The sequence below is a fragment of the Arthrobacter oryzae genome (assembly GCF_031454875.1).
Taxonomy (GTDB): domain Bacteria; phylum Actinomycetota; class Actinomycetes; order Actinomycetales; family Micrococcaceae; genus Arthrobacter; species Arthrobacter oryzae_D.
Genome location: NZ_JAVDRQ010000008.1, coordinates 57672 through 115342, shown reverse-complemented (window position 1 = coordinate 115342; position 57671 = coordinate 57672). Strand labels below are relative to the sequence as shown.

Annotated in this window: 41 protein-coding genes and 2 riboswitches (1 of these 43 only partly in view); of the genes, 10 read left to right on the top strand and 31 right to left on the bottom strand. The window is 66.9% G+C overall.

The genetic code is table 11. From position 1 onward, the window contains the following. The 3 genes from J2805_RS15465 to J2805_RS15455 all read left to right on the top strand — a co-directional run. Window positions 1–99: the 3' end of an SGNH/GDSL hydrolase family protein gene (locus J2805_RS15465; RefSeq protein WP_309978029.1), read on the top strand. It extends 693 nt beyond the left edge of the window; the window shows 99 of its 792 coding nt (coding positions 694–792); the start codon falls outside the window, past its left edge; it ends in the stop codon at window positions 97–99. 9 nt (window positions 100–108) lie between these two features. Next, entirely contained in the window at window positions 109–1227 is a 1119-nt protein-coding gene (locus tag J2805_RS15460) for a winged helix DNA-binding domain-containing protein (protein WP_309977738.1), read from the top strand. Between the two features lie 98 nt (window positions 1228–1325). Then, the gene (locus tag J2805_RS15455; RefSeq protein WP_309978027.1) at window positions 1326–1856 is read left to right on the top strand and encodes a hypothetical protein; all 531 of its coding nucleotides are present in this window, start codon (window positions 1326–1328) and stop codon (window positions 1854–1856) included. A 29-nt stretch (window positions 1857–1885) separates the two neighbouring features. Here J2805_RS15455 and J2805_RS15450 read toward each other — a convergent pair whose 3' ends face one another. From J2805_RS15450 to mmsB, 3 genes are all read right to left on the bottom strand, one after another. Next, window positions 1886–3373 (bottom strand): HNH endonuclease, encoded by a 1488-nt coding sequence (locus J2805_RS15450; protein WP_396134376.1) that lies wholly within the window; start codon window positions 3371–3373, stop codon window positions 1886–1888. Between the two features lie 148 nt (window positions 3374–3521). Continuing rightward, window positions 3522–5006, bottom strand: a complete 1485-nt coding sequence (locus J2805_RS15445) for a CoA-acylating methylmalonate-semialdehyde dehydrogenase (protein ID WP_309977734.1) — start codon at window positions 5004–5006, stop codon at window positions 3522–3524. Between the two features lie 31 nt (window positions 5007–5037). Further along, window positions 5038–5940: a 3-hydroxyisobutyrate dehydrogenase gene (mmsB, locus tag J2805_RS15440; protein WP_309977732.1), complete on the bottom strand. Its 903-nt coding sequence runs from the start codon at window positions 5938–5940 to the stop codon at window positions 5038–5040. Window positions 5941–6102: 162 nt separating this feature from the next. Here mmsB and J2805_RS15435 point away from each other — a divergent pair, with 162 nt between their 5' ends. Next, window positions 6103–7008 carry a LysR family transcriptional regulator gene (locus J2805_RS15435; protein ID WP_309977730.1) on the top strand — a complete coding sequence of 302 codons (906 nt, stop codon included), beginning with the start codon at window positions 6103–6105 and terminating at the stop codon, window positions 7006–7008. A gap of 19 nt (window positions 7009–7027) precedes the next feature. Here J2805_RS15435 and J2805_RS15430 read toward each other — a convergent pair whose 3' ends face one another. The 4 genes from J2805_RS15430 to J2805_RS15415 all read right to left on the bottom strand — a co-directional run bounded on the left by J2805_RS15430 (window position 7028) and on the right by J2805_RS15415 (window position 12422). Beyond that, the gene (locus J2805_RS15430; RefSeq protein ID WP_309977728.1) at window positions 7028–8146 is read right to left on the bottom strand and encodes a zinc-dependent alcohol dehydrogenase family protein; all 1119 of its coding nucleotides are present in this window, start codon (window positions 8144–8146) and stop codon (window positions 7028–7030) included. A gap of 6 nt (window positions 8147–8152) precedes the next feature. Continuing rightward, window positions 8153–9535 (bottom strand): MFS transporter, encoded by a 1383-nt coding sequence (locus J2805_RS15425; protein WP_309977725.1) that lies wholly within the window; start codon window positions 9533–9535, stop codon window positions 8153–8155. Between the two features lie 172 nt (window positions 9536–9707). Beyond that, complete coding sequence (metX, locus tag J2805_RS15420) at window positions 9708–10841, bottom strand: homoserine O-acetyltransferase MetX (protein WP_309977724.1); 1134 nt, start codon at window positions 10839–10841, stop codon at window positions 9708–9710. A gap of 12 nt (window positions 10842–10853) precedes the next feature. Further along, a riboswitch (SAM riboswitch) is annotated at window positions 10854–10969 on the bottom strand. A 136-nt stretch (window positions 10970–11105) separates the two neighbouring features. Next, a complete protein-coding gene (locus J2805_RS15415; RefSeq protein ID WP_309977722.1) occupies window positions 11106–12422 on the bottom strand; it encodes a bifunctional o-acetylhomoserine/o-acetylserine sulfhydrylase in 1317 nt (438 codons plus the stop codon). Window positions 12423–12483: 61 nt separating this feature from the next. Beyond that, window positions 12484–12599, bottom strand: a riboswitch (SAM riboswitch). A 159-nt stretch (window positions 12600–12758) separates the two neighbouring features. Between J2805_RS15415 and J2805_RS15410 the strand changes: the two genes are divergently transcribed. Then, the gene (locus tag J2805_RS15410) at window positions 12759–13397 is read left to right on the top strand and encodes a VOC family protein (RefSeq protein WP_309977720.1); all 639 of its coding nucleotides are present in this window, start codon (window positions 12759–12761) and stop codon (window positions 13395–13397) included. Between the two features lie 122 nt (window positions 13398–13519). On the opposite strand, the gene J2805_RS15405 is transcribed toward J2805_RS15410, so the two are convergent. Further along, window positions 13520–14287 (bottom strand): CPBP family intramembrane glutamic endopeptidase, encoded by a 768-nt coding sequence (locus J2805_RS15405; protein WP_309977719.1) that lies wholly within the window; start codon window positions 14285–14287, stop codon window positions 13520–13522. 94 nt (window positions 14288–14381) lie between these two features. On the opposite strand from J2805_RS15405, the gene J2805_RS15400 reads away from it, so the two are divergent. Further along, window positions 14382–15062 (top strand): histidine phosphatase family protein, encoded by a 681-nt coding sequence (locus J2805_RS15400; RefSeq protein ID WP_309977717.1) that lies wholly within the window; start codon window positions 14382–14384, stop codon window positions 15060–15062. Between the two features lie 18 nt (window positions 15063–15080). Here J2805_RS15400 and hutI read toward each other — a convergent pair whose 3' ends face one another. From hutI to tdh, 4 genes are all read right to left on the bottom strand, one after another. Then, on the bottom strand, window positions 15081–16298 hold the full coding sequence (gene hutI, locus J2805_RS15395; RefSeq protein WP_309977714.1) for an imidazolonepropionase: 1218 nt from the start codon (window positions 16296–16298) through the stop codon (window positions 15081–15083). 11 nt (window positions 16299–16309) lie between these two features. Further along, window positions 16310–17437, bottom strand: a complete 1128-nt coding sequence (locus J2805_RS15390; RefSeq protein WP_309977712.1) for an NAD(P)/FAD-dependent oxidoreductase — start codon at window positions 17435–17437, stop codon at window positions 16310–16312. A gap of 40 nt (window positions 17438–17477) precedes the next feature. Further along, complete coding sequence (locus tag J2805_RS15385; RefSeq protein WP_309977710.1) at window positions 17478–18686, bottom strand: glycine C-acetyltransferase; 1209 nt, start codon at window positions 18684–18686, stop codon at window positions 17478–17480. 83 nt (window positions 18687–18769) lie between these two features. Beyond that, the gene (tdh, locus tag J2805_RS15380) at window positions 18770–19816 is read right to left on the bottom strand and encodes an L-threonine 3-dehydrogenase (protein WP_309977708.1); all 1047 of its coding nucleotides are present in this window, start codon (window positions 19814–19816) and stop codon (window positions 18770–18772) included. Between the two features lie 122 nt (window positions 19817–19938). Between tdh and J2805_RS15375 the strand changes: the two genes are divergently transcribed. Beyond that, window positions 19939–20847, top strand: coding sequence for a LysR family transcriptional regulator (locus J2805_RS15375; RefSeq protein ID WP_309977705.1), 909 nt, complete (start codon window positions 19939–19941; stop codon window positions 20845–20847). 80 nt (window positions 20848–20927) lie between these two features. Here J2805_RS15375 and gatB read toward each other — a convergent pair whose 3' ends face one another. The 4 genes from gatB to J2805_RS15355 form a co-directional block, all read right to left on the bottom strand. Then, window positions 20928–22436, bottom strand: coding sequence for an Asp-tRNA(Asn)/Glu-tRNA(Gln) amidotransferase subunit GatB (gene gatB, locus J2805_RS15370; RefSeq protein ID WP_309977703.1), 1509 nt, complete (start codon window positions 22434–22436; stop codon window positions 20928–20930). Then, on the bottom strand, window positions 22436–24067 hold the full coding sequence (gene gatA / locus J2805_RS15365; RefSeq protein WP_309977700.1) for an Asp-tRNA(Asn)/Glu-tRNA(Gln) amidotransferase subunit GatA: 1632 nt from the start codon (window positions 24065–24067) through the stop codon (window positions 22436–22438). Before gatA ends, gatB begins: the two co-directional genes overlap by 1 nt. 3 nt (window positions 24068–24070) lie before the next feature. After that, on the bottom strand, window positions 24071–24367 hold the full coding sequence (gene gatC, locus J2805_RS15360; RefSeq protein ID WP_028272567.1) for an Asp-tRNA(Asn)/Glu-tRNA(Gln) amidotransferase subunit GatC: 297 nt from the start codon (window positions 24365–24367) through the stop codon (window positions 24071–24073). A gap of 129 nt (window positions 24368–24496) precedes the next feature. Further along, window positions 24497–25978 (bottom strand): CitMHS family transporter, encoded by a 1482-nt coding sequence (locus J2805_RS15355; protein WP_309977698.1) that lies wholly within the window; start codon window positions 25976–25978, stop codon window positions 24497–24499. A 221-nt stretch (window positions 25979–26199) separates the two neighbouring features. Between J2805_RS15355 and J2805_RS15350 the strand changes: the two genes are divergently transcribed. Beyond that, window positions 26200–27975: a sensor histidine kinase gene (locus J2805_RS15350; RefSeq protein ID WP_309977696.1), complete on the top strand. Its 1776-nt coding sequence runs from the start codon at window positions 26200–26202 to the stop codon at window positions 27973–27975. Then, window positions 27968–28630, top strand: a complete 663-nt coding sequence (locus J2805_RS15345; RefSeq protein ID WP_309977695.1) for a response regulator — start codon at window positions 27968–27970, stop codon at window positions 28628–28630. Before J2805_RS15350 ends, J2805_RS15345 begins: the two co-directional genes overlap by 8 nt. 61 nt (window positions 28631–28691) lie before the next feature. Here the strand turns inward: J2805_RS15345 and J2805_RS15340 are convergent, their stop codons facing one another. Next, entirely contained in the window at window positions 28692–29075 is a 384-nt protein-coding gene (locus tag J2805_RS15340) for a RidA family protein (protein WP_309977693.1), read from the bottom strand. A 38-nt stretch (window positions 29076–29113) separates the two neighbouring features. Continuing rightward, window positions 29114–29626, bottom strand: coding sequence for a GNAT family N-acetyltransferase (locus tag J2805_RS15335; protein WP_309977692.1), 513 nt, complete (start codon window positions 29624–29626; stop codon window positions 29114–29116). Window positions 29627–29887: 261 nt separating this feature from the next. On the opposite strand from J2805_RS15335, the gene J2805_RS15330 reads away from it, so the two are divergent. Further along, the gene (locus J2805_RS15330) at window positions 29888–31243 is read left to right on the top strand and encodes an LLM class flavin-dependent oxidoreductase (protein ID WP_309977690.1); all 1356 of its coding nucleotides are present in this window, start codon (window positions 29888–29890) and stop codon (window positions 31241–31243) included. A 25-nt stretch (window positions 31244–31268) separates the two neighbouring features. Here the strand turns inward: J2805_RS15330 and J2805_RS15325 are convergent, their stop codons facing one another. The 13 genes from J2805_RS15325 to J2805_RS15265 form a co-directional block, all read right to left on the bottom strand. Beyond that, window positions 31269–32081 carry an inositol monophosphatase family protein gene (locus J2805_RS15325; RefSeq protein WP_309977689.1) on the bottom strand — a complete coding sequence of 271 codons (813 nt, stop codon included), beginning with the start codon at window positions 32079–32081 and terminating at the stop codon, window positions 31269–31271. Continuing rightward, window positions 32078–34510, bottom strand: a complete 2433-nt coding sequence (ligA, locus tag J2805_RS15320) for an NAD-dependent DNA ligase LigA (protein WP_309977688.1) — start codon at window positions 34508–34510, stop codon at window positions 32078–32080. The genes J2805_RS15325 and ligA overlap by 4 nt, the downstream gene beginning before the upstream one ends. A 25-nt stretch (window positions 34511–34535) precedes the next feature. Then, window positions 34536–34802, bottom strand: coding sequence for a hypothetical protein (locus tag J2805_RS15315; protein ID WP_309977686.1), 267 nt, complete (start codon window positions 34800–34802; stop codon window positions 34536–34538). Window positions 34803–34937: 135 nt separating this feature from the next. Beyond that, a complete protein-coding gene (locus J2805_RS15310) occupies window positions 34938–39419 on the bottom strand; it encodes an FtsK/SpoIIIE domain-containing protein (protein WP_309977685.1) in 4482 nt (1493 codons plus the stop codon). Then, window positions 39416–40120: an FHA domain-containing protein gene (locus tag J2805_RS15305; protein ID WP_309977683.1), complete on the bottom strand. Its 705-nt coding sequence runs from the start codon at window positions 40118–40120 to the stop codon at window positions 39416–39418. Before J2805_RS15305 ends, J2805_RS15310 begins: the two co-directional genes overlap by 4 nt. Before the next feature lie 44 nt (window positions 40121–40164). Continuing rightward, window positions 40165–41871: a serine/threonine-protein kinase gene (locus J2805_RS15300; RefSeq protein WP_309977681.1), complete on the bottom strand. Its 1707-nt coding sequence runs from the start codon at window positions 41869–41871 to the stop codon at window positions 40165–40167. Next, a complete protein-coding gene (locus J2805_RS15295) occupies window positions 41868–43664 on the bottom strand; it encodes an FHA domain-containing protein (protein WP_309977680.1) in 1797 nt (598 codons plus the stop codon). The genes J2805_RS15300 and J2805_RS15295 overlap by 4 nt, the downstream gene beginning before the upstream one ends. Further along, on the bottom strand, window positions 43651–44646 hold the full coding sequence (locus J2805_RS15290; RefSeq protein ID WP_309977679.1) for a PP2C family protein-serine/threonine phosphatase: 996 nt from the start codon (window positions 44644–44646) through the stop codon (window positions 43651–43653). The genes J2805_RS15295 and J2805_RS15290 overlap by 14 nt, the downstream gene beginning before the upstream one ends. Further along, window positions 44643–46346: an RDD family protein gene (locus J2805_RS15285; RefSeq protein ID WP_309977677.1), complete on the bottom strand. Its 1704-nt coding sequence runs from the start codon at window positions 46344–46346 to the stop codon at window positions 44643–44645. Before J2805_RS15285 ends, J2805_RS15290 begins: the two co-directional genes overlap by 4 nt. Then, window positions 46343–48880, bottom strand: coding sequence for a transglutaminase TgpA family protein (locus J2805_RS15280; RefSeq protein ID WP_309977676.1), 2538 nt, complete (start codon window positions 48878–48880; stop codon window positions 46343–46345). The genes J2805_RS15285 and J2805_RS15280 overlap by 4 nt, the downstream gene beginning before the upstream one ends. Continuing rightward, a complete protein-coding gene (locus tag J2805_RS15275; protein ID WP_309977674.1) occupies window positions 48877–50208 on the bottom strand; it encodes a DUF58 domain-containing protein in 1332 nt (443 codons plus the stop codon). Before J2805_RS15275 ends, J2805_RS15280 begins: the two co-directional genes overlap by 4 nt. A 52-nt stretch (window positions 50209–50260) precedes the next feature. Beyond that, the gene (locus tag J2805_RS15270) at window positions 50261–51232 is read right to left on the bottom strand and encodes an AAA family ATPase (RefSeq protein ID WP_309977672.1); all 972 of its coding nucleotides are present in this window, start codon (window positions 51230–51232) and stop codon (window positions 50261–50263) included. 89 nt (window positions 51233–51321) lie between these two features. Then, window positions 51322–57447, bottom strand: a complete 6126-nt coding sequence (locus J2805_RS15265; protein ID WP_309977671.1) for an Ig-like domain-containing protein — start codon at window positions 57445–57447, stop codon at window positions 51322–51324. Window positions 57448–57671: the final 224 nt, after the last annotated feature.

Sequence of the window (57671 nt, the reverse complement as noted above, 5' to 3'; positions counted from 1 at the left end):
GGCGTCACGGCCAAGCGGCCCACGCCCGGTCCTGTTTTCGGTCCCGGGATGCCGCTGGGTTCGGGCGAGGTCCCGGGACTAGAGCCCGGGCGGAGATAGGGCGCGCGCGTGGACGGCGACGACGTCGTCAGGCTCAGGCTGCGACGGCAGCAGCTGCGACCGCCCCACGCGTCCTCGCCGGAAGCCGCGGTGAAGAACCTCCTGGCTGTGCAGTCCCAGGAATTCCCCTATGCCCGCTGGTCCCTGGCGCAGCGCACGGCGGGAACGTCCGCGGCCGCCGTCGAACAGGCAGTGGCTGACGGCGTGATCCTCAGGACGCACATCCTGCGGCCCACCTGGCACTTTGTGCACCGTGACGATCTCCGTTGGCTGCTTGCGCTGTCCGCCCCGCGGCTGCATCAGGGAAACCGGGGCATATACCGGCAGACCGGCATCGATGCCGCGACGGCGGCCCGGAGCGCCCGCGTCCTGGCCGCTGCCGTGGCCGACGGCGCCCACAAAACCCGGGAGGAGTTGGCAGCGGAACTGCAGCGCAACGGTTTTGCGGGAAAGGGCCTGGAGCTGGCGTACCTGATCATGCACGCCGAGATCAGCGGGGTCCTGACCAGCGGGACGCCCGTCCGCAGCAAAGGCGGGGCGCTCCGGCAGACCTACGCCCTGTTCGATGAACGTGTGCCTGCGGCGCCCGGCCCCGCCGACCGCCCCGCGGCTCTGGCGGAACTAGTCCGGCGCTACTTTCAAAGCCGCGGACCGGCCACCGCCAAGGACTGCGCCGACTGGTCCGGCCTCACCCTCACGGATGTCCGGCTGGGGCTGGCACTGACGCTGGAAAGCGACGCCGATGCGCTGGAGACCGCGGTGCTGGACGGTATGGAGGTCTATTTCAGTCCGGTTGGGTCCTATTCGGGCGAGGTGCCTGACGAACAGCCCCGGATCGACCTGATCCAGTGCTACGACGAATACGTCATGGGCTATTCCCGCACGAGGCATTTCCTGGGCGGCACCGCTCCCGCAATGCCGGAGCGGGACACTCCCATGCACGTGGTGCTGCGGGATGGCCGCATGATCGGTTCCTGGCGGCACGTCTTAACGGGCGGAAGCTGCGAACTGGATGTCCGCGTCGGACCGGACCCAGGCAGGAGCGGCAATGGCGAAACCAACCGGGCCATCGATGCGGCCGTTGAGGCCTATGGAAAGTTCCTGGAATTGCCGGTAGGCCGGAGATAGGCCGTGTGGAGTGGAGATGCGGGTACGGAAAAGGCCCGGCTTGGTTGCGGGGGTTAAACTGAAGTGACACTTCTGAGAGGCCCTCCACCGTGAGCAACATGTTCTTCTGGATTATCATCCTGTCGTTCCTGATTCCCTTCGCCATGCGTATGTACCGGAAGCGCGTCCAGGGGCGGAACCAGAACCAGAACTTCAACGGACAGTATCCTGGCCAGTTCCCGGGTCAGTTCCCCGGGCAGCAGCCGGGCCGGCCAAACAACCAGCCGCGCGACGGCTACACCCAGCAGGACTACTTTGGCGGCGGCTTCCGGCAACTCGGCGGGGGGCAGCAACCCCCGCTGGACCAGCCCTACCAAAACCCGGGATATCCCGGTCAAGGCAACCAGAATTACGGCTACCCGGCCCCTGGCGGCCCCGGTCAGGTGCCCTATGAAGACAGCCCCGAATACCCGGCCAACCAGTCGCGCCAGGAACCGCAGCAGCCGTCCGCCCCGGCAACTCCCCCGCCGCCGTCGGCCCCCCAGGGTTTCCGCGCGCGGAAACTGGCCGAGCTCGACCAGCAGTACAGCAACGGCGAGATCGCCATGGAGGAATACATGGCCCGGCGCGACGAAATCATGAAGGGTTAGCCGCCTAGCCGCCTGCTTCCACTTTCTCCTCAGGCGGCCAGCGGGTTATTGAGGACAGAAGCATTGAGGCGTGCCCGTTTCCGGACTTTGGCGCGACGGAGCAATTCGCGTTTCCGGCGACGGCTGGCGGTCGGCATCAGTTCCTTGCTCCGAAGGGGCGTCCCCGGCAACGGGGGCGCCGTGGACTGGTAGGTGTGCCCGGTCGGAGTGTGGATCTGCAGGGTGTGCCGGGGTCCGGGGCACGGTTCGGCGCTCCAGCCGGGTGATTCCTTGGTGTGGTTGCAGGCTTCGCAGAGTCCGCTGCCATTGCTGTGGCTGGTAGGCCCGCCGAAGTGCCACGCGACGATGTGGTCGTGGTGGCGGATCGGCGCATCGCAGTAGGGTCTGCGGCAGATGTCATCCCGGGCCTGGATGAAACGGCGCAGCCCGGCCTGGAAGAGCCGCGCTTGGGAATCCATCGCTACCAGCTCACCGGTCCCCGGAGCTGTGTAGAGCCGTCGGAGCCACGTATTGAAGGCAAGGGGCATGGATACGCCTGCGACTGACCCTGCGGACCCGGACGTGATCACTTCCCTTGCCCAGCCGCCCGGAACCACCCCGTACCCGGGCAGGCGCGCCGGCTCGCTGTCCCCTTGGAAGAGCGTGCGGTCGGTCATCACGAGCTGGATTTCGATGCCGCTGATCCCGCCCGGGGTTCCCGTGATCCGCTCCACCAGGCCGTCAGCCATGATCTGCCCGCGGGAGCGGCTGTCTCCGGCTGAGCGCAAGGCGTCAGCCTGCCGCGTGAGCACGGCGTGGACAGCGACTCCGGCGGTAACCGGGAGCAAGGCGGTCAGATAGGTCATGGTGTCCGGTGCGGGGCGCAGGCTCACGTGGCGGTCGGCCACGGCGTTCCGGGCACGGTTGACGACGGAGCGTGGATCCAGCCGGTAGGCCGCTGCCCGAGCCGCGGCAACGATGGTCCGGTCGCCGGCACCAGCCAGCGTCCCGGTATCCACAGCCAGTTCCTCATCAACCGCGCACCGGTCCGCCGCGGACAGGCATGCCGTTTCGCGCACCAGCAGCGTGGCCCGCCACTCATTCAGCTGCCCGGTCTCCAAGGCAGCCAGCGTGTTCGGCATCTCCGTCACCAAGGCCTTGGCCAAGCCCAGCAACCGGCTTCCCCTGGCCGGGGATTCGCGACGGGCGAGGGCGATCTGTGCTCCGATGCCCGCCCCGAGCTGGTCCGCGGGCATCCCGGCGTCGGACTGCTGCCGGCGCTGCAGATGGTCAAAGGCGACGGACAGCCGGGCCTGTCGGGCAGCCAAGGCAGACTTCCTGTCTTCCAATGCCCGGATCTCATCAATCAGCCGGGCACCATCGTCCGCAGAGGTACCGCCCGCAGAAATACCGCTGACCCGGACTTCATCGACCAGAGCCACGGCTGTATCTTGCGCTGCCCGATCCTGCCGGCACGCGCAAGCGCAAGCGCACTCCACTGCTGCCAGAGCCTCCTCGGACCCCCAATTGCCCTCCATAATCCAAGTGTCCCCGCGACCTATGACATTAATGGCCAGGACATTGCTGGCGGGTAACGGAATCAGCCCGCACACCCGCTGCTTTTAGCAGCGGGTGCACGGGCCACTTCGTTCAGGGTTCTCGCCGGCCAAGCCGGCCGCCTGATGCCTAGTCCACCTGCGGGAAGCCGAGGTCGATCACGGACGTGGAGGGATCCGGCCAGCGCGTGGTCACCACTTTGCCGCGGGTGTAGAAGCGGATGCTGTCGGGTCCGTACATGTGGGTGTCGCCGAACAGCGAGTTCTTCCACCCTCCGAAGGAGAACGTCCCCACCGGCACAGGGATGGGCACATTGACGCCCACCATGCCGGCCTCGACGTCGAACTCGAACTGGCGGGCGGCCCCGCCGTCTCGCGTGAAGATGGCCACGCCGTTGCCGAACTCATTCTCGTTCACCAGCCTGACGGCGTCGCTGTAGCTGTCCGCGCGGACCACCGACAGCACGGGACCGAAGATCTCGTCGTCGTATACCTTCATGCCCGGCTTCACATGGTCCACCAGGCTGACCCCGATGAAGAAGCCGTCCGAGTCGAAGGCCTGCTCGCGACCGTCCACCACAACCGTAGCGCCCTCGTCCGCTGCCCCGGCCACGTAGGACGCCACCCGGTCCCGGTGTTCCTTGGTGATGAGGGGACCCATCTGCGAGGCCGGATCCGTACCGGGACCGATCTTGAGGTCCGCCGTCCGGGTGGAAATGGCCTTTACCAGGTCATCTGCGATGTTGCCCACCGCCACGAGCACGGAGACAGCCATGCACCGTTCTCCCGCGGAGCCGTACGCCGCTGAGACGGCGGCGTCCGCGGCCATGTTCAGGTCAGCGTCCGGCAGCACCACCATGTGGTTCTTGGCACCGCCCAGCGCCTGGACGCGCTTGCCGTGATCGGCGGCACGCTTGTAGATGGACTGCGCGATAGGGGTGGATCCTACGAAACTGATGGCCTTCACGGCCGGGTGTTCCAGCAGGACGTCCACCGCCTCCTTGTCGCCGTGGACCACATTCAGGACTCCCGGCGGCAGGCCTGCCTCGGCGAAGACTTCCGCGATGAAAACGGCCGACGACGGGTCCTTCTCGCTGGGCTTCAGGAGCACGGTGTTGCCGCAGGCCAGCGCACTGCCGATCATCCACAGCGGCACCATCGCGGGAAAATTGAAGGGAGTGATGCAGGCGACCACGCCCACGGGCTGGCGCACGGAGTGCACGTCAACGCCGCTGGATACCTGCTCCGACCGTTCGCCCTTGAGCATGTGGGAAAGCCCGGTGGCGAACTCGATGTTTTCCAGGCCGCGGGAGATTTCGCCCTCGGCGTCGGACAGTACTTTGCCGTGTTCACTGGTCAGGATGGCGGCCAGTTCGGATTTGCGCTGCGTCAGGATTTCGCGGACGCGGAAGAAGATGTTGGTGCGCTTGGCCAGGCTGGTGGCCCGCCAGCCGGGCAGGGCGGCCTGGGCGGCGACGATGGCTTCCTCCACGCGGGCGGCCGAGGCCAGTGCCACCTCCTTCTCCTGGGTGCCGGTGGCCGGGTTGAAGACGGGGCCGAAGCGGTCGGCGTCGCTGATCAGGGCGCCGTTGATGAAGTGCGGAATGCGTTCCATGGGAAGTCCTTTTTCGTAATGCGGGTAGAAGCTAGTTGGAGGTCTCGAGCGTGCCGTCGACAAGTTTGATGATCATCGAGCAGTCCTTGCCGGACTGGCCCGAATCGATGAGCCGCTGGAAGAGCGTTTGCACGTGCTCGCCGATCTCCAGCGGGGTGCCCGTATCGCGGGCAGCGCTGATGGCGAGGCCGATGTCCTTATTGGCGAGTTCGGTGGTGAAGGTGGGGGCGAAGTCGTTGTTGGAGGCGGCGGTGGGAACCACTCCGCCCACCGGATACCAGGTCCGCAGCGCCCAGCTGTCTCCCGAGGACACCGAGGCGATGTCCCAGAAGACCTGCTTGTCCAGGCCCAGCCGCTCGGCGAGCACCGCTCCCTCGGCGGTGGAGGCAAGGTTGATGAAGAGCATCAGGTTGTTGCAGATCTTCGCTGCCTGCCCGGTGGTGGCGCCGCCGGTGGGGATGATGTTGGCGGCCATGGGACGGATGTATTCGGTGGCATCGGCCACGGCGCCCGCCTCGCCGCCGATCATGAAGGTGAGCGTTCCGGCCTTAGCACCGCTCATGCCACCCGAAACCGGGGCGTCCACGAACCGGAAGCCGGCGGCAGCGGCGACGTCGTGCAGCGCCTGGGCGGAGGCGATATCGATGGTGGACGAATCCACCAGGAGGGTGCGGGTATCTGCATGGGCAAGGACACCGTCCTCGCCCAGGTACACCGCACGGGCGTGTTCGCCCTTGGGCAGCATCGTGAACACGACGTCGGCCCCGTCCACCGCCTCGGCAATGCTCGCCGCGGGCTTCACCCCGCCGGCTTCGGCAGCTGCCACCGCCTCGGGATTGAGGTCGAATCCGCGGACGTCATGCCCGGCTTTTGCCAGGTTTCCTGACATGGACCCACCCATGTTCCCAAGACCGACCCAAGCGATTACTGCCATGGCGAAAGCTCCTTTGCTTCGTGTGCCGGCCGCTGCGGCCGGAAGTTCCCTGTCCACCATCACACCCTGCTACAGTGCAATCAAGGGGAAAAACTACAGACACCATGTGCATTGATGCACACTCGTGCCAAGCTGCACCTGAATCTGAAAGCGCCTTTGAAAATGGATTTAAACCGGCTGCCGAGTCCGGACGACCTGCTGATCCTGCTGACCGTAGCTCGGCTGGGACGTTTCAATGCTGTGGCAGAAACGCTGGGCACCACCCACACCACCATTTCCCGCCGGATCCTGGCTCTGGACAAGCAGCTGGGCGGACGGACGCTGGAGCGCAGCCCCCACGGCTGGGAACTGACCGAACTGGGCAGCCAGGCCGTTGCCGCCGCCGAGGCGATCGAGGCGACGCTGGGGTCGCTGTCCGGAGCCATCACCAACGGCGACGCTTCGCTCTCCGGCATGGTCCGGATCAGCACGTCCGACGGATTCGGTGCGGAATTTGTCGCGCCGGCACTGGTCCGGCTGCAGCAGCACAATCCCCTGCTGAACGTCGAGATGCTCAGCGCCACGCGCAAAGTCAGCCAGAACCGGTCCGGTGTGGACCTGGAAGTGGTGGTGGGCCGGATGGAAGTCACCAACGCGCAGCCCATCTTCCTCAGCAACTATTTCCTCCGGCTCTACGCCAGCCCGCAGTATGTCCGGTCCCGCGGCCTGCCGGCTACCCTGGACGACGTCCGGGACCACGGCTTTGTTTCCTACGTTGAGTCGGCGCTGCAGGTAACCGAACTCGGGCACCGGTCCTCGCAGCTGCCCGCCCCCAAATCCAGTTTCCAGGCCACCAGCGTGTTCGCCCAGGTGGAGGCCGTCCGCTGCGGCGCAGGCATCGGCCTGCTGCCGAACTTCATGGTGGCGGACAACCCGGAATTCGTGCCGGTGCTGCCCGAGCTGTTCCAGCGCCAGCTCCCCATCTGGGCGGTGGCGCGTCCGGAGTCGCTGCGGTCGGCGTCCGTCCGGGCCGTGGTGGAGGCGCTCAAGGCGGAAGTTTCAGGCCGCCAGGAAATCCTGGCGGCCTGACAGCTGGCGTGGACTGCTCCTACGCCTGGAACAGCCGGCGCACCACTTCGCCGGCAGCCAGCGCATCGAGGCCTTCGTTGATCTCCGCCAGCGGCCTGGTGTCCGTGTGCAGCAGCTCCACGGGGAGCCGCCCGGCGCGCCAGTGGTCCAGGTACAGCGGAATGTCCCGCTCGGGCACGGCATCCCCCATGTAGGATCCGAGCAGCCGCTTCCCGGCACCGGCGAATTGCAGGGCCCCCACCGTCAGTTCCGCGGTGGGTTTCGGCAGCCCGACGGAGACGACGGCGCCGCCTCGCGTGACGAGGTCCAGGCACGAGGCGATCACCCCCGCGGATCCGACGGCCTCGACGGCGACGTCCACGCCGTCGCCGGTCGCCTCGGCGACCAGCCGGGCGGCGTCGTCGGGAGTTCCCACTGCCGTGGCGCCGCAGTCCCGGGCCAGCCGGTGCTTGCCTTCGTTGGGGTCGATGGCGATGACAGCTGCGGCGCCGGCCAGGGACGCCGCCATCACGGCGGACAGGCCGACGGCGCCGAGGCCGAAGACGGCCACCGACTGGCCGGCGGTGACCTCCGCCGTGTTCAGCACGGCGCCCATTCCGGTGAGCACCGCGCAGCCGAACATGGCCGCGACGGTGTCCGGGACGTCGTCGCCGATCACGACGACCGATTCCCGGGCCACCACTGCGTAGTCGGCAAACGCCGACACCCCGAGGTGGTGGTTGATTCGTTCCCCCGCCGGGGTCCGCAGCAGCGCTTCACCGTGCAGGAGGTCGCCCGAGCCGTTGACCTCCGCGGCGCGGTGGCACAGGGCCGGGCGGCCCGCCCGGCAGGCCCTGCAGTTTCCGCAGCTGGGGACGAAGACCAGTACCACGTGGTCACCCTCGGAGACGTCGTCGACGCCTTCGCCCACAGCCACCACCCGTCCCACGGCCTCGTGGCCCAGGGCCATCGGCAGCGGCCTCACGCGGGAGCCGTCCACCACCGAAAGATCCGAGTGGCACAGGCTGGAGTAGGTGATGGCGACGCCGAGCTCGCCCCGCCGCGGTTCGGGCCGGTCCAGTTCCTGGATCAGCAGCGGACGGGCTTCGGTGTAGCCGGTTCCGGCGGGAACCGTGGAGTAGAGGACTGCTGCTCGCATGTGCGGCTACTTCTTAGCTGCGGCCAACAGGTCCGCCGTGCCCTGGGCATCCGCGGCGTCGACGTCGTGCAGGGAGATGCCGCGCGTCTCCTTGAGGAAGTACACGGAAACCGCCGTCACGATGCAGGCGCCCAGCAGGTACAGCGCCACCGGAGTGGAGGACTTGAAGTTGCTCAGCAGGGCGGTGGCGATGATCGGTGCCAGCGAACCGGCCACGATCGAGGTGACCTGGTAGCCCAGGGACACGCCCGAATACCGCATCCGGGTGGGGAACATCTCGGCCATGATGGACGGCTGGCCGGCGTACATCAGCGCGTGGAACAGGAGGCCGATGGTGATGGCGGCGAGGATGACGAGATCGTTCGCGGTATCCATCATGGGGAAGGCGAAGAAGCCCCAGGTTCCGCCGAGGATCGCACCGGCCATGTACACCGGGCGGCGGCCGAAGGCGTCCGACATCTTGCCCACCAGCGGCACGGCGCAGAAGTGGATGAAGTGTGCCACGAGCAGGAGCAGCAGGATCCTGGACGTGTCTGTCTGGACCACGACCTTCAGGTAGGTGATGGAGAACGTGACCACGAGGTAGTAGAGGATGTTTTCCGCGAACCGCAGGCCCATTGCGGTGAAGACACCCCGCGGGTAGCGGCGGAAGACTTCGGCCACGCCGTAGCCCTTCTTTTCCACGGTGACTTCCTTGCGGGCCTCGAGGAAGATGGGGGCATCCTGGACTTTGGTGCGGATGTAGTAGCCGACGATCACGATGACGGCGGACAGCCAGAAGGCCACACGCCAGCCCCAGCCGAGGAAGTCGGCGGAGGAAAGCGTCGAGGAAAGCGTGAACAGCACGCCGGTAGCCAGCAGGTTGCCCATGGGTACGGCTGACTGCGGCCAGCTGGACCAGAACCCGCGCGACTTGCTGGGGCTGTGTTCGGCAACGAGCAGCACGGCGCCGCCCCATTCACCGCCGACGGCGAAGCCCTGCACGAAGCGCAGGAACACCAGCAGGGCCGGAGCCCAGTACCCGATCTGCGCAAACGTGGGGAGGCAGCCCATCGCGAAGGTGGAGACGCCCACCAGGATGATGCTCAGCTGCAGCAGCTGCTTGCGGCCGAACTTGTCACCGAAGTGGCCAAAGACGATGCCGCCGATGGGGCGGGCCACGAAGCCCACCGCGTACGTGACGAAGGCGGCAATGATCCCATCCAGTTCCGTACCCGAGTTGGGAAAGAACATCTTGCCGAAAACCAGGGTGGCCGCCGAGGCGTAGAGGAAGAACTCGTACCATTCGACAACGGTGCCGGCCATCGAGGCCGTCACCACTTTCCTCAGCCCGGAGGCCTTGACGTCAGTCTCGTCCGTGCGCCTTGCGGCAGAGTTTTGTGTGCTCATTTTGTGAACTCCTTCGGCGTCTCCGTCGACACCATGTGGACCATTCCAATAGCGGACGCGTGTGATATGCACCACGAAGCGCCGGTCTCCTAGAGTATGGACTCACATTGCCGCAGGCTCAACGCCATTTTCTGCAGGAGTGCTCTGCAAAAATGCACATTGAGCAGGCGGTTCAGCCGAAGAAGTTCTGCCGAAGCTGCGAGCTGAGCTGGCCGATCTCGGTGAGGAATCCGTCGTGGCCAATGGGTGCCTCGATCACGTGCACGGGCACGTCACCTGGCAGCGCAGCGGCGAGTTCGTGGGACTGCGCCGGGAAATACAGCCGGTCAGTATCGACGGCGGCCACGAAGAACTCGGCACTGGTCTGTGCCAGCGCTTCCTTGAGCGAACCGCGGCCCCGGCGGACGTCGTGGCTCATGAGCGCTTCCGTGATGGCGATGTAGCTGTTGGCATCGAAGCGCCGGACAAGCTTGGTGCCCTGGTGGTCCAGGTAGCTCTCCACCTGATAGCGGCCCCGATCCCCCAGTGAGACTGCCTGGAGCGGCGCTTCGCCGCCTTGGGCATTGCGGCCGAACCGGGTGGCGAACTCGTCCGCGGAGCGGTATGTGATGTGTGCAATCCTGCGGGCAAGGGCCAGTCCGGCTTCCGGCTCGGGGCCGCCGTAGTAGTCGCCGCCGTTAAAGTTTACGTCCTGGCGGATGGCGAGGGTCTGGGCCTGGGCGAAGGCGATCTGCTCGGCCGTGCTGCTGGCGCCAATCGAAAACACGCCGCAGCGCTGCACGCGCTCCGGGTAGCTTACGGCCCACTCCAGGGCGCGGGCTCCGCCCATCGATCCGCCCAATACCGCGTACCAGCTCCCGATGCCCAGTGCGTCCGCCAGCCGTGCCTCGGCCGCCGTCGTGTCCCGGAGGGTGACCAGGGGGAAACGGGAGCCCCAGGGCTTTCCGTCCGGGGCCGGAGTGGACGGGCCGGTGGAGCCGTAACAGCCGCCCACGATGTTGATGGAGACCACGAAGTACTTGTCGGTATCAACCGGCGCGCCGGGGCCGGCGAGCTGTTCCCACCAGCCTTCCTCGTCGGTGGCTCCCCTCGTCACGTGGGTGCTGCCGGTCAGGGCGTGCTGCACCAGGACGGCGTTGGAGCCGTCCGCGTTCAGCGTTCCCCACGTTTCGTAGGCGAGCGTGACGTCGGGCAGGTGACCGCCGGCTTCGAGGTCAAGGCCGCCGATGGTCAGGAACTTCACGGTTCCGTCGGGGACAGCACTTTTTGTTTCGGGTACACCGCTGCGGGTGACGGCAATCGTCATCTGAGGACCTCTTCTTCGCGCTTGCCTGCCGCCAACTGGCCGGCAGGCCAGGTCTTCACCCGGGGCACCCCGCCGCGGAAGGAGGGTTGCCGGCCAGCAAGCCGGGGCTGTCGCTGGCACTCATGACCTGTAGTGAGTCTACGAAATGCGTCCCGGCAATGGCGAAGATTGTGACACCAATATGACTCCCGGCGTCGAGGCGCCGGGAGTCATACAGGTTCGGCACTGCGGCGGCAGCACCGCCCGGGCAGCTGCCGCCGATCCTCAGTCGCCCTTGGCAGCGCGGAATCCGGCGTCGAGGTCAGCGATGATGTCGTCGATGTGTTCCAGCCCCACCGAGAGCCGGACCAGCCCGGGTGTCACGCCCGCGACTGCCTGCTGTTCGGCTGTCAGCTGGCTGTGCGTGGTCGACGCCGGGTGGATGACCAGGGAGCGTACGTCGCCGATGTTCGCCACGTGGGAGTGGAGTTCCAGGGCGTCAACGAACCGCTTGCCGGCCTCGGCCCCGCCGGCGATGTTGAACGACACGATGGCGCCGGTGCCCTTGGGCCCGTACTTGCGGCCGCGCTCGTACCAGGGGCTGGACGGCAGCCCCGCGTACGCAACGGATTCGACGTCGGACCGGGCTTCGAGCCATTCGGCGACGCTCACCGCGTTGGCAACGTGCCGCTCAACGCGGAGGCTGAGGGTTTCCAGGCCCTGGGCGATGAGGAAGGCGTTGAACGGGGAAACGGCCGAACCCAGGTCACGCAGCAGCTGGACCCGGGCCTTGAGGATGTAGGAGAGGTTGGCTCCCAGAGCACCCTCCGCCCCAAGGTCCCGCGCGTATACGAGTCCGTTGTAGGTGGGGTCCGGAGTGTTGAAACCCGGGAACTTCTCCGGATCCCTGCCGAAGTCGAAGTTGCCCGAGTCCACGATTACCCCCGCAATGGCAGAGCCATGGCCGCCAAGGTACTTCGTTGCCGAATGGACCACGACGTCCGCTCCCCACTCCAGTGGCCGGATGAGATACGGCGTGGAGAGCGTGTTGTCTACGATCAGCGGGACGCCGGCCTCGTGGGCGATGCGGGAAACACCCTCGATGTCCAGGACGTCCTGGCGGGGGTTGGACACCACCTCGGCAAAGAAGAGCTTGGTGTTGGGCCGGACGGCATCCTTCCACTGCTGCAGGTTGTCCGGATCCTCCACGAACGTCACGGAGATGCCGAACTTCTTCAGGCTGTGGGCCAGCAGGTTGTATGTGCCGCCGTACAGGCTGGGGCTGGCCACCACATGGTCGCCGGCTTCGGCGACGTTGAGGATGGCGAATGTTTCGGCAGCCTGTCCCGAGCTGAGCAGGAGCGCCGCCAGGCCGCCTTCGAGGCTTGCCACACGCTGTTCCACCGCGTCCTGGGTGGGGTTGCCGATCCGCGTGTAGATGGGCGCAAGCTCGGCCAGCGCAAAGCGGTTGGCAGCGCTCTCGGCGCTCGGGAAGACGAACGACGTCGTCTGGTAGATGGGCAGTGCCCTGGCGCCGGTGGCACTGTCCGGCTCCTGGCCGGCGTGGATCTGGCGGGTTTCGAACGACCATGCGTTGGACATCGGGAAGCTCCTTCTTGGGAGGGCACCTAGCCGGAGGCAGGACATGCCGGGGGCAGGACTGGTGCCGCGCTTGCCGCCCGGCGGTTGCCGGAGGGCCAGGTCTTCACCCGGGGCACCCCACCGCGGAACGAGGGTTGCCGGCCAGCAAGCCGGGGCTCAATGCTGGCGCTCATGACCTGGACTCAGTGTAGGAAGGGGACGTCGCGCGTGAACAGCATTATGACGAAGGACGTCAACAGTGTAATTTCGTGGCCTCAGGCCGGTCGCCAAGGACATCCCATCATGGTTAGGGGAACCTTAGCTGAGAGCTCCATCACAAAGTGCCAAGATGATGGCATGCGCATGGATCACGTCTCTTACGCCTGTGAACAGGATGGCTTGGCAGCCACCACCGAACGTATTTCGTCCGCCCTCGGCGTCGAAGCCGTGAAGGGCGGGGTGCACCCCCGTTTCGGCACCCGCAACATGATAATCCCGCTTGCGGGGCACAAATACCTGGAGGTCGTGGAGGTCCTTGACCACCCGGCATCCGACAAGGCTCCATTCGGGCAGGCCGTCAGGGCCCGCTCGGCAGCGGGCGGCGGCTGGATGGGCTGGTGCGTCGAAGTGGACGACCTGGCACCGTTCGAAGAACGCCTCGGCCGCTCCGCTGTCAACGGCAACCGGAAGTTCCCGGACGGCCGCGAACTCGTCTGGAAGCAGATTGGCATCCTGGGCCTCATCGCGGACCCGCAGGTGCCTTACATGCTCAAATGGGAAGGCGATCCGGACCTTCACCCGTCCAACGCCTACGCAAGCAACGTCAAGATGTCCAGCCTCACCATTGCCGGTTCCGCGGAACGGGTCACGGAGTGGCTGGGCGAACCGGTGGAAAGGCCGCTGGAGGACGTTGCAGTGAACTGGGTCGCCCCGCACGGGACGCCGGGAATCCTTTCCGTCACGTTCGAAACCGCCTCCGGGGCAGTAATCATCTGATCCTGATCCACCAAGTGGTCCGGCACGGGCCACGGGCAGCGAGCTGCCCCTGAACTTCGGCCGCTATCAGCGGGTGCCAACGACGTCACCCACCGATAGCGGCCGAATCCTTTTAACGCACGCTAGCCCAGCCCGATGGCCTTGCCGAAGAGGCTGAAGCCGACGAAGGCCACAATGTCCAGCAGCGCGTGGGCGATTACCAGCGGCATGACGCGGCGGGTCTTCGTATAGATCCAGGCAAAGACCACACCCATCACGGCGTTGCCGATGAACGGGCCGAAGCCCTGGTAGAGGTGGTAGCTGCCCCGAAGCATGGAGCTGGCGAAGATGGCCAGCGGCATGCTCCACCCGAATTTGCCGAGCCGGTCCAGCAAGTACCCCACCACGATGACTTCCTCGACAATCCCGTGCCGTACGGCGGAGAGGATCAGCACGGGGATGGTCCACCAGTAGGCGTCCAGTGCGCTGGGAATGATGGCGGTGGTGATGCCCAGCGCCCTGCCGGCGGCGTAGAGCCCCAGGGACGGAATCCCGATCAGAGCGGCGAGGCCCAGCCCCTGCAGCAGGTCCTTGCCGGGGCGTGCGAAGTTGAAACCCAGTTTACGGAAGGCGGAGGCACCCGGCTCCCCCGCCGGCCGGTGCTCGGTGAGGAAGTAGATCACCAGCATCACCGGCACCAGCGCAAACACGATGTCCAGCAGCTGGTACGTCAGGTCGAAGTATTCGCGGCTGCTTTGCGAACGGTTCAGCGTGGAGGTGCCCTCCGCCAGCGGTGCACGCGTCAGCTTGTCCAGCAGCTGCACCACGGAATACACGGCGGACTGCCCCAGTGACAGACCCAGGACAATCCAGACTTCAATCCGCAGACGACGGCGGGAGGGAACCAGCATGTTCCTATCTTGCCTTTCCTTTCTGGTTCTTTCCTGTCCGCGGCAGGCCGACCCTCCGGGGACGCTCCCCTGCCCGGGCCTATGCTTGGAATTTATGAGCGCGCCCGGAAAAATCATCATGATCCGGCATGGCCAGTCCGCCGCCAATGCCGACACCTCCATCTACAACCGCGTACCCGATTACCGGATACCGCTGACGGAGCTCGGGGTGGAACAGGCGACGGCCGCCGGTGACCGGATCCGGCGGGAACTGGACGGGCGGCAGGTGTGCGTTTACGTCTCGCCGTACCTCCGCGCGTACCAGACCCTCGAAGCGCTCAACCTGGGATCCCTCGTGGAGCGGGTCATCGAAGAGCCCCGGCTCCGCGAACAGGACTGGGCGAACTTCCAGATCGCCGGGGAGATCGAGGACCAGAAGGAACTCCGGAACGCCTACGGCCACTTCTTCTACCGGTTCCGCGAGGGCGAATCCGGCTCGGATGTCTACGACCGGATCTCCTCCTTTATGGAGACCCTGCACCGGCACTGGTCCAGGCCGGACTACGCCCCCAACGCGCTGTTCGTGACGCACGGGCTCACCATGCGGCTGTTCTGCATGCGCTGGTTCCACTGGTCCGTGGAATATTTCGAGTCGCTCAACAACCCGGACAACGCCGAAGTGCGGACCCTGGTGCGCACCGGCGAGGGCAAGTACGAGCTGGACAAGCCGTTCAGCCAGTGGGTGGACCGCCGTGTGGACGAAACAGTCCTGGACGCCCCGCCCATGGTCTTCTAGCCCGGACGGCTGCAGCGGTCAGCGGGCGCGGATGCCCGCGCGCCAGACGGCGTGGGTCAGCGGGATGCCCGGCCGGTACGCCAGGTGCGTGGCGGAGGGGGCATTCAGCAGGTGCAGGTCCGCGCGGTGGCCGACGGCGACCGAACCCACCGCCCGTTCCCCGTCGACGTCGTTCCCCACTTCGCGCCGCAGCGCAAGCGCGCCGCCATACGTCGCGGCCCGGACGGCCTCGTGGACGCTGAGCCGCATCTGCAGCACGGCGGTGGTGACGCAGAACGCCATTGAGCTGGTGTACGAGGTGCCGGGGTTGCAGTTGGAGGCCAGGGCTATCGGCACCCCGGCGTCGAGCAGTTCGCGGCCCGGCGCCAGCGGCTGGCGCGTGGAGAGGTCGCAGGCCGGCAGGCACGTCGCCACGGTTCCGCGTCCGCCTGACGGGCCGCTGCCGGACAGCTGCCACCCGGCCCAGCTGGAGGCCAGGGCATCGACGTCGGCGGCGGACAGATAATTGACGTGGTCCACGCTGGCGGCGCCGAACTCCACGGCCAGCTGCACGCCGGGGCCTTCACCGAGCTGGTTCCCGTGGACGCGAAGGCCCAGGCCGGCGTCCTTGCAGGCCTGCAGCACGCGGCGCGACTGCTCCTCGTTGAAGGCCCCCTGCTCGCAGAACACGTCCGCCCAGCCGACATAGGGCCGGACCGCCGTCAGCATGGGTCCGCAGACCAGATCGGTGTAGTCGTCGGCATCGGCGCCGGCGGGAACCAGGTGGGCGCCGAGGTAGGTCACTTCGTCAGCCACCGTCGAGGCGATGCGGGCGCTGCGCGTCTCGTTCTCCAAATCCAGGCCATAGCCGGTCTTGGTTTCGAGGTAGGTGGTGCCCTGCGAGACGGCCTCGGCCACGCGGCCCAAGGCAAGCCGCGTGAGGTCGAAATCGCTGGTGCCCCGGGTGGCTCCCGTGGTCACGGCAATGCCGCCGGCGCTGTAGCTCTCCCCCGCCATCCGGGCTTCGAACTCCGCGGTCCGGTCGCCGGCGAAGATCAGGTGCGTGTGCGAGTCCACCCAGCCCGGCAGCAGGGCACGGCCGCCGGCGTCCACGGCGTCGTCGGCTGCCGGTGCGGCGGCGGCGGGCCCGATCCAGGAGATGCGTTCGCCCTCGATCACCACGGCGGCATCTTTGAGGACGCGGTGCTCCGCGTCCTGGGTCATCAGTTCGGCAATGTTGGTGATGAGGGTGCTCATAAGTCCATTCTTCAGTGCCGGATGGACCAGCGGGTCGCGGCCAGCGCCGCCGCTGTCCGGGATGCCGGACTTGACCCTGCGTCCTGGTCCCAGGCCCATTGACCAACGGACGGACCGCCCAGAATCAGCTCCGCAGCCAGTTCCGCAATGCCGGACGAAGTCTGGAAACCGTAACCGCCCTGCCCGGCGAGCCAGAAGAATCCGGTGGCTTCGGCGTCGAACCCCACCACCGGGACGCCGTCGGCGGCTTCCGTGCGGAGGCCGGTCCACGCCGACTTCACACTCCTGATGCCCATGGTGGTCACCGCGTTGAGCCGCGCCACCAGGGCCTCAACGTCGCCCGGGTAGGGCTTCGCGTCCTCCGGGCCGCTCGGTACGGATTCCGACGGCGAAATCAGGACGTCATTCCCTTCCTTGCGGAAGTAGAACGACTCGTCGGCGGCCGCCACCATGGGGCAGGAGTCGGGGAGGGAACGTTCGACGTCGACAATCGCCGCCGTGCGGCGGTACGGCTGCAGGCCGAGCTTCTCCACGCCGCTGATGACGGCAAGCTCATCGGCCCAAGCCCCGGCCGCGTTGACCACGATGCCAGCCTGGAACGCCTCCTGGCCGGCCCCGAGCTCCCATCCGGATCCCAGCCGCTGGGCGGAATGGACCTTGGCGCCGGTGATGATGTCCACCCCGCCGGCCTCGGCGCGATGCCGGTGGTCCTCCAGCAGCACGGGGGCATTGCAGGCGAACGAACCGGTGTCCAGGCCGGCCGCGGTGAAGAATCCGGGATCAAGCACCGGGCACAGCTCCAGGGCCTCCGCATGGGAGATCCGGTGCATGTGCCCGCTGGCTTCCTCGCGAACGGTGTCCTCGTCCCCGATCAGCATGAAGCTGCGCGGCGAGAGGACCTGTTCCGGCAGCTCCGCGTCACGCGCCGCGATCAGCCCAAGGGTGCGGAGGGTCAGCTCCTGCACCACCACCGGGCCGTAGCTGGGGATCAGTTGCCGGGCCGAACGGGCGGAGGTGTGGTAGGCCAGGGACTGCTCGGCCTCAACGAGTGCCACACTGCATTTCCCGGCCAGGGCGGAGGCGAGGGACAGCCCGGCAATGCCGCCGCCCACAATCACCACATCGTAATTTGCTGACATGCCTACATCCTTGCATCCGTCAGGACGTCACGTCAGTACCTTAGGACCCCACCGCGTTGCGGCTGTCGACAAACGCCCGCACGCACGCTTCGACGTCATCCGCACTGTGCGCCGCGGAAAGCTGGACCCGGATCCGTGCGGCACCCTTGGGGACCACGGGGTAGCTGAACGCGGTCACGAACACTCCGTGATGGAGCATCCGGTCGGCCACCTTGGCGGCCATCACGGCGTCGCCGAACATCACCGGCACAATGGCGTGCTCGCCGTCGAGAAGTTCAAAGCCTTCCGCAGCCATGCGGCTCCGGAACAGCTCGGCGTTGGCGAAGAGCTTGGACCGCAGCTCCGCGGAGTTCTCCACAAGGTCCAAAGCCTTCAGGGTTGCCGCGACGATGGCCGGGGCGAGCGAGTTGGAGAACAGGTAGGGCCGCGCCTTCTGGCGGAGCATGGCCACAACTTCGGCCCGGCCTGAGACGTAGCCGCCGGAGGCGCCGCCGAGCGCCTTGCCGAAGGTGCCCGTGTAGATGTCCACGCGGTGGCTGACGCCGGCATGCTCGGGGGTGCCCGCGCCGGTGGAGCCCATGAAGCCCACGGCGTGGGAGTCGTCCACCATCACCAGGGCATCGTACTTTTCGGCCAGGTTGCAGATCGCCTCGAGCGGGGCCAGGTAGCCGTCCATGGAGAAGACGCCGTCTGTCACGATGATGGTGCGGCGGGCCGGCTTCTCCTGCGTCGTGGCCTCGATCAGTTTCGCTTCGAGGTCAGCCATGTCGCGGTTGGCGTAGCGGAACCGCTGGGCCTTGCAGAGCCGGATGCCGTCGATGATGGACGCGTGGTTCAGGGCATCGGAGATGATGGCGTCCTCGGGACCGAAAAGGGACTCGAACACGCCGCCGTTCGCATCGAAGCAGCTGGAAAACAGGATGGTGTCCTCCGTGCCCAGGAACTTCGAGACACGTGCTTCCAGGGCAAGATGCAGGTCCTGCGTGCCGCAGATGAAGCGAACGCTGGCCATGCCGAAGCCGCGCTCGTCCATGGCTGCCTTCGCCGCGGCAATGATGTCCGGGTGGTCCGCCAGGCCGAGGTAGTTGTTGGCGCAGAAGTTGAGCACGGTTGCGCCTGCCTTGCCGATCTGGCCGGCCGTGATGTGGCTGGCCTGCGGCGAGTCGATATGGCGTTCGGTCTTGAACAGGCCCGCGGTGCGGATCTCATCCAGCTCGTTCTGCAGCTGGTCCTTGATGGCTGAATACATGGGGTGCGCTCCTCAGCGGAAGTGGAAGTGTGGAAGTGGTGGCGGCGCAGCCGCCGGTCTCGGAAACGCCGCAGCGGCGAGGGCTAGAAGACAGTCCAGTCGAGGACCACTTTGCCGCCCGCGCCGGCGCGGGCAACCTCGAAGCCTTTCTCCCAGTCCGTGGCGGGCAGCGTGTCCGTCACCACCGCCGAGATGTTCGCGTGCAGCGCCGGGTTGGAGGACAGCATGGCACTCATCGCATACCAGGTCTCGAACATTTCGCGGCCGTAGATGCCCTTCATGGTCAGCATGTGCGTGACCACCTTGCCCCAGTCGATGTCGATGGACTGGCTCGGCAGGCCCAGCATGGCGATCCGGCCGCCGTGGTTCATGTTGTCGATCATCTCCGGCAGGGCGGTCGGGTGGCCGGACATTTCCATGCCGATGTCGAAGCCCTCGCGCATGCCCAGTTCCCGCTGGGCATCCCTGACGCGCATCTTCGACACGTCGATGGCGAGGTCCACGCCGAGCCGGCGGGCCAGCTCCAGCCGCGGTGCCGAGACGTCCGTAATGGCGATCTTCCGTGCACCGGCGTGGCGGGCCACGGCAATGGCCATCAGGCCGATGGGCCCGGCGCCTGTGATCAGCACGTCCTCGCCCACCAGGGGGAAGCTAAGGGCGGTGTGGACGGCGTTGCCGAACGGATCGAAGATGGCACCGAGTTCGGGAGTGACTGACGGATCCTGGTGCACCCAGACGTTGGTCTCGGGGATAACAACGTATTCGGCGAACGCACCGTCGCGCTGGACGCCGACGCTGACGGTGTGGATGCACATCTGTTTGCGTCCGGCGCGGCAGTTGCGGCAGATTCCGCACACGATGTGCCCCTCGCCGGAAACCCGGTCGCCCACTTTGACGTCCATGACGTCCTCGCCGGTTTCCACCACTTCACCGTAGAATTCGTGGCCGGCAATCAGGGGTGCCTGGATGATGCCCTGCGCCCACGCGTCCCAGGACTGAATGTGGAGGTCGGTGCCGCAGATTCCGGTGGTCATGACGCGGATCTTCACGTCGCCCGGGCCGGTTTCCGGCTCGGGTCGGTCCACCAGCTCAAATCCGGCGTGTGCGCCGGCCTTGTACAGAGCCTTCATTGGCTTCCTTACTCTCGGTGTTGCGGTGCTGATTCCCTTCATTAGAACCACAAAGAAGCATTAGCACAACCGAATTTTTCTCAATCGACGATTTAGAAATCACTAAGCAATAGAATCGGGGGATGGAAATCCATCAGTTGGAAATGCTTCGGGAACTCGGCGCCCTGGGCAGCGTCAAGGCGGTCGCCGAAACACTCCTGGTCACGCCCTCTGCCGTGTCCCAGCAGCTTGCGGCGCTGCAGCGCAGCGTCGAGGTGCCGCTCACGCGCAAGGAGGGCCGGAGCCTGGTGCTGACCGAAGCCGGCCAGGCGCTGGCCGACGCGGGTGCCGCCGTCGTCAGCGCCATGGCGGACGCCCGGATGGCGATCGGTGCGTATCACGGCTCCACCGTGGCGCCGGTGACGGTGAGCGGCTTCCACAGCGCGGGGCAGGCATTGTTCGCCCCGCTTGCCCGGCTACTGGACTCGCCCGACAAGCCGCGGGTCCTGCTCTCGGATGAGGACGTGGCGCAGCAGGACTTCCCTGCGTTGACGGCGCGCTACGACCTGGTGCTGGCCCACCGCATGGACCACAGCCCGCGGTGGCCGGAGGAACGCGTGGCCGTCATCCCGCTCGCGCACGAGCCGCTGGACGTGGCTTTGTCTGCCGGGCACCGGCTGGCAGGCAAGGAAACATTGACGGCGCACGACGTCGTCGGCGAACCGTGGGTGACCAGCCACGCCGGCTACTCCCCCTCGGATGTGCTGTCCGCCGTCGCGGCGGTGTCCAGCAGGGAGCTGAATATTGTCCACCGGATCAATGACTACTCTACCGTGGCGGGCCTGGTGGCAACCGGCAGCGTGATCGGGCTGCTGCCCCGGCATACCGCAAAGCCGGTGCTGAACCCGGAGATTGTGCTGCGACCGCTGCAGGGCATCAGCACCCGCCGCCGGATCGACATCCTGGCCCGGCCGGAAAACCTCAAGCGGACCTCGGTGATGATGGTCTGCGAGGCCCTGGAGGACATCATGGCCGGCCTCGTCTCTCCTTAACCCAACTGGGTCGCAGTAGATGTCGTTATGAGCGTTCTAAACGACATTAACTGCGACCCAGTTGGGTTAAAGCGGGTGGCTTAGCCTTCGACGCCGAGCCTTTCCAGGATCAGCTCGCGCACGCGGCCGGCGTCAGCCTGCCCACGGGTAGCCTTCATTACACCGCCTACGATCGCGCCGATGGCCTGGACCTTACCGCCACGGATCTTGTCCGCGACGTCGGGCTGCGCGGCGAGGGCCGCGTCGATGGCTTCCAGCAGCGGGCCGTCGTCGGAGACCACGGCCAGGCCGCGCTTCTCCACGATCTCCGCGGGCGCGCCTTCGCCGGCCAGGACGCCGTCGAGGACCTCGGCGGCCATCTTGTTGTTGATCTTGCCGGCTTCGACCATCCTGTTCAGTTCCACGATGGTTTCCGGCTTGACGCCCAGCTGGCCGGGGTCGACGTCGGCGTTCTTGGCGCGGCCGACGATCTCGCCCATCCACCACTTGCGGGCCACGGTTGCCGTGGCGCCGGCGGCGATGGTTTCCTCGATCTCATCCATGACGCCGGCGTTGACCACGTCGCGGAATTCCAGGTCCGAATAGCCCCAGTCGGCCTGCAGGCGCTTGCGGCGCTCGGCCGGCGGCTCGGGCAGGGTGGCGCGCAGTTCCTCGACCCATTCGCGGGAAGCGACGATCGGCACCAGGTCCGGCTCCGGGAAGTAGCGGTAGTCGTCGGCGTCGGACTTGGCCCGGCCGGACGTCGTCGAGCGGGTGTCCTCGTGCCAGTGGCGCGTTTCCTGGATAACCGGCTCGCCGGAGTCCAGGACCGCAGCGTGGCGCTGGATCTCGTAGCGGACGGCGTGTTCGACGGCGCGCAGCGAGTTCACGTTCTTCGTTTCCGAGCGGATGCCGAAGCGTTCCCGGCCGTGCGGACGCAGCGAAACGTTGGCATCGCAGCGCACGTTCCCGCGTTCCATCTTCGCGTCCGAGACGCCAAGGTTCTTCACGATCTCGCGCACGGCGGCCACGTAGGCCTTGGCGAGCTCGGGGGCGCGCGAACCGGCGCCCTGGATCGGCTTGGTGACGATTTCCACCAGCGGAACACCGGAACGGTTGTAGTCCACCAGCGAGTAGTCGGCGCCCTGGATGCGGCCTGCGGCGCCGCCCATGTGGGTGAGCTTGCCGGCGTCCTCTTCCATGTGGGCGCGCTCGATTTCGACGCGGAACACGGTGCCGTCCGACAGTTCGATGTCCAGGTAGCCGTCGTACGCGATGGGTTCGTCGTACTGGGAGGTCTGGAAGTTCTTCGGGGTGTCCGGGTAGAAGTAGTTCTTCCGGGCGAAGCGGCAGGTCTCGGCGATCTTGCAGTTGAGCGCCAGGCCGATCTTGATGGAGGACTCGATCGCGGTCTTGTTCACCACGGGCAGCACGCCCGGCATGCCAAGGTCCACCTCGTTGACGTTCGTGTTCGGCTCGTCGCCGAAGACGTTCGGGGCGGAGGAGAACATCTTGGTCTTGGTGTTGAGTTCCACGTGGACCTCGAACCCCAGGACGGGATCGTACTTCTCCATGGCCTCTTCGAAGCTCAGGGTTGCGTCAGTGCTCATTATTTTGCCTCCTGGGCGTCGACAAGGGCCTCGACAGGCTCGGCCACCGAGGCGGTCTCGACAAGCTCAACCAACGATGGAGCGCGGTCCAGCAGCGGGCCGCCCCACCGGGCTTCCAGCAGCGATTCAAGGACGGCACCGACTCGGTACAGGCGCGCGTCCTGGCGGGCCGGGGCCAGGAGCTGGATGCCGACGGGCAGGCCGTCCTCATCCGCCAGGCCGCCAGGCAGGGACAGGCCCGGAACGCCGGCCATGTTGGCCGGAATCGTGGCGACGTCGTTCAGGTACATGGCCAGGGGGTCGTTCAGCTTCTCGCCCAGCTTGAAGGCCGTGGTGGGGGCTGTCGGGGAAATCAGCACGTCGGCCAGCGCAAACGCGGCCTCGAAGTCACGCTGGATCAGGGTGCGGACCTTCTGGGCCGAGCCGTAGTAAGCGTCGTAATAACCGGCGCTGAGCGCGTAGGTGCCCAGGATGATGCGGCGCTTCACTTCGTCGCCGAAGCCGGCGGCGCGGGTGGAGCCCATGACGCGTTCGATCGTCAGCGGACCCTCCTCGGGCAGGACCCGCAGGCCGTACCGGACGCCGTCGAACTTGGCCAGGTTCGAGGAAGCCTCGGACGGCATGATCAGGTAGTAGGCGCCCAGCGCGTACTTGAAGTTGGGGCAGGACACCTCAACAATTTCCGCCCCGGCCTGCTTGAGCAGCTCCAGCGATTCGTTGAAGCGGTTTTCGACGCCGGCCTGGTAGCCCTCGCCGTGGAGTTCCTTGATGATGCCGATCTTCATGCCGTCCACGTTGCCCGTGCGTGCGGCCGCGACGAGGTCCTCCAGGGGATCCGGCAGGGACGTGGAGTCACGGGGATCATGGCCGCCGATGACCTGGTGCAGCAGGGCGGAGTCCAGCACGGTGCGGGAAACCGGGCCGATCTGGTCCAGCGAGGAGGCCATCGCAATGGCGCCGTAGCGGGACACACTGCCGTAGGTGGGCTTGACGCCCACGGTGCCGGTGACGGCGCCCGGCTGGCGGATGGATCCGCCCGTGTCCGTGCCCAGTGCAAGGGGCGCTTCGAACGCGGCGACGGCGGCAGCCGAGCCGCCGCCGGAACCGCCCGGGATCCGGTCCAGGTCCCACGGGTTGCGGGTGGGGCCGTAGGCGGAGTGCTCCGTGGAGGAGCCCATGGCGAATTCGTCCAGGTTGGTTTTGCCCAGGATGGGCATTTTGGCGTCGCGCAGGCGCTTGACCACGGTGGCGTCGTACGGGCTGTGCCAGCCTTCGAGGATCTTGGAGCCTGCCGTGGTGGGCTGGCCGACCGTGACGATGAGGTCCTTGACGGCGATGGGTACGCCGGCGAGTTCGTGGAGTTCTTCGGCCGCGGCACCGCCGGCGGCGCGGATGGCGTCAACCTCGGCCGCGACGGCGAGCGCCTCTTCGGCGTTGACGTGCAGGAAGGCGTTCACACCGCGCGGCCCGCCGTCGACCGCTGCGATGCGGTCCAGGTAGGCCTGGGTGACCTCGACCGAGGTGACCTCGCCGGCGGCGAGCTTCTCGGCCAGCCGGGCGGCGGAGAGGCGGATCAGGGCCGTGCCGTCGGTGCTTGCCCTGCTGGAGTCGGTGCTGTTCGATTCAGTCATTTATCAGTCCTCATCCAGGATGGCCGGAACCTTGAAGCGGCCTTCGTATGCGTCGGGGGCGCCGCTCAGGGACTGCTCGGCCGTGAAGGTGTGGCCCACAACGTCCTCGCGGAACACGTTCGTCAGCGGAATCGGGTGGGACGTGGCCGGGACGTCATCACCGGCGGCTTCACTTACGGACTTCACTGAATCGACGATGACGGCCAGTTCGCCGGCCATCCGGTCCAGCTCTTCAGCACTCATCTCGATGTGCGCGAGACGCGCGAGATGCGCGACGTCGTCGCGGTTGATCGCAGCCATGGATCTCCCCTGCAATGTAGTTTTGGTTTCCCCAATAGTCTACGTTGCAACAGTGTGCCCGCCTGACGACCCCCAGCGGGCGTCAGACGGGCAACACCGACCCACGGCAGAGCCGCAGGCAGCTTTACCCTAGCCGATGCCGATGGCCCCCGTCAGCATTCCGACTCCCAGCATTACGAGGGAGACGACGGCGCTGCGCCACAGCACCTTCTTGTGGTGATCGCCCAGGTCCACCTTGGCCAGCGAAACGAGGAGCAGGATGGCGGGAACCAGCGGGCTCTGCATGTGGAACGGCTGGCCGGTGATGGAGGCACGGGCCATCTCGGCGGCGCTGATGCCGTAGTGCGCAGCGGTCTCGCTCAGGACGGGCAGCACGCCGAAGTAGAAGGCATCGTTGCTCATGAAGAACGTCATGGGGATGCTGAGGACACCGGTGATGACTGCCATGAGCGGTCCCATGTCCGAGGGGATGATCTGCACGAGCCACGCGGACATTGCCTCAACCATGCCGGTGCCGGTCAGGACGCCGGTCAGGACTGCGGCGGCCATGACCATGCTGACGACGGCCACGATCGACTGTGCGTGGGCCACAAGCTGCGCGCCCTGGTCCTTGACGTGCGGGAAGTTGACCAGCAGGGCGATGGCCGAGCCCACCATGAAGACGTACGGCAGGGGCACGAGGTCGGCGATGAGCATGCCCATGACGGCGACGGTGAGGCCCAGGTTGAACCACTGAAGTTTGGGGCGCAGGGTCTTGCGGTTGGGGTCCAGGGCGGTGTCCGCCATGGCGGTGTCGCTGTCGTCCACGAGCGTCTCGGTGCGCTCGAGCACTGCCACGGAGCCGCCGACGGAGGAGCCTTCCGGCGACAGGCCGGCGGGAGCTTCTCCGGCAGGGCCGGAGCCGTTGCGGCCGCGGCCGGTTCCGGAACCGCCGGCCGTGCTGCCGCCGTCGAACCCTTCAGCAGTATCAGGCACACCCCAGATTTCCGGGGCGGCGGCGCGGAGGCGGTTGCGTTCCTGCAGGCCGAGCACCCAGGCGAAGACCAGGACGACGGCGAGGCCGGCGATCAGCGACGGGATCATGGGGACAAAGACTTCGTTGACGTCGATCTTCAGGGCGCTGGCGGCGCGGGCGGTGGGGCCGCCCCACGGCACGATGTTCATGGTGCCGTTGGCCAGGCCGGCAACGCAGGTGAGGACCACAGGGCTCATCTTCAGCCGGAGGTAGATGGGCAGCATGGCTGCGGTGGTGAGGATGAAGGTGGTGGAGCCGTCGCCGTCCAGGGACACTGCGGCGGCCAGGAGGGCGGTGCCGAGCACCACCTTGGCGGGGTCGTTGCCCAGCTTGCGGAGGATGAACCGCACCAGCGGGTCGAACAGCCCGACGTCGATCATCAGGCCGAAGTAGATGATGGCGAACATCAACAGGGCCGCGGTGGAGGTCATGGACTTCATCGAGTCCAGCACCATGTCCCCGATGCCCAGTCCCGCCCCGGCGAACAGCCCGAAGACGGTGGGAACAATGATCAGCGCCAGTACTGGCGTCATCTTCTTCGTCATGATCAGCACCATGAATACCGCGATCATGGCGAATCCAAGTAATACCAGCACGGCCGGCTCCTTTGTCAGTCAGTGGCAACACTCCGGTGTGATGCGCACTACAGACGTTAGAGTGGCCCGCGTCACGGCCGTGCCTTTGGCTCAATTGATTGGCATACTGCTTATTGGGAGCATTTTGCTCATTTAGCTCAGCAGGCCGGTTCCCATGCTCCGGCCGTCCCGCCGTCCGGCGGGAAACCCCGCACAGCGGCCATCACCCCGTCAGGAGGGCAATGAAGCGTCCGGCACCGAGGCCGCCCCTGCGGTTTTCCACGCAGACCCTGCTGCTCCAGCTCGGAGTGGTTTTGCTCGTTGTGCTCCTCAGCGGCGCCGTGCATGCCTGGCTGACGTACGAACGGCTTGGCCGGGAAGCGGAAAACCAGGCACTCACCCTGGCCCGCACCGTGGCCTCGGATCCCGCGGTCCGCAGCGAGGTCCTGGCCATCAGCCGCGAAGCCGGCACTCCCCCGGCGTCGGTGCTGCTGGCCGGTCCGCTGATGGCTGTCGCCGAAGGTGCCCGAACCCGTACCGGCGCACTGTTCGTGGTGATCACCGATGAAACCGGCCTGCGGCTGGCCCACCCCGACGCCGAGCGGCTGGGCGAGAAAGTCAGCACGGATCCCTCCGAGGCCCTCGCGGGCAAGGAAGTGACCACCCGGAACACCGGCACCCTCGGGCCCTCGGCCGGCGCCAAGGTGCCCGTCTTCGCACCGGATTCAGACACGGTGGTGGGCGAGGTCAGCGTGGGGTATTCGACCGAAAACATCGTCCAGAGCCTGGCCCGGGACATCACACCCATCGCGCTGACCGCGGCCGGGTCGCTGCTGGCCGGCATCCTGGCCTCGTTCCTGCTCCGCCGGCGGCTGCAGCGGCTGACGCTGGGCCTGGAACCGGAGGAAATCAGCACACTGGTCCATGACCAGGTGGCTGTCCTCCAGGGCGTTGACGACGGCGTCATCGGCGTTTCGGCCGACGGCAGGATCAGCGTCTTCAACGCCGCCGCGCAGAGGCTCCTCGGCCAGCCCGACCTGGCCGGCACACCGTGGGAGCAGGCACCGGTTCCGGAGCAGCTGAAAGCCCTGACCCGGCCGGACGCTGCCGAAGCGGACGCCGTCGAAGTCATTTCCGGTGCCCGTGTCCTGGTGGCCAGTGCCCGCAAGGCGCTGCACCGGCGGGAGGATCTGGGCTGGGTGGTGATGCTCCGCGACCGCACCGAGCTGCAGCACCTGACTCGCCAGCTGGATGCCGTGGGCACCATGTCCACCGCCCTGCGCGCCCAGCGCCACGAGTTCGCCAACCAACTGCACACCATCGCCGGCTTCATGAGCATCGGGCAACACCAGCAGGCGCGCGAGTACCTGGCGCGGCTGGCAGCCACGGGCCCGCTAAAGTTCCCGGTGGACCAGGCCGAACTCCTGCAGGACCCGTACCTGCAGGCCTTCGTCGGCGCCAAGGGCGTGGAGGCGGACGAACGGGGCGTGACACTGCGCATCGGCCCGGAAACGCTGGTTCGCGGCCAGGTCACCGAGCCGCAGGACGTCACCACCGTGCTGGGGAACCTGATCGACAACGCCGTGAACGCCGCCGTCGCCGGCTCAGCGGCGGACCGCTGGGTGGAAGTGGAACTGCTGGACGAGCCGGGAGCCGACGGCGGGACGCTGCACGTCGTCGTCGCGGACTCCGGCGACGGGCTGGCGCCCGAAACGGCGGCCGGCGGTGGCGACGGGTCCGGGGCGGAGGCCGTGTTCGCCGAGGGATTCACGACGGCGGCACGGCCGGCGCGGGCCGGCGGCGGACAAGGACTGGGGCTGGCACTGGCCCGGCAGCTTGCGCGGCGCCGCGGCGGTGACGTCCGGGTCCTGGAACCCGGCTCCCCCGGCGGCCCCGGTGCCGTCTTCATGGCGACGCTGCCGCGGACCACCGCCGATTCGCCGGGCAAGGAATCGTTTTTGAGGGAAGGCGGGCTCGTCAAGGGGGACGGGCCCATTTGGAAGGACAAGGATGGCTGAGGATCTCAGGGTGCTGATTGTTGATGACGATTTCCACGTCGCCAAGCTGCACGCCGCATATGTGGATTCGGTGGCGGGTTTCCTGGCGCTGCCGCCGGCGGGGTCGGCGTCGTTGGCGCTGCAGGCGATCCACAGCCTGCGACCGGACCTGGTGCTGCTGGACGTCTACCTGCCCGACGGCTCGGGCCTTGACCTGCTCGGCCAGTTGGACGTGGACACCATGATCCTCAGTGCCGCGTCGGACGCTGCGTCACTGCGCGTGGCGTTCCGGCGCGGCGCCTTGGGCTACCTGCTGAAGCCGTTCACGGCCGAGTCCCTGTCGCAGCAGCTCCGCTCCTATGCCCGGTACCGGCGCATCCTGTCCCAGCCGGGCGCGCTGGACCAGGAAACAGTGGAACGGGCCAAGCGTTCGCTGATCCCGGGAGACGTCACCCCGTCCGCCAGGCCACGTTCGGCCACCGAGGCCGCGGTACTGGAGTCCCTCGTACCCGGTGAGCAGTATTCGGCGGCCGAGGTGGCCGGGCGGGTGGGGGTATCCCGGGCCACCGCCCAGCGGTACCTGTCCTCGCTGGCCGACGACGGCGCCGTCGACATCCAGCTCCGCTACGGCACTACGGGCCGCCCGGAACACCGCTACGGCCTCCCGGCTTCTTAAGCGCGAACGGACACTTGAGGCCCCGCTCCCGGGCGGGCCTCAACTGTCCGTTCGCGCTCTGCTAGCTGGCGCTCTTCTGGGCCACCAGTTCGATCTCCACCAGCATCTTGGGGTCGAGGAACGGCAGCACGTGGACCAGGGACAGGGTGGGCCGGATTTCGCCGAACACTTCGCCGTGGGCCCGGCCGGCGTCTTCCCATTTGCTGATGTCCGTCAGGTACAGCTTCGACTGCACCACGTCGGCGTAGTCGAACCCTGCCTCGGCCAGGACGGCGCCCAGCTTTTCGAGGATGAACCTGGTCTGGGCATAGAAATCCTCGCCCACGATTCCGTCGTCACCGCTGGCCGCGGTAGCGGAAATGTACAGGGTGTTGTCCACCTGCACCGCACGGGAATAGCCGAGGGTCTGCTCCCACGTGGAGCCGGAGCCGAATGTCTTGCGCATGGGTGTGCCTTTCGATGGTGCCTGGATTCGGCACCACTTTAGGTCGGCTGGACGTCCAGCCGGTAAACCAGCAGCTTTATGTCGGTGTCCGGCACGAACCAGTCGCGCTCGGGAACGCGCCGGAACCCAATCTTGCGGTACAGCCCGTGTGCGCTTTCCCAGGTGAGGCCGGTGGTGAGCGCCACGGCCCTGATGCCGTCCAGCGACTTGGCGTGGGCGATGATCGCCTCGACCATGGCCTTTCCCGCACCGCTGCGCTGGACCGCCGGGTCCACCACGAGCATCCGGAATTCCAGTTCGTCCGCCAGCGCGATGTCGGCGAAGGGCTCACCGGCGACGGCAAGCGTCACCGAACCGACAATGCGTCCAGCCCGCTCGGCAACCCAGATCGTGGCCTGGGCGGCCCGCTTGGCCACGTCCTGGATTTGCAGCATGTACGGGTGGTCGGCGTTCGCGAAGTAGCCCGCGGCAAGGTAGGCCTCCCGCGTGATGCGGGCCACGGCGTCGTAATCTGCCGGGGTGGCGGGGCGAATGATGATCTGCGAATGCACTTATCCATGCTAGTTGCGGTCGCTTCCCGCGGCCCGCGAATCGGCTGTTTCCGTGACTGATCTATCACCGGGCGGCCGTTGCCCAGTGTTGCCCCGTGTGTCCGGACGTTGCCCGCTGTTTCCGTGCATTTCCCGCCGTTTCGCGCCGTTGCGCCAGTGGTCGGCGGGGCTGGCAGCGGCCGGTTCGGCTGTGGTTGATTTGCACCACCGACCCCGCCCGGCGGCAACCACACCCGGCAACTTTCCCGACAGGATCACACCATGGCACCCTCCCAGCGCACCCTGCACCTCAACGCATTCCTCATGAGCACCGGCCACCATGAAGCCTCGTGGCGGCTGCCCGAGAGCAATCCCCTGGCCAGCACGGACATCAGCCACTACCGCAACCTGGCGCAGATTGCCGAGCGCGGCACGTTCGACTCCATCTTCTTCGCGGACTCGCCCGTGATCTTCGGCAACGTGGGCCGCCGGCCGGCCGGAAAGCTCGAACCCACGGTCCTGCTGACTGCCATCGCCGCGGCCACCGAGAAAATCGGCCTCATTGCCACCGCTTCCACCACCTACAACGATCCGTTCAACCTCGCCCGCCGGTTCGCCTCCGTCGACTTCGTCAGCGGCGGCCGTGCCGGCTGGAACGTGGTCACCACGGCCGGGCCCGACGCCGCGCGGAACTTCGGCGTCGATGACCAGCCGGCGCACGCCACCCGCTACGAACGGGCGGCGGAGTTCCTGGACGTCGCCGCCAAGCTGTGGGACAGCTGGGATGACGACGCCGTGGTGGCGGACAAGGAAGCCGGTGTCTGGGCCGATGAAGACAAGGTCAGGCCGATCGACCACGTGGGCAAGCATTTCAGGGTGCGCGGGCCGTTGAACGTGCCGCGGTCGCCGCAGGGCTACCCGCTGATTGTCCAGGCCGGATCCTCCGAAGACGGCAAGGGCCTCGCTGCACGCTACGCCGAGGCGGTGTTCACTGCTCAGCAGACACTCGAAGACGCCCAGGGTTTCTACACTGACCTCAAGGCCCGCACCGCAGCAGCCGGGCGCGACCCGGAGGGCATCAAGATCCTGCCCGGGATTGTGCCGGTGCTGGCGGGCACGGAAGCCGAGGCCAAGAAACTGGAACGGGAACTGGACGAGCTGATCCGGCCCGAGTACGCACGCATCGAACTGGCGAAGACCCTGGGCGTCAGCCCGGACGACCTTCCCCTGGACAGGCAGCTGCCGGCAGACCTCCCGGACGAGGACACCGTCCAGGGCGCGAAGAGCCGGTACACCCTGATTGTGGAGCTTGCCCGCCGCGAAAGGCTCACGGTGCGCCAGCTGATCGGACGCCTCGGCGGCGGCCGCGGGCACCGCACCTTCTCGGGAACGCCCGAGCAGGTGGCCGACGCCATTCAGCTCTGGTTCGAGAACGGAGCCGCGGACGGCTTCAACATCATGCCCGCGGTGCTCCCCTCGGGCTTGGAGGCCTTCGTGGACCAGGTGGTCCCGGTCCTTCGGCAGCGCGGGCTGTTCCGCACCGAGTACACGGCAGATACGCTGCGCGGTCACTACGGGCTGGAGCGGCCGCTCAACCGCTATTCAGGCGCTGCCGGGCTGGCGGCCGCCCACGCCTGAGCTCCCTGTCAGCGGAACTTCCGGGTCAGAGCGGAAACTTCCCCGACAGCTCAAGGGTCCCGGCGCATGTCCACGCGGCGAGGCGTTCCTCATCCGACGGTCCGCCGTCGAGCGGGCTGGTGAGGCGGGGACGGCGGACCCAGCATCCCGCCTCCTCGGCGATGAGGGCGCCGGCTGAGAAATCGTGCTCATTGAGTCCGCGTTCGCCGAAGGCGTCGTGGGTGCCGTCCGCCACCAGGCAGAGGTCCAGGGCGGCGGACCCCAGCCGGCGCATATCGGCGAATCCGTCCATAAACCCGCCGAGGGCCTCGGCCTGCTCGGCACGGATCTCGGGGTCGTAGCTGAAGCCGGTGGCGAGGATCTGGCCGGGGCGGCCCGGAACGGGGCCGGTGAGCTGGGTCCGCTGTCCCCGTTCCTCCAGCCACGCGCCGTGCCCGCGCGAGGCGTAATAGATGCGGCCCAGGGCCGGGGCGTTGACGACGCCGGCCAGCCAGGCGCCGTCGGGATCCGCCACCGCCACGGACGTTCCGTAGTAGACGATGTTCCGGATGAAGTTGGTGGTGCCGTCCAGCGGGTCGATTGACCAGCGGTACCCGCTGGGATCGTCCCGGCTGAGCGTGCCGTGCTCCTCGCCGGTCACGGTGTCCTGCGGCCTGGCGCGGGCGATGACCTCACGCACGGCATTCTCGGCGGCTACGTCAAACGCAGTGACCCAGTCCCCCGATGCTCCCTTGTTGCTGATGTCCAGTTCGGCGGCGTTCCGGGTGGCAAGCACCGCGGCACCGGCTGCGGCGGCTTCCTTGGCCACCTCGAGCAGGTCAGCCGGTGCGACGCTCATTCCGGCTGCCCTTCCTGATGGTCTTCGGGGGCGTCTCCGGCGGCGGTGTCCAACGCGCCGGCGGAAGCATTGTCCGACGCGCCGGCCGGGCCGTTGGCCAGGAGCTCGCGGAACCCGTCCTCGTCCAGCACCGGAAGGCCCAGCTGCTCGGCCTTGTCCAGTTTTGTCCCGGCATTCTCACCCGCCACGACGTAGCTGGTGTTCTTGGAAACGGATCCGGCAGCTTTGCCGCCCCGGGTGAGGATGGCTTCCTTCGCTTCGTCCCGGCTGAAGTTCGGCAGCGATCCGGTGACCACGATGGTGAGCCCTTCCAGGGTCCGCGGGGTGGATTCGTCGCGCTCGTCCGCCATCCGCACGCCGTCCTCGGCCCAGGTGTCCACGATTTCGCGGTGCCAGTCCTCGGCGAACCATTCCTTCAGCGCCGCGGCGATCACCGGTCCCACGCCGTCGACGTGGGCCAGGTCCTCCTCCGAGGCCTGCCGGATGGCATCCATCGAGCCGAAGGCCGTGGCAAGCGCGCGCGAAGCCCGCGGTCCGACGTGCCGGATGGACAGTGCCACCAGGACCCGCCACAGCGGCTGGGTCTTGGCCTTCTCCAGTTCGGTGAAGAGTTTTTCGGTGGTGGCTGTCGGCTTCGACGGGGACTTGGCCGTGCCCTTGCTGTAGAAATACGGCACGAGTTCGAATTCGCCGGTGGCCACACCCTTGGACCGCTTCTCACGGCGGATCCTGACTCCGGCCAGGTCATCCCGGGTGAGCCGGAACAGGGTTGCCTCGCTGGTCAGCGGCGGTGTTTCCGGCTCGGCCGGCTGGGTCAGGGCAATGGCGGCCTCCCAGCCAAGGGCTTCAATATCGAAAGCGCCGCGGCTGGCCACGTGGAAGATGCGTTCACGCAGCTGTGCCGGGCAGGAGCGCGCATTGGGGCAGCGGATGTCGACATCTCCCTCCTTCCCGGGAGCCAGCGGCGTCCCGCAGGAGGGGCATTCCGTGGGCATGACGAAGTCCCGCACCGGCGGGTCCTGCTGGTCCCGGAGCGCCAGGACAGGGCCAACAATCTCCGGAATCACATCGCCGGCTTTGCGCAGCACCACGATGTCGCCGATCTTCACGCCCTTGGCCTTGACGACGTCCTGGTTGTGCAGGGTGGCCATTCCCACGGTGGAGCCGGCCACCTTCACCGGCTCCATGATCCCGAACGGGGTGACCCGGCCGGTACGTCCCACGTTCACGGCGATGTCCAGCAGCTTGGTGTGGACTTCCTCCGGCGGGTACTTGTAGGCGACGGCCCAGCGCGGCACCCTCGAGGTGTATCCGAGGGCGCGCTGGGTGGCGAAGTCGTCCACCTTGACCACGATGCCGTCGATCTCGTGCGCGAGGCTGTGCCGTTTGTCGCCGTAGCGCTTGATGAAGCCGAGCACTTCCTTGAGGCTGCCGAGGAGCTCGAAGTACGGGCTGGTGGGCAGACCCCATTCCGCGAGCTGGCGGTAGGTGTCCGACTGGCTGACGGTTTCCAGGCCTTCGCGGGCGCCGATGCCGTGCACGTACATGCGCAGCGGGCGCTTGGCGGTCTCCGCCGGGTCCTTCTGGCGGAGCGAACCGGCTGCGGCGTTGCGGGGGTTCGCCAGCGGCGCCTTGCCGGCCTCAATGAGGGCCTCGTTGAATTCAGCGAAGGCCTGGGAAGGAATGAAGACCTCGCCGCGGACCTCCATTTCAGCCGGGAAGTTCTCGCCGGTCAGCTGCTGCGGGATTTCCTTGATGGTCAGGACGTTGTGGGTGATGTCCTCGCCGGTGTAGCCGTCCCCGCGCGTGGCGGCGCGGACCAGTTTGCCGTCGCGGTAGAGGAGGTTGACCGCGAGGCCGTCGATCTTGAGTTCGGTGAGCCACGTAGGACCGGCGCTGCCGTTACCGAGCTTGGCGACGGAGGCCTCGGCCTTGGCGATCCAGGCCTCGACTTCCTCAAGGGAAAAGACGTCCTCGAGGCTGTACATCCGCTGGAGGTGTTCGACGGCGGCAAACGCGGCGGACACTTCGCCGCCCACCTCCTGGGTGGGCGAATCGTTGGACACCAGTTCGGGGTGCATTGCTTCGATGGTTTCGAGGCGCCGGAAGAGTTCGTCGAACTCGGCGTCCGAAATGACCGGTGCGTCTTCCTGGTAGTAGGCAAAGCGGTGTTTGCGAACCTCTTCCACCAGGTTTTCATATTCCTCGCGCACGGCGCCGGAAGGCACCAGCTCCCCCGTGGTGCCTTCCGGGGGTGTTGTTGCCCCGGCCGGGTTTGCCCCGCCGGGGCCTGCGTCATTCTTGAGTTGCGTATCGGTGTCTGCTGCCGTGTTCCCTGTGCTCACAGACCTATCCTGCCTTAGATCCCCGACATTTGTCTGGCACCCTTGACACACGGATGCCCCGGACGCTTGGTGCGTCCGGGGCATCCGGCAGCTTGTCCCTGGCGGAGGGCTAGCCCTGCGAAGCCTGTTCCTGCTGGGAAGCGTTCTTGTTGGCCTGCTTGCCGGCCTCTTCCAGCGCACGCGCCACCCGGGCCAGGTCGGAAACGTGCGAACCGTTCCATTCCTGGCGGAACTTGTCCGCATCCGGGCCCATCCAGTCAGTGCTGTCGAGAGCCCTCGTCAGCAGCGACTTCTGCTTCTCAATCTCGGACGAACCAGCCTGCAGCTTGCTTCCGAGCGCCTTCAGCTGAGCGGTATCTGCACCCCAAATAGGCATTAGTTTTCTCCTTTAGTCAACGGACCCGATCCGATCGGCTCCCCAGCGGCCCCCGGCTCATCCGGAAGATCCATTACCTAGAAACTATCCCGCGGCCCAACCTGCCGTCGATGGGCACCGCTCCCCATGCAGCACTCACCGAGCCGCGCCAACGCGGCCCACGTCCGGTTCGGTTTGGCTGCGGTTCTCCGGTGGCAGCGCAATTTGCAGCTTGCGGACCTTGCCCCGGCCAACAATATAAGCGCGGCCCGGAATGAAGTCAGAGCTGATCTTGCCCAGGGACGTGCTGAGCAGGCTGTCACCGTCGATGTCGCCGGGGTTGACCAGCAGTCCACGGCGGCCGGACTTGAACGGCTGGGACAATGACCAGGCGGAGGACCAGGTGGAGGTTTCAGACTCACCCACCACCCACTGGTCGGACCTGATGGAGGTGGTCACAAGCCGATCAATGCCGGACTCGGCGCCGGTGTCCGTGAACTCGGTGAGGCCTTCGATGAAGATGGCCAGCCTCCCCGGATTCTCCGACGAGTAGTCCACCAGCCCGTCAATCGCCTCTTCGACGTCGTCAGCGCCCACGAGTGACCGGTTCCAGACCTTCAGCGATGCCACCGCGGACCGGCGGGAACCGATATACACCAGCTCGGCGGCGGGGTTGGACCGGCGCAGCGCGTAAGCCATGGTCACCAGGGCTACTGTCCGGCCGGCGCCTGGCGGACCGGCGACCAGCAGCGGACCCTTGGCCATGATTTCGGCGGGCTGGAGTGTTTCGTCGTCCACACCGATGACCGGCAGGTCCGGGCTCCCGGCCGGAAGGATGTCCAGGTCCACCTGCTCGGGCAGCCGTTCGATCTGCGGCGCCTTTTCCACGCCCTGGCGCAGCATGGCCTCGCTGAGCTTGTGCACCTCGCGGGCCTGGAGCGCCAGGTTCGAATCGCCGCCAAGCACGGCAAGCTGGACCTCGTGGGCTCCCAGCACACCGCGGCCGGGGGGCGACGACTTGCTGAGGACGTCCTTCGGTACATCCAGCGTGATGTAGTCGTCCTCGGCGGAGAGCCGCAGGATCAGGCGCCGCTGGATGGAAGCCAGCAACGAGGTCGGGACGGAGTTGGTCCGGTCGCCGCTGACAACGAGGTGGATGCCCAGCGGCCGGCCGTCCGTGGCCAGCTGCAGGAAGATGTCCCACAGCGCTGACAGCCGGCTGTATTCGTAGGCTTCGCGGAAGCTGGACATGCCGTCCACCAGGATGAAGATCCGCTTCTCGTCCGGATCGTTGGCCAGCTTGCGGTATTCCACGATGGTGGAGGCGCGGACGTCGGAATAGCGGGCGGCGCGGTCGTCGGCCACATCGCGCAGCCACCGCAGCAGCCTGCCGACACGTTCGACGTCGTCGCCGTTGATGATCTCGCCCACGTGCGGCAGGCCGTCGAGCATCTTCAGGCCCGAGGAACCGCAGTCGATGCCGTACACGTGGACCGGGCCGCCGCGCGGAGTGATTGCAGCAGCGATGGCGATGCCCCGCAAGGCGGTTGACTTGCCCGATCCGCCGGTTCCGTAGATGGCCATGTTGCCGTCTTTGTCCGGTTCGTAGAAGACGGTGGGCTGGTCCTGGTGGGCCGGGACATCTGCCACGCCCAGGAGCAGGCGTTCGTCCGTCCTGGGGTTGGGCAGCTTGGAGAAGTCGTAGGTCTTGGCCAGCTCGTTGAGCCACGGCTTACGTGGCGGCTCGATGGAAAGGACCTCGGCGGCCTTGATGATGTTGGCCGTCATCCGGGCAATGTCATTGGGACCGGCAGGTTCCTCCCGCACGGGCTTCTCAGGCGCGGGCGCTGCCCAGCTGGGCCCCGATCCAAAGGCCATCTCCACAATGTCCATCTGGGGGGCCTGCGGCTTTTCCGTGGTCCAGCCGCCCGCGTAGCCGGTCTGGAAGCCCTGGATCCGGCCGGGGCCTGTCTTCGCGGCGCCGCGGCCCGGGATGGAGGGGTCGAAGTAGGCCGCGGTGGGAACGCCGAGAATGTCCGTGGCGTCCTCCTCGTCGGCCATGCGGAGAGCCACCCGAAGGTTGGTGTTGGCGCGCAGGCTGTCCTTGATGACGCCGGCGGGCCGCTGGGTGGCAAGGATCAGGTGGAGGCCCAGGGACCGGCCGCGGGCGGCCACATCCACCACCCCGTCCACGAACTCGGGGACTTCGGTGGCGAGGGCCGCGAACTCATCCACGATGATGATGAGGTACGGCGGAGCCTCGGGGTCGGCCTCTCGCTGGAGGCCCAGGAGGTCCTTGGCCTTCTTCCGGTTGAGCAGGTGCTCCCGGTAGTGGAGTTCGGCCCGGAGGGACGTCAGGGCACGGCGCACCAGGTGCTGCGAGAGGTCGGTCACCAGGCCAACGGTGTGCGGCAGGTGCACGCAGTCGGCAAACGCGGCGCCGCCCTTGTAGTCCACGAAGAGGAAGCTCACCCGGTCCGGGCTGTAGGCGGCCGCCATGCCCATGACCCAGGACTGCAGGAACTCGGATTTTCCGGCGCCAGTGGTTCCGCCCACCAGCGCGTGCGGGCCCTCGTTCTTCAGGTCAAGGTAGAGCGGTTCCACGCCCTTGGATCCCACCAGGGCACGGAGGGTGCCGTTGTCCTTGCGGTTGGCGACGGCGGTGGCGTGGACTGAGTTGTTCTCCTTCCAGCGGTCCGCGACGGCCTGCGGATTGTCCATGAAGTCCTTGCCGATAAGGCTCACGTAGGACACGGCGCGCGGAAGGTCGGACTCATCGTCTACAGGCTTGCCCACATCCATTACCGGGGACAGCATCCGGGCCAGCTGGGTGGCCAGTTCGGCGTCGAGGCTTTCGCAGCTGACCGGATACGTGTGGCGGCCCAGCCGGACCTGTCCGGTGGTGGTTCCATGGTCGCCGTCGACCACCATGAAGTCCCGGCACGCGGCAGGGAGCGACTGGACACTGGTGGCCACCCACATGATGTGGACGCCGGAATCCGGACCGCGTTCCACGAGCCGCGTCAGCCGGCCGCGGTCAACGGGAGCATCGTCTTCGACGATGAGGAGCACGGACGGCAGGACGGGCGCAGGGATGTCGCCGTTCTCGCTGTCAATGCCCGGCCGCGGCACGGGACGCGGCGACTGCGCACCCGCTTCGCGTTGGTCGATGAGGTCCTCCAGCCTGGCAAGCAGTGAGGAGCCGCCGGCCGGTCCGGCCGCGAGGTGGTCGCCGCTGAGCGGGCTGTGCCCGGAGCCGACGTGGGGCAGCCACTGGAGCCAGTTCCAGCGTTCCCTGGACTGGGCGGAGGTGATGGCGGTAACCACCACTTCGGCCGGCGAGTGCAGCCCTACGGTCTGCAGCACCATGCCCCGCGCCACATCGTCCACCAGCCCGCGCGCACCGGCGAGCCCGAAGGCGCCGGACGAGCGGAGCTGGGACACGATGGGAACGCCTTCAATGTCCTGGAACTGTTTGAGGCAGGCCTGGATTTCCTGCATGTATTCGACTTCGGTTTCGTTGTTGCCCGGTTCCTCGAACGAAATGCGCGACGGCGCCGTTCCCAGGCCGAAGCGCAGGCCCAGGAATCCCCTGTGCTCCGGCCGGTGCGTCCAGAGCAACGGTCCCAGCTTGTAGATGGAATCAACGGTGTCGCTTACGGAGGGCGCCTCCTGGAGCCGCACGGACCGTTCGATGTGCTGCAGTTCGGTGATGTCCTGGCGGAACGCCGCCATCGCTTCCCGGAACTGTTTGAGCTGCTCCTTGCGCTGGCGCTTGCTTTGCAGCTTGTGGTCCACGTAGTGGCCGACGATGAACAGCGGCATCATCAGCATGAACAGGACCGACAGCACGTTACCGGTGACCGCAAACAAGATGCCGCCCATCATCAGCGGCGCGATCAGCATGATGTAGGGAAACGGGTGGTGCTCCTGGCGTTTGGGTCCGGCGGGAAGCACGCGCTTGGGCGGGGCGAAACGCGGGACCACGCGCGGCGAACGGTTGAAGTCCACCATCGGCGAGGTCGGCGCACCGCCATGGTGGCCAAGCCCCACAACGGATACCGTGGTGTCGCCCAGCGTCACGGTGTCCGAGGAGTTCAGCGTGGCCCGTGTGACGGGCAGTCCGTCCATGATCAGGCCGTTCGCGGAGTTCGTGTCCACGATTTCCACGGTTTCCCCCACCGTGATGCGTGCGTGCCGCTTGGATGTCATGGGATCCGACAGGCGGATATCGACGTCCCGGTCCCGGCCGATGTAGCTGGTGCCGGACGGCAGCGAAAATTCCCGCCCGACGTCGGGACCGGACAGGACGCGGAGGGTCGCCGCTGCGGGTCCACGGTTCGCGCCCGGCGCAGCAAACTGCTCACTGACCTGTTTCAGCGAGACGATGGACCCGGGCCTGAGCCCCGATTCCAGCAGGTTGTCCGCGCGGTTGAGGACGTTACCGCGCATTCCGCCGGCCACGAACGCCTCTTCAATGCAGAGCGACAGTTTCTCCGGCGGCTGCGTCCCGCGCCGTTCGGGGTCGGCGGCCCACAGCTGGGTCGCGATGTCCGCCACAGTCGCCAGGCCGTCAACGGTTACGGCGAGATCCTTGGCCTCGGCCGGATCCCGGCGCAGTGTCAGTCGGATTTTCACCCTTCGTCGACCCCCCTCATCTGCTCGATCAGGTACAGGTCATCCGCCGTCACCAGGTGCGAGGTCACGGCGTGCTCAACCAGCCGGGCGCGCCGGTTGGTGGCCAGCTTTCCGCCGCCCCCTCGGAGGCCGGCTACGCCGACGCGGTCCAGTTTGTCGCACACATTGTCCAGCTTTCTGTTGAACCGGGTCAGTGCCCAGCCCAGGGTCTTGGCGGCGGCGGCCGACGACGGGATGGCGCTGAAACCCGTGCCGTCACGCCGCAGCATGGGCTCGGCAAGGGCAACGATGAGTGCTTTTTGGGAATCTGTGAAGACAACAGGTCCGATGGTCGTGTCCCCGCCGCTCTCGTCACCCGGAGCCTCCTGCCGGAAGGAGGGCGTCTTGAGGTGAACGGCGAACTCATACGTGGTGGGACCGGCCGTGAAGATCACGTTGGTGTGGCTGAAAACGAGCGGAATCCGGGCACCGGGCGAAAGCCACGCCTGCATCCCGCCGCTGCCGTCGGCGATGGTGGCGGACAGCATGCTGCCTACGTTGCTGAGCCACCAGATGCCGTCGTATCGGGCGATCTGGAGGAACCGTCGGTGCAGGTACGGGTTGTCGTCGACTTCCAGGTCACCCTCGCGCCCAATGCTGAAGACGTCCTCGTCAGACGGCTCGTACCATTCGCCACAGAAATCTACTGCTAGATCCCCCATGATCTGTGCCTCCTCAGTCGGCTGTGTGTTCTTTTCATGTGCCGCTACCGTTCCAGGCAAGCGATGGAGTCAGGGCCGCCCGGTGACGCTGCACCGTCGGCCCGGACAATGATGACCTGGATGCAGTAGGGCAGGTCGTCGTCAAACACGCCGACAAAGGTGGACTCGCTGGTTTCGGTCTCAAAGGGGCCTTCGGACTGGGCCGACTTGGTTCGCCACTTGTAGGTGTCGCCCTCCTTGGGCTGCGGGTTCTTCCACGAGAACCGGACGATGTTCCGGTCCGCGGGAGTCCGCGCCGGAGCAAGGCCTTCGACGTCGGGAACGGTGCCGCTGTCCAGTGCGTCGGGCGGCGGCTTGCTCACCGATTCGGTAGGAACCGGCTTCGGCGCGGCCGTACTTCCCAGGACAAGGCCCACGACGACGGCGACAACCAGCGCGGCGCCGCCCGTCACCGACAGCCAGAGGTTCCGTTTGCTGTGATCAACAGGGGCCTCCGCAGGTGCCTCGTGCACCGGCTGCGGCCGGTTGACCGTGGCGGCGATGTCACTGCGGTTGTCCAGGACATCATGACCTGCGCCGGTCTGCGACGGTGCCGGGAGGCTGCCCCGAAGCATGGTGCCCTGCGCCCAGTCATCGTGTTGATCCGGGCGCCAGACCGGTCCCGGAACCGGCCCGGTAGGTGGAGCGGGCTCCTGGACCGGACCCTGTGCCGGTGCCGGAGCCGAAGGCATGACGGGAGTAAATGCGGAAGGAGCTGTTGGGCGCGTCCTGGCCGGAAACGTCGGGGCGTTTCCGGTTTGATCGGGGTCCACGACGGCGATGCTCCGCACCCGTGTCTCCTCGAAGCCGTCGTCCGGGTGGCTGTCGTCGGCGTGCATTTCCTCCAGGACCTCGAACGGCGTGACCGAGAGGTTCAGTTCCGCCTGGATCCGCTGCAGTGCCAGGGCGAAGGCGTGGGCGGAGGAGTACCGGGAGGCTGGCGATTTGGCCATGGCCGTGGAGAGCGCCAGTTCCAGCGATTCGGGGACGTCCGCGCGTCCCAGCCGGGGCACGGGTGAACTGGTGATCCGCGAAATCAGTTCGCGCTGGGAGTTGTCGGCTCCCGGAAGGACGAACGGCGACCGCCCGGCCAGGAGGGTGTACAGCGTGGCCCCCAAAGCCCAGACGTCCACCATCACACCGTCCACGGGACCGTCCCGGAACTGTTCCGGCGGGGACCAGGGAATCGACATGCCGGCGTCTTCGTCCGCATCGCTGCCGAGGGTGCCGGAAATGCCGAAGTCGGTCAGCGCAGGGCGATTGTAGTCAGTGACCAGGATGTTGGCCGGTTTGATGTCCCGGTGGGCGATGCCGGCCCGGTGCGCGGTCTCGACGGCGGATGCCACCTGGATCCCGACGGCAAGGACTTCGTCCACGCTGAACCGCTGACGTCGGTACCGCACGTCCAGGCTGGGCCGGGAGCAGTACTCCATGGCCAGGTACGAATGGCCGCCCTTGGTGACTTCGGCTTCGAAGATGGTGACGATGTACGGGTGTGAAGACAACTGGGCCATGAGGTTTGCTTCGGATTCGAAGCGGCGCCGGGCGCCCTCGGTCTTCAGGTCGGACAGGAGTACTTTGACGGCCACCTTGCGCCGTGGCCTGTCCTGTTCGTACAGGTAAACGTCGGAGAACCCGCCCGAACCGAGCAGGCTGATATAGGTGAAGCCGGGAATGGGGGGCGGCGGGGCTACGGGCCGCTTGGAACTCATAGAATCTCCTCGAACCGCAGCGAGACGTCGTCGCCGAGTTCTGCAATATCACCATCCAGGAGGATGGCCATCTCATTCTGGGCAAGGCGCCTGGGCGGCTGGCCTTCGCGGACCAGGACCGTGCCGTTGGTGGCCTTGAGGTCGCACAGCATCACATGCCAGCCTTCAAGCCGGACCTCGACGTGTGACCGGGAAATGTCCCCACTGGGGCTGGCCACCTGGACGAGCCTGGGCATTCCGCTGCCCTGGACCCGGGACACCGAGGGCTGGCGGCCGATCACGAGTGACTGGTCCAGGTCGATCAGTTCGCCGGTGGAAACCCGGACCCGCCCCAGCCGGGGCCGCCGCACCTGCACTGCGTCGGAGGCCAGGGTCAACCCGCAGCCGGCGCATTGAGAGTGCGTGGGCGGGTTCGCGTGGCCCTGCGGGCAGACCCGGGCCAGGACCATGGGGCCTGTGGGCGGGTCGATGGGGTCGGCAGTGGCAGGCTTCGGCGTCGCGGTCCCGAGCCCGGCGAGGTCGCTTTTCATGATCGTTTCGCCGTCGTGGTCGCCTTCGGGCGCCGGGGGAAGCGCCGACGGGCTTTGCCAGTCCGATGAGTCGCCGAATGACGGACCGGCCGATACCGGAACAAACGACGCGGGAACGAACGACGGCGGCCCGGCCGGCCGGGCCGGCGTCTCGCCGCCGGTGTTCCAGGGGACGGAGTCGATGAGCCCGCCCTGCTGCGCCGGGATCAGGGGCTGCGCGGGGCTGCCTTGCTGGGCGGGTACAGCCGGCCGAGCGGGGACTACTGGCTGCGCGGGGACTACGGTCTGTTCCTGTGCGGCCGGTGCCTGCGGCTCGCTATCGCCGCCGACGGTCTCTTCCGGGCTGTCCGGCTCCTCGCCGGGCTGGTTTCCGGGCTCCTCCTCAGGCTCGTCCCGCACCGCGGCGTCCTCAATGCGGCGGATCACGGTCTTATCCCAGAGGTGGTCGTAACTTCCGGTCAGCTCGTTCACGGAAGCCTGGTCAGGAAGCCCGGTTCCGGAGCCGGGTTCTTCCGTGCCGGGTTCTTCCGTGCCGTGTTCTTCCGTGCCGTGGCCTTCCGTACCGTGGTCTTCCGTGCTCTGGCCTTCCGTGGCCGTATCGTCCGAACCTGTGTCGTCCGGCATGCCTGGCGTTCCCGCGTGCGTGTACTCGAGGTCGTCGTCGGGAAGACCCATCACTGTCTCGGCGGACGCACCGTGTTCAGCGTGCAGTTCGCGAACCGGCTCCGGGAGCACAGGGGTTTGCGGAGGTGCATGGACGGGAACCTCCGTCGCTGGCGCGTCCGGCATCGGGCGCAAGGCAGTGGCCACGCGCCCCACGGTGAGGCTCTGCAAAAGCACAACGCCCTCCCCCAGCGGGAGTTCGGGCACGTCGGCCGAAGTCCCGGGAAGGTTCGCGTCGCCGGGGACCATGACTTTGTACCATTGCGGTTCGCTGAGCCTGCGCTCGGTCCAGGTGGTCACGTCGCTGCCGTTCAGCTCCACCGGCCCTCCGGCAAGCCCGGCTGTCAGTTCGATGTCACCGCGAAGGAATACGCGCAGGGAATCCCGGAACTCCACAATGCCGAACCACGGAATCCGGGCCAGGGAACCGGCGGAGGCACTGGTCACCGCGTGCAGGACTTCGTGGACCTCGGGTTCGCCGCCCAGCAGTTCCCAGAGCGAGTCCACGAGGGCGGGCGGCGTCGCAGGCGCCAGCAGCACAGCGGTCCCGGACCGGACCACCCCAAGCCAGGTTCCGGGTGTGTAGCTACTTGAGACCATCGTGGCGGTCCTCGATTTCGTTGGCGGCATCCGGAGCCTCCGCATCCGGAGCCTGTTCGGCGGCCTCCGGCGCATCCGCAGGCTCCAGGGCGCCGGGGGCCTCCGGAAGTTCCTCCGTGTCCACCGCGGTGCTCTCGAGCACCTCGGTGCGCGGCAGTGTGTCCTCGTCCTCGATCGCGGGACGGGGCGCGGTGTCTGTTCCGGCGTCGTTCATGACGTTCTTGGCGTCCACGACGATCACCGTGACATTGTCACGGCCGCCGCTGCGGAGTGCCGCCTGGATAAGGGCGTCGACGGCGTCCTGGGGATGGCCAACGGTACTCAGGATGCGGAACATATGGTCGTCCGTGAGCTCGGCGTTCAGGCCGTCCGAGCAGACCATGATGCGGTCCCCTTCCTCGACGGGCAGCAGCCAGTAATCGGCCTCCGTCTCATCGCCGGTCCCCAAGGCTCGGGTCACGACGTGCCTGCGGGGATGGACCGCCGCCTGCTCCTTGGTGATTTCGCCGGCATCAACGAGCTCCTGAACCTCGGAGTGGTCAACACTGACCTGCGTGAATTCGCCCTGGCTCAGCCGGTAGGTCCGCGAGTCGCCGATGTTGACGACGAGCCAGTAAGGGACACCCATTTGTTCCACAACCACTACGCCGGAGAGGGTGGTGCCGGCACGCGACCCGGTGGCAGTGCGGATCCGTTCATCGGCGCTGACCAGGTACTGCTGGACGACGGCGGCCGTTGCCGTCCGCTCCCCCGTTGCCAGTTGCGGCATGCCAGCGAGCGTCCGGACACAAATTCCGCTGGCGATCTCGCCCGCTTCGTGGCCCCCCATGCCGTCCGCGACAGCGAACACAGGATCCGAGGCAATGAATGAATCCTCATTGAGTTCCCGGCGAAGGCCACGGTCGGTGCCGTAGCCGCAGCTCAACTGGAGTCCGGGCTCCCGGCCCGTGTCGGAGGTGGCGGCTGCCGGCTGGGGATTCATGCCTGTCCTAGGTGGAAGGTGCGGTCACCGAAGTGCACGGTGGACCCTGGGCGTACATAGGCGGGTTCCCCGGCCTGAAGAGCAGTTCGGATACCGTCCGGAGTGGTGACGGCGCTTCCGTTGGTTGAGTTGCGGTCGGTGACCCAGACGCCGCCGTTGTCCTCGAGGAGGTGCAGGTGCGTCTTGGAGATGGAACGGCCGGGGTCGGCGACTGCCAGCAGCTGTGCGGTTTCTTCACCGGGCAGTCCGCTCGGGTTCCGCCCGATGAGGACCGTCCGGTCAAGCTGGAAATCACGGCCGTCATCCAGCCGGATCCGCAGCACGGCCACGGGTGCCGGGGCAGCTTGGCCGCGCATCTGGGTCCGGTCGTGGTCGTCGTCCGGGTGGAAGTCCCACGACTGGACCGAAGGAGGCTGTGCCGTTGGTGCCGTTGGGGCCGGTGCCGTCGGGCTATGGATCGGGGCGGGCTCGGGCTGGGCCCCGGTCGCGGCAGATGCGGCAGGCGCCGAGGGCCCCGCCGGTGTAGGCGCCGGTGGAACAGGAGCCGCCGCGGCGGGGGCGGCCCACGGCTGCGGCATGGCCGGCGGCTGCCACTGGTTCGGGTTCAGGGGTGCCTGCGGGACCGCAACAGGCGGAGTGTGGTCCTGCACAGGAGCGCCCTGCGGATTGATGACCTGAGCATGAATGGCCTGGGGGTTGGCGGCCTGGGCGTTGGGGACCCGGCTCTCCGGTGCTTGCACCGTTAGCGCCGGGATCCCCTGGGCCGGCCTGCCGGCCGCACCGGCAATCGGGGAGGAAACCTGTTGCACGGGCGGGAGGTCCAGCGGCGCGAAACTGTACGGACCCTGGATGCCGCCGGTTGTCACCGGGTTGCGTCCGGCGTTGACGTCGAATACGAGGGTTTTGGCTGCTTTGTCATGCCAGCCCCTGAGCCTGCCGTTCTTGTCCCAGGAGTTGGAAACCACCACCACGAACGCCCAGGCGATACCGAGCAGGAACAGGGGCGCCACGATCCAGAGGGCGGCCTCGAACCATTTGAAAACCACCACGAGCACGGCTGCAACCACAGACAGGAGGAGGCCTGCCCCTGTAATGAGGCCGCGCAGGAACAGGGGCCCGCCACCCGGGGCGTAGCCGTCCTGGTCGGTGCTGCGGATGCCCATGAGCCGGTTGCCGATGGTGTTGCCGGAGCGGCCTTCGATTCCGAGCTGGACCAGCGTGTACACCACCGTGATGCCTAGGGCGATGCTGCCCAGCAGCACCAGCGTCCCCGTGTTGTAGATGATGAAGCCGCCGCTTTGGGTCCGGGTGATGGTGGCGAACCCGATGGTCAGCATGACCACCAGCAACGCGGCCGGACCCACCCAGTCGAGTACTGCCGCGCCCAGGCGCCTCCCGGCCGCCGCGGGAACCAAGTCCAGCTTGCCGCCCATTCCGGTACCTCCCCCTTGTACGTCGGCGCGTTGCCCGAAGGCGACCGGCCCGGCGGTATCCGGCCGGGCCTGCGCTACGGGGATACTATCGGGAATCGGGCCGCCGTGCGCAGCGGCCCGCTCCATCAGCTCCCGCTGCGAGTGGTCGATGTTCCGGACATTGCGGGCTGCCCTGTTGGTGAGAGGGGCTCCGCAGGCCGGGCAGAACGTCGCTCCGGGACGTATCAGCTGCTGGCAGCGCTGGCAGCGCTCGGGGTCGTGCATCATGGTTCGTTGCGGTTCTCTCTCAAATCGCGCCGCAGCACGGTCTGTTCATCATCCGTCACGGATGTGGCCGGGCCCGACGGTGCCGGATCGCCCTCCACCCTACCCGGGGGTTCCGTTTTTGCGGGCCGGACAGGCCGGAGTCCCCTCAGCTTGAGTGCGGTCCTGCCGTCCGACAGAAGGGAACGCGGCGAGAAACGGGCAGCTTGCCGGCCCCAGAAACCCACGGTGGCAGTCATTTCCTTCAGCGAGCCGTCCACGATGGTCCAGTACTCCTGGACCTCCGCTTCAGTGGGCTGGCCGGCACCGAAAATGGAAGCATCGGCACGGTGCGCCAGTAGCGTGGTGGTGCCCTCCGTTCCGGGGAATGCCTCACCCAGGACGACGGCAGACTCCCGTCGTGTTGCCCGGGTGTCCACGGCGGCGCCCATGTCCGTGGCGAGGCTGACTACTTCGTTCCAGCCGCCGCCAACCCGTTGGGCCGGGTGTCCGTCAGAGAAACGGGCCTTGCGGCGCCGGCTCTTGAGCAGTGCTATCAGGAGCAGCGGCAGCGCCAGGATCCCGATGGGGATGAGGGCGATGCCGATTGCGGTGAGGATGGGCCCCCAGAACAGCCACGGGTTGTTCTTCTTCTGGTCCGCATCCATCGCGTCCGGGGAGGAATCCGGCGGCAGGTCAGCCGGCTCCTGCGGCGGGGGCGGGGGCTGCAGGACCTGGGGTTTGGGTTTGGACTTGTTCTCCGGGTCCGGCGGAATCGGGACGTTGTCCTTGGGCGGTGTGGGGTCGAAGGACACCCAGCCGACACGGTCGAACGCGACCTCCACCCAGGCATGGACGTCCTTGCCGGTGATCTTCACTTCTCCGGCACCGTTTTCCGGGCTCTTGGGATCCGGGTAGAAGCCCATCACGACCCGCGACGGAATGCCCAGGTGCCGAAGCATCAGCGACATCGCGACGGCGTACTGCTCGTCGTCACCCAGCATCTGCTTGGCGGTCAGGAGGCTGCGGATGCGCGCCGAGCCGTGCCCGGAGACGCTCGGCAGCTGCCCGTCGTCGATCAGGCCGTTGCTGAACGCTCCCTTCTTCTGGAAGTGGGCCTCAATCTGCCGGACCCGGTCGATTGCCGTCGGAGCATCAGCGGACAGGTCGTTGGCCTGCGAACCGACCACGGGCGGAACTTCCGAAGCGTCCGGGAGGGCCACCTTGGCGAAGTCGTACTGCGTCAGCTGGCCGTGCTCGAGCTTCGCGGGATCCGAAACCTGGACGCTGTACGCATCGCCCTTCCCGAGGCCCTTGGTGGTGACCGCGGTGTCCGTCCCGGAGTTGAAGTACAGGCCGGACGCGGCTCCGGAAGAATTCCCGGTGAAACTGATGCCGGTGGTACGGCGGCCACCGGGCAGGAAGTACCCCTCATAGTCCGCGATGGTGATATCCAGGGTGTAATCGTTGCTGGGGACGACGCCGTCGGAGTCGGCGAGGGTGTTAAGGGACTTCGCGTCCCCCACTTTGCTGAAGTTGCCGGAGCTGTCCGGGTCCATGTTGTAGTTGGTGCCGTTGAAAGCGTCCAGGGCCGCGAGCCTGACACGTCCGTCCCGGGGCAGGCCCTTCACGACGAACAGGTTGTCGTCCTTCTTGTCCTTGACGAAGTTGCGGAAGCTCGCCAGCGGGGTGACGTAGTCCTTCGGGTCGAACGGCGGAACGATTGTGTTGCGGAGGACCGTCCGGTCGTCGCTGGCGGTGACGAGCGGCGATGCAACCGCGGTAATGGCAACGCAGGCGGCGATGACTCCGGCGGCGGATCCCAGCCGGCGGACCTTGGCGCGGCGCGCGGTGGATGCGTCCGAGTCCGGCCGGTTGACGGAGACTTTGCGGGTGTCGCGGCGCCGGTGCGCATCCCGGCGGAAGGTGGCCCAGGCCACCGCCACCACTGTCAGCGAGATGCCGCGCTCCACGTTGAGGAAACCGGCATTGGTGCTGAAGGCGATGCCGGTCACGAAGAGCACCAGGACGGGCAGGAGCGGCCAGTAGGGGCTCTTCAGCCGCCACGTCATCAGCCCTGCGGCCAGGGCCGTGATGAGCGCGCTGAGGAACGGGACGATGAGCATCCCGCCGGCGGTTCCCACCGGTACACCAACGGTCAGCATGTCCTTCCAGGAAAAGACGACGCCGAGCAGGAGGGTCCGCAGCGACTCGAGCGTGGGGATGAAACCTGCGATGGCTGCGTCCGGGACTGCAAACAGGGTTCCCAGGACCAGGTACGAGCCGAGCGTGGCGGCCGTTGTGATCAGCGTTCCCAGCCTGAAGTGGGCGTTTGCCGCGGCAATGCCAAGGCCGAGCAGGACCCCGCCGAATCCGGCGATCAGGTAGTACGGGTCGCCGCCGAAGCTGAGGCTGAAGCCGAGGACTCCCAGTCCCAGCAGGACCAGCAACGCACCGGCGTCGAGCACAAAATGCCAGGCCGGCTGGCCGTCGCTGAAGACGGAGGGCGGCGTTTGCGCGGGCTGCCTGCGCGGCCGGAAAGCGGGCGCGGAGCTCATGCAGCCGCCTTTCTGAGGATGATGGCGAGGTCGGACAGGTCCCCAAGCGTCAGGACTGTCAGGTCCGCGATGTTGGCGCGGGCCGGCGCGGCACCCGTCTGGAGGCGGACCGCGAGGCTGCGCACTCCCGGAGCCACCGAGGCGGCGGCCGAACGAAGCTGGGCGGGGGTGACCCTGCTGCCTACGACGAAGAAGACCACTGAAGCATTGGGGATGGTATCGGCCAGTGTCCGGGCGAGGTCGACGGCGGTCTTCCGCATCGGCGTGCCCACGATCCGGGTCATGTCGTCGAGCATGTTCCGTCCCGTCTCACACCGGAGGGGACCCTTCTGGGTGAGGACATCGAGTTCGCGCTGCTCGCGGATTGCCTGACGTCCGATGGACGCAGCGGCGGAAATGGCCAACTCGAATTCGTGCTCGGACTCGTACTCGTCGGTGTTGATGGAGAGTGAAATCGCAAGGTGGGCACGGCGCGTCTCTTCGAACTGCCGCACCATGAGCTTGTTGGTCCGCGCTGTGGTTTTCCAGTGGATGTGGCGGCGGTCGTCACCCGGCACGTAGTCGCGGAGGGCGTGGAACGATACGTCCGCACTGGACAGGTCGGTAGTGGGCATGCCCTCAAGATCGCGGATGAAACCGGCCGCGGAACCGGCCAGGGCAACGGTTCGCGGATGCACGTAGAGGTCCTCCGGCTCAGTCCACAGCACCTGGCGGCGCAGCAGGTGCAGGGGGTCGGCGCGGACGGACCGCACCGGCCCGACCATAATCACTGCCCGCCGGGCGGTGGGAATGGTGAACAGATCTTCATGGACCTGCTGCGGTTTCATTCGCGGCAGGTGAAAGACCGCGGTGGCGGCTCCGACGGGGAGTTCAAGCGCGGCGGGCAGGAGCGGTCGCGTGGAGGTGTTTGACACCGCGATGCTGCCGACGGCGCTGTCCCCTACTGCAACCCTGGTCCTGGCGAGGTCCAGCACCACGCCGTAGGACGAGCGGCCCAGGATGAATCCGACGGCGAGGACGAACAGGACGAAGGCCGCCACGGCGGCGGCCTTCGCCTCCTGCCAGCCGTAGGCCTGGCCGACACTCCACAGCAGGACGGAGGCCGCCAGGACGGACCAGCCCAGGACGCTGACCACAGAGAACACCGGCCAGGCGTACTTCAGCCAGAGGCTGCGGAGCTTCGACCACGCAGGCGCCAGTGCGAGGCCTGCGGTGGTGACTGCTTCGGACCACATGGCGGCCGGGCGCAGCAGGGATGCTGCCCTGTCACCGGAAAACGGCCGCTTCAGGCGTTCAGCAAGCCGGGTCAACGGAGTGCCGCTGGACATATCTGTGCCTTTGTTCGCGTGTGAGTCTTGCCGGAATGGTGAGCAGGCACCACTAGACGCCGGCGCGCTGCTGCGGAGCAGCTACCTCGCTCAGGACGCGGGCCAGCACCGCATCGGCGGTGGCGCCGGAGAATTCCGCTTCCGGGTCCATGACAAAGCGGTGGGTCCAGACCACGCCGGCGAGGTCCTTCACGTCATCCGGAAGAACGAAGTTGCGGCCCTGGCTTGCTGCCCAGACTTTGGCGGCACGGACCATGGCCAGCGCACCGCGGACGGAGACGCCGAGCCGGGTCTCGGGGGCGTTCCGGGTTTCCTCGCAAAGCCGCGAGATGTATTCCAGCACCGCGGTGTCCACGTGGGTGGTGGCGGCCAGGTCAGCCATGTCGCCGATGGCCTGCGTCGTGATGACTGCAGTGATTTCCTTGGACCGGTCCTTGAGGTTGGCTCCGCCGAGCAGCTGCACGGTGGACGCATGGTCCGGGTAGCCGATGGAGGTCTTGATCAGGAAGCGGTCCAGCTGAGCCTCGGGCAGGCGGTACGTACCGGCCTGCTCGATCGGGTTCTGGGTGGCCATCACCATGAAGGGGCGTCCGGCCTCGTATGTGGTGCCGTCGACGGTGACCCGCGATTCCTCCATGACCTCGAGGAGGGCGGACTGCGTCTTGGGCGAGGCCCGGTTGATTTCGTCTGCCAGCACGATGTTGTTGAAGATGGGGCCCTTGTGGAACTCGAACTTCTGGGTCTTCTGGTCGTAGATGGTCACACCCGTGACGTCCGAGGGCAGCAGGTCCGGGGTGAACTGGATGCGGTTGTTGGACCCCTGGACCGTGGCCGCGAGGGCGCGTGCCAGGGAGGTTTTGCCGGTCCCGGGCGCATCCTCGAAGAGGACGTGCCCTTCAGCCAGCATGGCTGTGAACGTCAGGCGGATGACGTGCGACTTGCCCAGCACGGCCTGCCCCACGTTGGCAACGAGCTTCTCGAACGTTCCTGCAAACCAGGCGGCCTGCTCAGTTGTCATGGTCATGGGTCAATCCTCTTCCGGGTTGGGGTGAAACTTCGGGCCGCAGCCCGCTTCGTCCAGCGATTAGTCTATTTGTGTTGGTTGGGTCAGTGTCACCGTCTGGGCATGCCTGACGGCGGTCCTGAGTTTTCCCTGCTCGTGGTGTCATGCCGCACGAAGTTTCCGGCGGCAGGCCCCGACGTGAGGTGGTACCAGATGCCACTCGGGTTATCGCTGCTCTGGTACCAGACGACGTAGTAGTCGGACTGGGCCGTGACGCCCGCGTTCATCCACTTGCCCGGAGAGATGCAGCTTGAGGGGTTGCCTTCACGGAAGCTGTCGGTGTTCCTGCTGGGTTCCGTGCAGCTGCGGACCGGAGTCACAGTGATGTCCCAGGATGTCGGAGCCGGTGGCGGCGGTTCCGCCCCGCTGCGCGAGGTATCGCTGCCGAATCGGCCCGGCTGCCCTGCGCTGATGGCCCGGACACGCAACTGGACCGTCTCGCTGTATCCAACAGTCTTCGAGAACGACCGCTGATCGGTGTTCTGCCAGCCTCCGCCGTCCACGCTGTACTGGTAGCCGGTCACCGCACGGCCGTTGCCGCTGGGCTGGTTCCAGGTCCAGGAGACTGTCCTGTCCCCGACGCCGCTGCTGTTGCTGCCGGTAACTGTGGGCGCGAAGGCCAGCCCGTAGGGGTTCACGCTGTTGGATGCGGGGCTGGCGTCGCCGGCAGTCGAGCTGCGGGAGGACACGGCCCAAACAACCACAGCGGTATCGGTGCCGTTGGCCGCGGCCACAACTCCGCCGCCGGCGGGTATGTTGCCGCTGCCGCCGCCGGAAGTCAGCCGGTACTTGTAGGTGATTTCGCCGGCTGTCGAACCGTTGCGCTGGGCATCGGTCAGGATAGGGAACCTCACATCGATCTTCCCGCCGTCTCCGCCGGTGTCGTAGAGGGTCGCGGTCGGTTTGCCGACCATGTCCGGCTTGCCCACGGCCCGCACGGCCGCGGATTGCGCGCTCGTGCCCGAAGTGCCGGCCTTGTTGGTGGCGGCCACGGTGAAGGTGTAGCCGGACTCGGAGTTATCCACGGTGACGTTCTGCGACGTCCCGGAGACCTGCTGCGTGGCCACGACAGCCCCGCCCCTCAGCGTTGTCAGCGTGTAGGCAGAGATGGCATCGCCATTGTTGTTCGGCGCGGTCCAATCCACTTTCAGCTGGCTCTGCGTGCCCACCGAGCTTGCCGCCGCCGCGCTGGGCGCGGCCGGGGTCACCGGAACACCGGCCGGGGTCTCCGCGGCCGAGTAGGCACTCCACTCGGACGGTTCCTTGGCATCGTTGCGGGCCAGGACCCGGACCTTGTAGGCAACGCCGTTCTGCAGGCCCTTCCAGACGTAGCTGAGGGAAGTCAGGTTCTGGATCTGGGCGTTCTGCCCGGCGGGTGCCGGGGAGATCTCCAGGTCGTAGGACTTGACCGGCGACCCCTTGCTGGCCGGGGCGGACCAGGCAACGGTGAGCTGCTTGTCGCCGAATTTCAGCGCAGGGGCAACCGGTGTGTCCGGCTTGACGTCCGGGCGGACCTCGGCGGAGGCCGGGGACCTGTCTGATTCGCCGAACTCATTCGTGGCCGTGACCTGGAAGTGGTACTTGGTGTTGTTCACCAGGCCGTTCAGGGTGCACGAGTTGGCCGGGCAGTCCTGCTGGTAGCCGCCCTCACCGTAGACCGTGTACTTGGTGATGGGCGAGCCGCGGTCCGCCGGGGCGGTCCAGTTCAGCAGGGCCGTCTGGTCACCGACACTCTGCGCCTGCGGCGTGGCGGGTGCCAGCGGCTTGTCCTTGACTGTCAGTCGGACCCGGGCCGTGGCATGCCGGGATGTTTCGCCGGTCTTGTCCGCCACGGTGTAGGACACAATCAGCGTTCCCGTGAAACCGGGGGCAGGAGTGACGTTGATGTTGCCGCCGGCCACCTCGACATTGCCGAGCCCGGTTTCGGCTCCTGCCGAGACGATCTTCAGCGGCGTTTCGGGGAACGGGTTGGAGTCGTTGGCGAGGACATCCACGGACACGGTCTTGCCGGCGGCCGCGTTGGGCTCGAGGTCGTCACTGGCCACGGGCTTGGGCCGGTTGGAAGCGGTGACAGCGAGCTGGAACGTCGCGGTCGCTTCCAGTCCCCGTGAATCCTTCGCCTTGACCTGGACCGCTCCGGACGTGCCGGTGGCCGTTGAGCCCTCGACGGTCGTTTTGAGGGTCTTGCCGTCAATGCGGGCATTGAAGCCGGCGGGGCCGTCCCCCACCAGTTCGTACTTCATGTTGTCCACGTCGTCCCGGTCCGGGTCCGAGGTCAGCCGGCCCAGGTCGGTGTCAGCGCTTTCACCCTTGGGGACGTCCACTGAGCTTCCGAGCAGGGTGGGCGGGTTGTTCCGGTTGGGATCCGGCAGCACCTTGGTCCGAATGCTGAGGGTGGATTTCAGGCCGGCGGGATCGTCCGGTCCGGAGCCGTCCGTGACCTCGAAGCTGATGGAGCCGGGGCCGACATAGTCCTGTCCGGCCTTGTAGTTGATGGCCGCGCCGTTTCCGGCAACGGGGTCACTGCCGTCGGAGCCGATCAGCTTGATCCGGTCCGCCTGGGTGAGTCGGGGCGAACGTCCGTCGCGGACCTTCACCCAGTCTTTCAGGTCCACCGTTACCGATTGCCCGGCGACGACTTCCAGGACCTCATCCTTGGCCAGCGTGGGGACCTGCTGCCCAACGCCGGGCACCCAGATGATGGCGGTCGACTTCTGGCCGTCCACATCTTCTACGGTGTACGGGATCAGCTGGGGCTGCTCGGTCAGCTCCACGATCATGTTGCCATCGGTCCCCGGACGGGCGGTGGTGGCGTCCGTGGCGATCCTGAGGTTCTCCCCCACACCGTCCGGGTCTTCGTCGTTCTTCAACACGGGAACGTCGACGGCGGTCTTGCCCAGCGTCTGGGCGGAGGTCACGCGGTCGTCCCTGGCGATGGGTGCCTGCAGCGGCACGTCGTTTTGGACGTTCACGCGGATGGTGGCCTGGGCGGAGGCGCCGCGGTCATCGGCAATCGTGTAGCGGACGTTCACCGTGCCTTCGCTGCCCGGCGCCTGCAGGATGATGCGTCCGCTCGCCTTGCTGACGGTCGCCTGAAGTTCGGCGGGTGCCTCGATGCCGTCGCCCGCAATGCCGATGGGGTCGCCGTCGGGGTCAGTGTCATTCCCGGTGGCGTCCACTGCGATCTGGCGTCCCGGCCGGACCTGGATGTCGTCGTCAACGGGCGTTGGTTTCTGGTTCGCGTCGCCACGCGGCGCGATGCCCACGGTCACGGTGCCGGTATTGACGGCGCCCTGCCGGTCCACCACTTTGTAGCGGAACGTGTCCGTGCCCGCGCCGTCGCCCGCTGCGGTGAAGTCGATGAAGTTGCTGCCGACGGTGGCGGTGCCCATGTTGGGCGTGCTGTCGATACCGGTCAGCTGGACCGAGTCGCCGTCGGGATCAATGCCGTCCAGTTCCACCGGGATCCGGACGCTGCCGGCGGCCACGACCCGTGCCGTGAGGTTCTTGGGCTGCGGCCGGGAGTTCTCGGCACCTTCCAGCGGCAGGATGTGGATGGTCACGGCAGCGGCGCTCTTCTGTCCCTGCGGATCCACGGCGTTGTAGATGGCGCGAACCGTCTTCGGCTGCGGTCCGGCAATGAACCGCAGTGTGTTTTCAGAGACGAAGCTCTTGCCGTCCTCCGGCGCCACTGCCTGCGGCAGCACCGGGTCCACGGTCAGCTTTTCACCCTGCGGGTGGGTGTCGTTGGCCAGCACCGGAATGGTGACGACGTCGTTGACGCGGACGTTCACTTCGTCCGGCTTGGGCTGGGGCGCCTCGACGACGGCGGGTGCCGGCACCGGTACCACGGAGACGCTGCCGGTGGCGGACTTCCGGCCGTTGGACATCGTGTACTGGAAGGTGAAGGGATCCTTGGTCCCGAGGACGTCGGTGATCCGCAGCACGCTGTGGTCGATCACGCTGACCGATGCGGTGGTGTTGTCCGGCATCTGGACCGACTGCAGGACCAGCACTCCGCCGGAGGGATCGGAGTCGTTGGCCAGCGGGTCCAGGAGAACGCTGCCGCCGGTCGGCATGAGCGCAACGTCGTGGACCGCAACGGGGTCCCCGGTGTCCTTGCCTGATTCCACGTCCACGCGGATGAGCCCCTGGCTGCTTTGCGGGCCGTTGCTGGCAATATACGTCAGGTAGACGGGACCGGCCGTCTCGCTGCGGAAGGTGAACGTGCCGCCGTCAGTGACGGGGCCGAGTTCTGCGGGTCCGGAGGCTTCCACCTGGGCGAGCCGCAGGGCACCGCCGTTGGGATCGACGTCGTTCTTAAGCGGTGCGATCACCAGGTCCTGGCCGACGACGGCGGTGACGTGGTCGGCGTTGACCACCGGCGCGAGGGCGCCCGGCGGCTGCACGTTGACCACTACCTTTCCGGTGGTGGTGTCACGGCCGTCCCAGACAGACACTGTGACGGTCTTCTTGCCCGGCGCGGCGCCGGAATCCTGGTAGGTGAGCAGACCGTCGCGGCGGACCTTGACCTGGTCCTGCTCGTTGTCTGCCTTGGCGTCCATCAGCACCAGGTCGTCGCCGTCGGGGTCGGTCCAGTCGGTGAGGATGTTCTGGCTGACGGTTTTCCCCTGCTCCACCAGCATGGTGGTGGCCTCGCCGCGCTTGAACACGGGCGGTTTGTTCTCGTCAGGACCAACCACATTCAGGGCCACCTGGCCGCCGGCAGAGAGCCCGCGCCCGTCCGAGGCGTTGTAGCCGAATGTCTCGGCACCGGGTTTGGCATCGGGCGGCACGGTGATCTGGAAGGCCGTCCCCCCGTAGATGTTCTGGAGGGTGCCCGAGGTGGGACCGGAACTGCCGACTGACGCGGTCAGGACGTCGCCGTCGGGGTCGGAGTCGTTGTCCAAAACGCTGAGGATAGTGGTGCGGCCTGGCCGCACGCCAACGGTGTCAGGCTTGGTTTCGGGCGGACGGTTGGGTTTGCTGCGGTCCGGCAGGATGTTGATGGTGTTGTTGTCCGCGGACTCCTGGTCCTGGTCATCGGACTGGTTCTTGGGCGGGACCACATCGTCCCAGTTGTTGACCAGCTGCATGTTCTGGTTTACCAGCCACACATTGCCCGAGTTCACGTCGTTCAGGACCACCAGGTCCCGGTTCACCCGGAACACATACGACGGCGACGCACTCGCCTTGGGCACGTCCACGTTCTTGTCATCGGCGTCGTTCTCACAGTCGCGGACATACTTGTTCGCCCCCGACCACGCTGCATGGATGCACCCGCCCAGCTGCACCGGCCCCGCGGGGACACCCTCACCGTCAAACGAAACAGTCTTCGCTGTGGACCCGTCCAGCGGCTGCTTCAACAACGCCTTCTGCGTCGCCACAGCCACCGAATCAGCAGCCGGACCCGACTGCTGCAGCTTCGCATCCCGGGCATCCGCCAACGCCAACTCCCGGCCGCCCGGCAGGAACAGCTTCCCCCGGCCCGCGTCCAGCACCACCGGTTTGTCCCCCACCACGGCCAGCTGCAGATCCCCCGCGCCCTTAAGACCGTCCCAGGTGTTGGACTCGGTGGCCGTGGTCGCACCGTTCGAATCCACGGTGGTGACAGTCACCGCGCCCGACTTCGGATCGGCACTGTAGATCCGGTTGTCAGAACCGACCGCGGACACCAGGCCTTCCGAGCCGACCAGGGCCGGTTCGGTCGCTTCCTCGTCGAAGGCGTTGACCGTCGACGGAGACAGGGCCCAGACTTTGCCTTTGGCGGGATCGGTCACGGAAATGACCTCTGTACCGAAGCTGACATCCGCCGAACCGGGCAGCTGCTTGTCACCCCCGAGCTGCATGTTGGCCGGGGACACCTGGTTGAGGGTGGACCCGGTCTCATCGTCCACAAAGACGTCTCCCGCGTCCTGCAGGATATCGAAGGTGGTGCTCGCCGGCGTCACCGCACCGTCCAGCACGCGCGAGGGATAATTCAGCCGACCAACAGCATTCCTGGCCTTGCTGACCACCCACACGCCGCCGTCGTTCAATTCCACCTCAGTGGTCTTGAATCCGGGATAGATCACCGCGCCCGCCACCAGCGCAGCACCGGCCACCGCAAAAACGGTGCCCGAAACCAACTTCCTGCGGCGCTCCCTGAGACCCAGCTTGCCGAACAGAGTTGTCACAAGTTTTCAATTCCCTCAAAATCGCAGCCGCCCCCAGGGCAGCGTTTCCAAAGACCCGGTACCGGGCTCTCTGTTTCCCGCGACAGCCTACCCAACGCGTGCCGGGTGCGCGATGGGGAGCACTCCCCAACCGCCTGACCTGCGGTTCCGTCCGTCACAGGGATCAGCATTGCGGCATTGCCGGTTTTCCCCCGGCAAAAATGCATTCCGGGCATGCCAGGACT

What these genes read in the sequence shown, in the direction of transcription:
- J2805_RS15455 (WP_309978027.1), top strand. Translation starts at nt 1,326, where the DNA reads ATGTTCTTCTGGATTATCATCCTGTCGTTCCTGATTCCCTTCGCCATG.
- J2805_RS15450 (WP_396134376.1), bottom strand. Translation starts at nt 3,373, where the DNA reads ATGGAGGGCAATTGGGGGTCCGAGGAGGCTCTGGCAGCAGTGGAGTGC.
- J2805_RS15445 (WP_309977734.1), bottom strand. Translation starts at nt 5,006, where the DNA reads ATGGAACGCATTCCGCACTTCATCAACGGCGCCCTGATCAGCGACGCC.
- mmsB (WP_309977732.1), bottom strand. Translation starts at nt 5,940, where the DNA reads ATGGCAGTAATCGCTTGGGTCGGTCTTGGGAACATGGGTGGGTCCATG.
- J2805_RS15435 (WP_309977730.1), top strand. Translation starts at nt 6,103, where the DNA reads ATGGATTTAAACCGGCTGCCGAGTCCGGACGACCTGCTGATCCTGCTG.
- J2805_RS15430 (WP_309977728.1), bottom strand. Translation starts at nt 8,146, where the DNA reads ATGCGAGCAGCAGTCCTCTACTCCACGGTTCCCGCCGGAACCGGCTAC.
- J2805_RS15425 (WP_309977725.1), bottom strand. Translation starts at nt 9,535, where the DNA reads ATGAGCACACAAAACTCTGCCGCAAGGCGCACGGACGAGACTGACGTC.
- metX (WP_309977724.1), bottom strand. Translation starts at nt 10,841, where the DNA reads ATGACGATTGCCGTCACCCGCAGCGGTGTACCCGAAACAAAAAGTGCT.
- J2805_RS15415 (WP_309977722.1), bottom strand. Translation starts at nt 12,422, where the DNA reads ATGTCCAACGCATGGTCGTTCGAAACCCGCCAGATCCACGCCGGCCAG.
- J2805_RS15410 (WP_309977720.1), top strand. Translation starts at nt 12,759, where the DNA reads ATGCGCATGGATCACGTCTCTTACGCCTGTGAACAGGATGGCTTGGCA.
- J2805_RS15405 (WP_309977719.1), bottom strand. Translation starts at nt 14,287, where the DNA reads ATGCTGGTTCCCTCCCGCCGTCGTCTGCGGATTGAAGTCTGGATTGTC.
- J2805_RS15400 (WP_309977717.1), top strand. Translation starts at nt 14,382, where the DNA reads ATGAGCGCGCCCGGAAAAATCATCATGATCCGGCATGGCCAGTCCGCC.
- hutI (WP_309977714.1), bottom strand. Translation starts at nt 16,298, where the DNA reads ATGAGCACCCTCATCACCAACATTGCCGAACTGATGACCCAGGACGCG.
- J2805_RS15390 (WP_309977712.1), bottom strand. Translation starts at nt 17,437, where the DNA reads ATGTCAGCAAATTACGATGTGGTGATTGTGGGCGGCGGCATTGCCGGG.
- J2805_RS15385 (WP_309977710.1), bottom strand. Translation starts at nt 18,686, where the DNA reads ATGTATTCAGCCATCAAGGACCAGCTGCAGAACGAGCTGGATGAGATC.
- tdh (WP_309977708.1), bottom strand. Translation starts at nt 19,816, where the DNA reads ATGAAGGCTCTGTACAAGGCCGGCGCACACGCCGGATTTGAGCTGGTG.
- J2805_RS15375 (WP_309977705.1), top strand. Translation starts at nt 19,939, where the DNA reads ATGGAAATCCATCAGTTGGAAATGCTTCGGGAACTCGGCGCCCTGGGC.
- gatB (WP_309977703.1), bottom strand. Translation starts at nt 22,436, where the DNA reads ATGAGCACTGACGCAACCCTGAGCTTCGAAGAGGCCATGGAGAAGTAC.
- gatA (WP_309977700.1), bottom strand. Translation starts at nt 24,067, where the DNA reads ATGACTGAATCGAACAGCACCGACTCCAGCAGGGCAAGCACCGACGGC.
- gatC (WP_028272567.1), bottom strand. Translation starts at nt 24,367, where the DNA reads ATGGCTGCGATCAACCGCGACGACGTCGCGCATCTCGCGCGTCTCGCG.
- J2805_RS15350 (WP_309977696.1), top strand. Translation starts at nt 26,200, where the DNA reads ATGAAGCGTCCGGCACCGAGGCCGCCCCTGCGGTTTTCCACGCAGACC.
- J2805_RS15345 (WP_309977695.1), top strand. Translation starts at nt 27,968, where the DNA reads ATGGCTGAGGATCTCAGGGTGCTGATTGTTGATGACGATTTCCACGTC.
- J2805_RS15340 (WP_309977693.1), bottom strand. Translation starts at nt 29,075, where the DNA reads ATGCGCAAGACATTCGGCTCCGGCTCCACGTGGGAGCAGACCCTCGGC.
- J2805_RS15330 (WP_309977690.1), top strand. Translation starts at nt 29,888, where the DNA reads ATGGCACCCTCCCAGCGCACCCTGCACCTCAACGCATTCCTCATGAGC.
- J2805_RS15325 (WP_309977689.1), bottom strand. Translation starts at nt 32,081, where the DNA reads ATGAGCGTCGCACCGGCTGACCTGCTCGAGGTGGCCAAGGAAGCCGCC.
- ligA (WP_309977688.1), bottom strand. Translation starts at nt 34,510, where the DNA reads ATGCCCCGGACGCACCAAGCGTCCGGGGCATCCGTGTGTCAAGGGTGC.
- J2805_RS15315 (WP_309977686.1), bottom strand. Translation starts at nt 34,802, where the DNA reads ATGCCTATTTGGGGTGCAGATACCGCTCAGCTGAAGGCGCTCGGAAGC.
- J2805_RS15305 (WP_309977683.1), bottom strand. Translation starts at nt 40,120, where the DNA reads ATGGGGGATCTAGCAGTAGATTTCTGTGGCGAATGGTACGAGCCGTCT.
- J2805_RS15300 (WP_309977681.1), bottom strand. Translation starts at nt 41,871, where the DNA reads ATGAGTTCCAAGCGGCCCGTAGCCCCGCCGCCCCCCATTCCCGGCTTC.
- J2805_RS15295 (WP_309977680.1), bottom strand. Translation starts at nt 43,664, where the DNA reads ATGGTCTCAAGTAGCTACACACCCGGAACCTGGCTTGGGGTGGTCCGG.
- J2805_RS15290 (WP_309977679.1), bottom strand. Translation starts at nt 44,646, where the DNA reads ATGAATCCCCAGCCGGCAGCCGCCACCTCCGACACGGGCCGGGAGCCC.
- J2805_RS15285 (WP_309977677.1), bottom strand. Translation starts at nt 46,346, where the DNA reads ATGATGCACGACCCCGAGCGCTGCCAGCGCTGCCAGCAGCTGATACGT.
- J2805_RS15280 (WP_309977676.1), bottom strand. Translation starts at nt 48,880, where the DNA reads ATGAGCTCCGCGCCCGCTTTCCGGCCGCGCAGGCAGCCCGCGCAAACG.
- J2805_RS15275 (WP_309977674.1), bottom strand. Translation starts at nt 50,208, where the DNA reads ATGTCCAGCGGCACTCCGTTGACCCGGCTTGCTGAACGCCTGAAGCGG.
- J2805_RS15270 (WP_309977672.1), bottom strand. Translation starts at nt 51,232, where the DNA reads ATGACCATGACAACTGAGCAGGCCGCCTGGTTTGCAGGAACGTTCGAG.